This is a genomic window from Klebsiella sp. GW_Kp181, assembly GCF_040062315.1.
Lineage (GTDB): Bacteria > Pseudomonadota > Gammaproteobacteria > Enterobacterales > Enterobacteriaceae > Klebsiella > Klebsiella oxytoca.
In genome coordinates this window covers 1-57,671 of the sequence record NZ_JBEAFR010000083.1, presented here as the reverse complement: position 1 = coordinate 57,671, position 57,671 = coordinate 1, and the positions used below count along the sequence as shown (strand labels likewise).

Annotated in this window: 49 protein-coding genes, 1 tRNA gene and 4 pseudogenes (1 of these 54 running past the window's edge); 30 read left to right on the top strand and 24 right to left on the bottom strand. The window is 49.6% G+C overall.

Features of this window, described 5'->3' with window-relative positions; genetic code table 11:
• Both ABLV11_RS23605 and ABLV11_RS23600 read right to left on the bottom strand, forming a co-directional pair.
• On the bottom strand, positions 1–676 hold the 5' portion of the coding sequence (locus ABLV11_RS23605) for a sugar ABC transporter permease (RefSeq protein ID WP_023320237.1). Its footprint begins 197 nt before the window's first position; only the first 676 of its 873 coding nucleotides appear in the window; its start codon is at positions 674–676; its stop codon lies off the left edge, out of view.
• A gap of 190 nt (positions 677–866) precedes the next feature.
• Positions 867–1,886, bottom strand: coding sequence for an NAD(P)-dependent alcohol dehydrogenase (locus ABLV11_RS23600; protein WP_004108819.1), 1,020 nt, complete (start codon positions 1,884–1,886; stop codon positions 867–869).
• 233 nt (positions 1,887–2,119) lie between these two features.
• Here ABLV11_RS23600 and ABLV11_RS23595 point away from each other — a divergent pair.
• Both ABLV11_RS23595 and ABLV11_RS23590 read left to right on the top strand, forming a co-directional pair.
• Positions 2,120–2,204, top strand: a tRNA-Leu gene (locus tag ABLV11_RS23595).
• A 200-nt stretch (positions 2,205–2,404) separates the two neighbouring features.
• The gene (locus ABLV11_RS23590; protein WP_348855882.1) at positions 2,405–3,664 is read left to right on the top strand and encodes an integrase arm-type DNA-binding domain-containing protein; all 1,260 of its coding nucleotides are present in this window, start codon (positions 2,405–2,407) and stop codon (positions 3,662–3,664) included.
• An 82-nt stretch (positions 3,665–3,746) separates the two neighbouring features.
• On the opposite strand, the gene ABLV11_RS23585 is transcribed toward ABLV11_RS23590, so the two are convergent.
• Positions 3,747–6,320 carry a DEAD/DEAH box helicase family protein gene (locus ABLV11_RS23585; RefSeq protein ID WP_348855881.1) on the bottom strand — a complete coding sequence of 858 codons (2,574 nt, stop codon included), beginning with the start codon at positions 6,318–6,320 and terminating at the stop codon, positions 3,747–3,749.
• Entirely contained in the window at positions 6,317–8,431 is a 2,115-nt protein-coding gene (locus ABLV11_RS23580) for a DNA methyltransferase (protein WP_348855880.1), read from the bottom strand. The genes ABLV11_RS23585 and ABLV11_RS23580 overlap by 4 nt, the downstream gene beginning before the upstream one ends.
• 440 nt (positions 8,432–8,871) lie before the next feature.
• Between ABLV11_RS23580 and ABLV11_RS23575 the strand changes: the two are divergent.
• A pseudogene (locus tag ABLV11_RS23575) lies at positions 8,872–9,210 on the top strand (integrase core domain-containing protein); the annotation flags it as partial.
• Between the two features lie 31 nt (positions 9,211–9,241).
• Positions 9,242–9,443 (top strand): annotated as a pseudogene (locus ABLV11_RS23570) (integrase); the annotation flags it as partial.
• A gap of 45 nt (positions 9,444–9,488) precedes the next feature.
• On the opposite strand, the gene ABLV11_RS23565 reads toward ABLV11_RS23570, so the two are convergent.
• Entirely contained in the window at positions 9,489–10,577 is a 1,089-nt protein-coding gene (locus ABLV11_RS23565; protein ID WP_348855878.1) for an XRE family transcriptional regulator, read from the bottom strand.
• Positions 10,561–11,187 (bottom strand): hypothetical protein, encoded by a 627-nt coding sequence (locus ABLV11_RS23560; RefSeq protein WP_224233248.1) that lies wholly within the window; start codon positions 11,185–11,187, stop codon positions 10,561–10,563. Before ABLV11_RS23560 ends, ABLV11_RS23565 begins: the two co-directional genes overlap by 17 nt.
• 447 nt (positions 11,188–11,634) lie before the next feature.
• Between ABLV11_RS23560 and ABLV11_RS23555 the strand changes: the two genes are divergently transcribed.
• Genes ABLV11_RS23555 through ptuB form a run of 3 tightly spaced genes read left to right on the top strand, consistent with a single transcriptional unit; the run spans position 11,635 to position 15,070 of the window.
• Positions 11,635–12,651: a retron St85 family RNA-directed DNA polymerase gene (locus ABLV11_RS23555; protein ID WP_348855877.1), complete on the top strand. Its 1,017-nt coding sequence runs from the start codon at positions 11,635–11,637 to the stop codon at positions 12,649–12,651.
• The gene (gene ptuA, locus ABLV11_RS23550) at positions 12,651–14,294 is read left to right on the top strand and encodes a retron Ec78 anti-phage system effector ATPase PtuA (RefSeq protein WP_348855876.1); all 1,644 of its coding nucleotides are present in this window, start codon (positions 12,651–12,653) and stop codon (positions 14,292–14,294) included. Before ABLV11_RS23555 ends, ptuA begins: the two co-directional genes overlap by 1 nt.
• Complete coding sequence (gene ptuB, locus ABLV11_RS23545; RefSeq protein ID WP_348855874.1) at positions 14,294–15,070, top strand: retron Ec78 anti-phage system effector HNH endonuclease PtuB; 777 nt, start codon at positions 14,294–14,296, stop codon at positions 15,068–15,070. The genes ptuA and ptuB overlap by 1 nt, the downstream gene beginning before the upstream one ends.
• Positions 15,071–15,371: 301 nt before the next feature.
• Here ptuB and ABLV11_RS23540 read toward each other — a convergent pair whose 3' ends face one another.
• On the bottom strand, positions 15,372–16,544 hold the full coding sequence (locus tag ABLV11_RS23540) for a hypothetical protein (RefSeq protein ID WP_348855872.1): 1,173 nt from the start codon (positions 16,542–16,544) through the stop codon (positions 15,372–15,374).
• 128 nt (positions 16,545–16,672) lie between these two features.
• Here ABLV11_RS23540 and ABLV11_RS23535 point away from each other — a divergent pair, with 128 nt between their 5' ends.
• From ABLV11_RS23535 to ABLV11_RS23525, 3 genes are all read left to right on the top strand, one after another.
• Positions 16,673–17,038, top strand: a complete 366-nt coding sequence (locus tag ABLV11_RS23535) for an AlpA family phage regulatory protein (protein ID WP_348855871.1) — start codon at positions 16,673–16,675, stop codon at positions 17,036–17,038.
• 110 nt (positions 17,039–17,148) lie between these two features.
• Positions 17,149–18,714: a YfjI family protein gene (locus ABLV11_RS23530; RefSeq protein ID WP_348855869.1), complete on the top strand. Its 1,566-nt coding sequence runs from the start codon at positions 17,149–17,151 to the stop codon at positions 18,712–18,714.
• 737 nt (positions 18,715–19,451) lie between these two features.
• Complete coding sequence (locus ABLV11_RS23525) at positions 19,452–20,429, top strand: hypothetical protein (protein WP_348855867.1); 978 nt, start codon at positions 19,452–19,454, stop codon at positions 20,427–20,429.
• A 196-nt stretch (positions 20,430–20,625) separates the two neighbouring features.
• Here the strand turns inward: ABLV11_RS23525 and ABLV11_RS23520 are convergent, their stop codons facing one another.
• Positions 20,626–21,570, bottom strand: a complete 945-nt coding sequence (locus ABLV11_RS23520; RefSeq protein ID WP_348855866.1) for a glycosyltransferase — start codon at positions 21,568–21,570, stop codon at positions 20,626–20,628.
• Positions 21,571–22,106: 536 nt separating this feature from the next.
• Here ABLV11_RS23520 and ABLV11_RS23515 point away from each other — a divergent pair.
• From ABLV11_RS23515 to ABLV11_RS23440, 16 genes are all read left to right on the top strand, one after another.
• A complete protein-coding gene (locus tag ABLV11_RS23515; protein WP_348855864.1) occupies positions 22,107–23,288 on the top strand; it encodes a hypothetical protein in 1,182 nt (393 codons plus the stop codon).
• Positions 23,289–23,469: 181 nt separating this feature from the next.
• Entirely contained in the window at positions 23,470–24,141 is a 672-nt protein-coding gene (locus ABLV11_RS23510; protein WP_348855862.1) for a hypothetical protein, read from the top strand.
• Positions 24,138–24,389, top strand: coding sequence for a DUF905 family protein (locus ABLV11_RS23505; RefSeq protein WP_348855860.1), 252 nt, complete (start codon positions 24,138–24,140; stop codon positions 24,387–24,389). Before ABLV11_RS23510 ends, ABLV11_RS23505 begins: the two co-directional genes overlap by 4 nt.
• Before the next feature lie 133 nt (positions 24,390–24,522).
• Positions 24,523–25,341: a DUF932 domain-containing protein gene (locus tag ABLV11_RS23500; protein ID WP_348855859.1), complete on the top strand. Its 819-nt coding sequence runs from the start codon at positions 24,523–24,525 to the stop codon at positions 25,339–25,341.
• Positions 25,342–25,526: 185 nt separating this feature from the next.
• On the top strand, positions 25,527–26,009 hold the full coding sequence (locus tag ABLV11_RS23495) for an antirestriction protein (protein ID WP_348855857.1): 483 nt from the start codon (positions 25,527–25,529) through the stop codon (positions 26,007–26,009).
• An 11-nt stretch (positions 26,010–26,020) separates the two neighbouring features.
• Complete coding sequence (gene radC / locus ABLV11_RS23490; protein WP_312293093.1) at positions 26,021–26,500, top strand: DNA repair protein RadC; 480 nt, start codon at positions 26,021–26,023, stop codon at positions 26,498–26,500.
• An 11-nt stretch (positions 26,501–26,511) separates the two neighbouring features.
• Positions 26,512–26,733 carry a DUF987 domain-containing protein gene (locus ABLV11_RS23485; RefSeq protein WP_348855855.1) on the top strand — a complete coding sequence of 74 codons (222 nt, stop codon included), beginning with the start codon at positions 26,512–26,514 and terminating at the stop codon, positions 26,731–26,733.
• A gap of 31 nt (positions 26,734–26,764) precedes the next feature.
• Positions 26,765–27,154 (top strand): type IV toxin-antitoxin system YeeU family antitoxin, encoded by a 390-nt coding sequence (locus ABLV11_RS23480; protein ID WP_312293091.1) that lies wholly within the window; start codon positions 26,765–26,767, stop codon positions 27,152–27,154.
• 54 nt (positions 27,155–27,208) lie between these two features.
• Positions 27,209–27,586 carry a TA system toxin CbtA family protein gene (locus ABLV11_RS23475; protein ID WP_047343929.1) on the top strand — a complete coding sequence of 126 codons (378 nt, stop codon included), beginning with the start codon at positions 27,209–27,211 and terminating at the stop codon, positions 27,584–27,586.
• Positions 27,583–28,074, top strand: a complete 492-nt coding sequence (locus ABLV11_RS23470) for a DUF5983 family protein (RefSeq protein ID WP_348855853.1) — start codon at positions 27,583–27,585, stop codon at positions 28,072–28,074. Before ABLV11_RS23475 ends, ABLV11_RS23470 begins: the two co-directional genes overlap by 4 nt.
• Before the next feature lie 70 nt (positions 28,075–28,144).
• Positions 28,145–28,312, top strand: coding sequence for a hypothetical protein (locus ABLV11_RS23465; RefSeq protein WP_348855851.1), 168 nt, complete (start codon positions 28,145–28,147; stop codon positions 28,310–28,312).
• A 76-nt stretch (positions 28,313–28,388) separates the two neighbouring features.
• Complete coding sequence (locus tag ABLV11_RS23460; protein WP_348855849.1) at positions 28,389–29,234, top strand: DUF4942 domain-containing protein; 846 nt, start codon at positions 28,389–28,391, stop codon at positions 29,232–29,234.
• Between the two features lie 143 nt (positions 29,235–29,377).
• The gene (locus ABLV11_RS23455; protein WP_348855848.1) at positions 29,378–30,175 is read left to right on the top strand and encodes a helix-turn-helix transcriptional regulator; all 798 of its coding nucleotides are present in this window, start codon (positions 29,378–29,380) and stop codon (positions 30,173–30,175) included.
• 1,093 nt (positions 30,176–31,268) lie between these two features.
• Positions 31,269–34,784, top strand: coding sequence for an AAA domain-containing protein (locus tag ABLV11_RS23450; protein WP_151386394.1), 3,516 nt, complete (start codon positions 31,269–31,271; stop codon positions 34,782–34,784).
• 138 nt (positions 34,785–34,922) lie between these two features.
• Complete coding sequence (locus tag ABLV11_RS23445) at positions 34,923–35,912, top strand: restriction endonuclease (protein ID WP_097365666.1); 990 nt, start codon at positions 34,923–34,925, stop codon at positions 35,910–35,912.
• 161 nt (positions 35,913–36,073) lie between these two features.
• Positions 36,074–36,676 carry a hypothetical protein gene (locus ABLV11_RS23440; protein WP_126488337.1) on the top strand — a complete coding sequence of 201 codons (603 nt, stop codon included), beginning with the start codon at positions 36,074–36,076 and terminating at the stop codon, positions 36,674–36,676.
• Positions 36,677–36,781: 105 nt separating this feature from the next.
• On the opposite strand, the pseudogene ABLV11_RS23435 reads toward ABLV11_RS23440, so the two are convergent.
• The 7 genes and pseudogenes from ABLV11_RS23435 to ABLV11_RS23405 all read right to left on the bottom strand — a co-directional run bounded on the left by ABLV11_RS23435 (position 36,782) and on the right by ABLV11_RS23405 (position 41,000).
• Positions 36,782–37,459 (bottom strand): annotated as a pseudogene (locus ABLV11_RS23435) (TIGR03747 family integrating conjugative element membrane protein).
• Positions 37,459–37,725 (bottom strand): hypothetical protein, encoded by a 267-nt coding sequence (locus ABLV11_RS23430; RefSeq protein WP_032691902.1) that lies wholly within the window; start codon positions 37,723–37,725, stop codon positions 37,459–37,461. Before ABLV11_RS23430 ends, ABLV11_RS23435 begins: the two are co-directional and overlap by 1 nt.
• A pseudogene (locus tag ABLV11_RS23425) lies at positions 37,688–38,024 on the bottom strand (conjugative coupling factor TraD, PFGI-1 class); the annotation flags it as partial. The pseudogene ABLV11_RS23425 and the gene ABLV11_RS23430, both read right to left, overlap by 38 nt.
• A gap of 96 nt (positions 38,025–38,120) precedes the next feature.
• Positions 38,121–38,834 (bottom strand): hypothetical protein, encoded by a 714-nt coding sequence (locus ABLV11_RS23420; RefSeq protein WP_126488339.1) that lies wholly within the window; start codon positions 38,832–38,834, stop codon positions 38,121–38,123.
• Between the two features lie 165 nt (positions 38,835–38,999).
• Positions 39,000–39,434 carry a VOC family protein gene (locus ABLV11_RS23415; RefSeq protein ID WP_004117617.1) on the bottom strand — a complete coding sequence of 145 codons (435 nt, stop codon included), beginning with the start codon at positions 39,432–39,434 and terminating at the stop codon, positions 39,000–39,002.
• A 158-nt stretch (positions 39,435–39,592) separates the two neighbouring features.
• Entirely contained in the window at positions 39,593–39,916 is a 324-nt protein-coding gene (gene symE, locus ABLV11_RS23410) for an endoribonuclease SymE (protein ID WP_004133486.1), read from the bottom strand.
• A gap of 289 nt (positions 39,917–40,205) precedes the next feature.
• Positions 40,206–41,000: a DNA/RNA non-specific endonuclease gene (locus ABLV11_RS23405; protein WP_172598498.1), complete on the bottom strand. Its 795-nt coding sequence runs from the start codon at positions 40,998–41,000 to the stop codon at positions 40,206–40,208.
• Between the two features lie 383 nt (positions 41,001–41,383).
• On the opposite strand from ABLV11_RS23405, the gene ABLV11_RS23400 reads away from it, so the two are divergent.
• Together ABLV11_RS23400 and ABLV11_RS23395 are read left to right on the top strand one after the other, a co-directional pair.
• Positions 41,384–42,415, top strand: coding sequence for a DUF1176 domain-containing protein (locus tag ABLV11_RS23400; protein WP_151386395.1), 1,032 nt, complete (start codon positions 41,384–41,386; stop codon positions 42,413–42,415).
• A 210-nt stretch (positions 42,416–42,625) separates the two neighbouring features.
• Positions 42,626–43,639 carry a LacI family DNA-binding transcriptional regulator gene (locus tag ABLV11_RS23395; protein ID WP_004117622.1) on the top strand — a complete coding sequence of 338 codons (1,014 nt, stop codon included), beginning with the start codon at positions 42,626–42,628 and terminating at the stop codon, positions 43,637–43,639.
• 137 nt (positions 43,640–43,776) lie between these two features.
• Here the strand turns inward: ABLV11_RS23395 and ABLV11_RS23390 are convergent, their stop codons facing one another.
• The 6 genes from ABLV11_RS23390 to ABLV11_RS23365 all read right to left on the bottom strand — a co-directional run bounded on the left by ABLV11_RS23390 (position 43,777) and on the right by ABLV11_RS23365 (position 50,352).
• Positions 43,777–44,208, bottom strand: coding sequence for a heme-binding protein (locus ABLV11_RS23390; protein WP_126488341.1), 432 nt, complete (start codon positions 44,206–44,208; stop codon positions 43,777–43,779).
• Positions 44,195–45,106, bottom strand: a complete 912-nt coding sequence (locus ABLV11_RS23385) for a dihydrodipicolinate synthase family protein (RefSeq protein WP_126488343.1) — start codon at positions 45,104–45,106, stop codon at positions 44,195–44,197. Before ABLV11_RS23385 ends, ABLV11_RS23390 begins: the two co-directional genes overlap by 14 nt.
• On the bottom strand, positions 45,100–45,927 hold the full coding sequence (locus ABLV11_RS23380) for an SDR family oxidoreductase (protein WP_004108725.1): 828 nt from the start codon (positions 45,925–45,927) through the stop codon (positions 45,100–45,102). Before ABLV11_RS23380 ends, ABLV11_RS23385 begins: the two co-directional genes overlap by 7 nt.
• 23 nt (positions 45,928–45,950) lie before the next feature.
• A complete protein-coding gene (locus ABLV11_RS23375; RefSeq protein WP_004108723.1) occupies positions 45,951–47,054 on the bottom strand; it encodes a mandelate racemase/muconate lactonizing enzyme family protein in 1,104 nt (367 codons plus the stop codon).
• Between the two features lie 52 nt (positions 47,055–47,106).
• Positions 47,107–48,558 carry an MFS transporter gene (locus tag ABLV11_RS23370; protein WP_004117633.1) on the bottom strand — a complete coding sequence of 484 codons (1,452 nt, stop codon included), beginning with the start codon at positions 48,556–48,558 and terminating at the stop codon, positions 47,107–47,109.
• Positions 48,559–48,702: 144 nt separating this feature from the next.
• Positions 48,703–50,352: a hypothetical protein gene (locus ABLV11_RS23365; protein WP_064345383.1), complete on the bottom strand. Its 1,650-nt coding sequence runs from the start codon at positions 50,350–50,352 to the stop codon at positions 48,703–48,705.
• A 564-nt stretch (positions 50,353–50,916) separates the two neighbouring features.
• Between ABLV11_RS23365 and ABLV11_RS23360 the strand changes: the two genes are divergently transcribed.
• Complete coding sequence (locus ABLV11_RS23360; RefSeq protein WP_024273671.1) at positions 50,917–52,281, top strand: MFS transporter; 1,365 nt, start codon at positions 50,917–50,919, stop codon at positions 52,279–52,281.
• A gap of 41 nt (positions 52,282–52,322) precedes the next feature.
• Here ABLV11_RS23360 and ABLV11_RS23355 read toward each other — a convergent pair whose 3' ends face one another.
• Both ABLV11_RS23355 and ABLV11_RS23350 read right to left on the bottom strand, forming a co-directional pair.
• The gene (locus ABLV11_RS23355) at positions 52,323–53,666 is read right to left on the bottom strand and encodes an OprD family outer membrane porin (protein WP_024273672.1); all 1,344 of its coding nucleotides are present in this window, start codon (positions 53,664–53,666) and stop codon (positions 52,323–52,325) included.
• Between the two features lie 84 nt (positions 53,667–53,750).
• Positions 53,751–54,530 (bottom strand): histidine phosphatase family protein, encoded by a 780-nt coding sequence (locus ABLV11_RS23350; protein ID WP_348855843.1) that lies wholly within the window; start codon positions 54,528–54,530, stop codon positions 53,751–53,753.
• 494 nt (positions 54,531–55,024) lie between these two features.
• On the opposite strand from ABLV11_RS23350, the gene surE reads away from it, so the two are divergent.
• Positions 55,025–55,900 carry a 5'/3'-nucleotidase SurE gene (gene surE / locus ABLV11_RS23345; RefSeq protein WP_032728843.1) on the top strand — a complete coding sequence of 292 codons (876 nt, stop codon included), beginning with the start codon at positions 55,025–55,027 and terminating at the stop codon, positions 55,898–55,900.
• Between the two features lie 66 nt (positions 55,901–55,966).
• Here the strand turns inward: surE and ABLV11_RS23340 are convergent, their stop codons facing one another.
• Positions 55,967–57,091: a cupin domain-containing protein gene (locus tag ABLV11_RS23340; RefSeq protein WP_032728844.1), complete on the bottom strand. Its 1,125-nt coding sequence runs from the start codon at positions 57,089–57,091 to the stop codon at positions 55,967–55,969.
• Positions 57,092–57,671: the final 580 nt, after the last annotated feature.

The window sequence follows — 57,671 nt, the reverse complement described above, 5'->3', positions numbered from 1 at the left end:
CGATCTGGGTGATGGAGTAGATCAGCGCCGTGGTTATCACGAAGCTCAGGGTCGGGCGCAGCAGCGGCAGCGTGACCTTAAAGAACACCTGCGTGCGGGTGGCGCCTTCCACGATCGCCGCTTCGCGCGTGGAGGCCGGAATGCTTTGCAGCCCGGCGAGGAAAAACAGCATGTAATAACCGGCGAACTTCCACACGCCAATCAGCGCCAGCGCCAGCAGCGCGCTATTGCTGCGCCCCAGCCAGTTGTTGTTCATCGGGCCAAACAGCTTCGCCAGATAGTGGTCGAGCAGGCCAAGGCCGGGCATAAAGATAAACAGCCACAGCGCGGCGGCGCTGACCATCGGGATAATCATCGGGAAGAAGAAGGCGGTGCGCAGCCAGCGGTTGACGCGGTGATTCTCGGTCAGGGCGACCGCCAGCAGTAGGGCGAGGGTCACGCCCGGTACCACCGTCAGCAGGATATAAAGCAGGTTATTCACCAGCGACTGCCAGAAGACGTTGTCGGCGAACAGACGACTAAAGTTCTCCAGCCCGACATACTGGCCGCCGTCGCTGACCATGCGGGTATCGAACAGGCTGTCATAAATCGATCGCCCGAGGGGAAACCAGGTAAACAGCAATAAAAACAGCAGGGAAGGCGACAGTATCAGCCAGGGAAGCCAGGTTTTTCTCATGGTGGCGGACGTCTCATTCAGGCGTTTGTAGAAGCCCGGATTGTGAGAAGGATTGACTGCAAACGTATGGCGGGGAGATGACGGTTTAATGACCAGGAAAACAAGCGCCGGGCAGACGGGCCGCCCGGCATCACCCCGGTCAGTGGCGTTCAGGCCGCGCGGCTGCGGCCTGAAGCATGACGAGGAACGATCAGAAGTCGGCTTTCAGCACCACGCGGTAGCGGGCCTTGCCCTCGCGAACGTGCTTCAGCGCCTCGTTGATCTGCGACATCGGGAACAGCTCGGTGGTTGGCGCGACTTTGCTGCGTCCGGCAAATTTCATCAGCTTGCGCAGCTCGGACGGGTTGCCGGTGGCCGAGCCGGAGATGCTGCGGTCGCCGCCAATCAGGGTAAAAGCGGGGACCGGGAACGGCTTCATTACCGCGCCGACGGTGTGGAAGTTGCCGCCGTACGCCAGCGCTTCAAAGTACGGCTGCCAGTCGAGGTCGACGGCGACGGTGTTGATAATCAGGTCGAACTGGCCGGCCAGCGCCTTTAAGGCTTCGGGATCGCGGCTGTTCACTACGCGATCGGCGCCCATTGCCAGCACTTCCTGCTCTTTCGCCGGATTGGAGCTAAAGGCGGTGACTTCCGCGCCCATCGCGTGCAGCAGCTTGATGGCGATATGGCCGAGGCCGCCAATGCCGATGACGCCGACGCGGCTGTTCGCCGTGACGTGATGCATCAGCAGCGGTTTGAAGACGGTAATGCCGCCGCAGAGCATCGGCCCGGCGGATTCAAGATCGACGTTTTCCGGCAGCGGGATCACCCATTGCCAGTCGGCGCGCAGCTTATCGGCGAAGCCGCCGCGGTTGATGATGGTGGGCACCGAGCCTTCCAGGCAGTTCACGTGGTTACCGCTGATACAGGCGTCGCAGTGGCCGCAGCTGCGCGCCGTCCAGCCAATGCCGACCTTCTGACCAACCTTCAGCCCTTTATCCTGCGCCGCGCTGCCCAGCGCCGCCACCCGGCCAATCACCTCGTGACCGGCCACCAGCGGATAGCTCGACATGCCCCATTCGTTGTCGATCATCGACAGGTCGGAGTGGCAGATCCCGCAGTACTCCACCTGTACTTCGACATCTTCCGGCTTAAGGTCGCCGGCATCGTACTCCCACAGCGACAGATCGGCGCCCGCTTCTTTGGCGGCGTAACTTTTAATAGTGCTCATGACAGTTTCCTTGGGTTTGGCGTAGTTAAGAAGGAAGTGTAGAGCATGGGGCGAGGGGACGCTTGGCAGAAGGAGGGGGGAAGGGGGGTATAGAGGAGGGAAAAATGTGCCCTGAAGAGGCTAACACACTGAGCCGATGAAAAATTCATCACTTGGTGGCAGGTGAATGCAACGTTGCTTGCATGGCAGCGTATGACAGGTATAATCCAGAACGTTTTCCGTATCCTTTCCGTGCCGGAGTGGCGAAATCGGTAGACGCAGTTGATTCAAAATCAACCGTAGAAATACGTGCCGGTTCGAGTCCGGCCTTCGGCACCAAAAGCATGTAAATGGACCTCAACTGAGGTCTTTTTTTATGCCTGAAACCCGCGCTACGCAAGCCTTTCCACGATTTTCACCTCAACTGAAGTCAACCTAATTCAACCCACATCAACAAGCCTGTGAGTATACTAATGAGTATATTTGCCGATTCGATATTGCTTGTATACTCACGAGATACCAATGGAAGGAGGACCATTATGGCCCTAACGGATACTAAAGTTCGTTCTGCGAAACCTGAGGAGAAAGAGTATTCACTTGTTGACGGCGACGGCATGTCCTTACTTGTAAAACCTAACGGTTCAAAGTATTGGCGATTTCGTTTCCGTTTTGGCCGTAAACAACATTTGATGGCGTTCGGTGTTTATCCCGAAGTTTCACTGGCGGATGCCCGGAAGAAAAGGGAAGAGGCCAGAAAGCTGGTAGCTGCTGGTATCGATCCTCGTGAGCATAAACGTGCTGTGAAAGAAGAGCAGGCGAAAGAGATTATTACTTTCGAGAAGGTTGCCAGAGAGTGGCTCGCGACCAACCAAAAATGGTCGGAAGATCATGCCGATCGCGTAAAAAAGAGCCTCGAAGATAATATCTTCCCGGCAATTGGTGCTCGCAACATTGCTGAACTGGGTACCCGCGATTTGTTAATTCCTATTAAAGCCGTGGAGACATCTGGACGTCTTGAAGTGGCTTCCCGTCTTCAACAGCGCACCACGGCCATCATGCGTTATGCAGTGCAAAGCGGGTTAATTGATTACAACCCGGCGCAGGAGATGGCTGGAGCCGTCGCATCTGGCAATCGACAACATCGCCCGGCGCTGGAATTAAAGCGCATCCCTGAGTTACTCGAGAAAATAGACGGCTATACCGGCAGGCCGCTAACCCGTTGGGCAACGGAACTCACTTTGCTTATCTTTATTCGATCCAGTGAGCTGCGTTTTGCTCGCTGGTCAGAGATCGATTTTGAAACGTCAATGTGGACCATCCCGCCTGAGCGAGAGCCTATTCCCGGCGTGAAACATTCTCAGCGAGGATCAAAGATGCGTACACCTCATCTGGTGCCGCTTTCAAAGCAGGCTCTGGCAATCCTGAAGCAGATAAAACAGTTTTGCGGGGAACACGAGTTGATTTTCATTGGCGATCACGATCCGCGCAAGCCCATGAGTGAGAACACGGTCAACAGTGCTCTGCGGGTTATGGGTTATGACACTAAAGTTGAAATTTGCGGCCACGGCTTCCGTACAATGGCTTGTAGTTCGTTGATTGAGTCAGGGCTATGGTCGAAGGATGCGGTGGAGCGCCAGATGAGCCATATGGAACGTAACTCGGTACGCGCAGCATATATCCATAAAGCGGAACATCTGGATGAACGCAAACTGATGTTGCAGTGGTGGGCCGATTTTCTAGATGCAAATCGGGAAAGAGCGGTTACGCCGTTTGATTATGCGAAGGTAAATCGGGGTTAAGCGTAAACTTAGCAGTTGTAATTTAGCAGTCCAATGGCCTTTTATAAATAAAAGGCCATTCCGATTACTGATTGCTAATAAGTTACTGATAATAATCAGCAAAACTGCTGCTGAATAATGATTCTGCATTTTCAGCTACAGCTATAGCAGTTCGTACATCCTGCCGTTTCAAATCTAACACTCGTAATTTACCCTTTACTTCGGCGACGGATTCGATTCGCCTATAAGCATCAGGATGGTGTTCGGCATATAGCGCCAGTCCTTTCAGTTTAGGCAAGGCATCAGCCAGATGCAGGCCATGTGGATCTACCAGGTCCACAATCATTTCGCCATCCTGTTCGGCAAAGAATAGGAAATCGGGACGAACAATTTTGTACTGTTCGGCTTCAACATAAGCGATTCCTAGTGACGACTGCCCTGTGTATTGTGGATTTCGATACCAGAATGCAAATCCTTCACGTGTGGTTTCGATCTCAAAAACCGTGGTTTCCCAATGGTTTAACTGCGTCGGATAGTTCCCGTTTTCGTCACACAACAAATGGTGTTTCCAGACAGGAAGGTCAGTTTCCTTCTCGCCTTCACGCGCCCTGGTCATTTCAAACTTGTTCTCTGGCCTGACCAGATCCACATCCTGCGGTTTGCTACTCATTTCGACGATTTGACGATAAGCCTCTTTACGCTCATCTTTCAAGGACTTGATCTGCTGCGTGTACTCAGCCAGCCACGCCTTCGCCAGTTTATCAGCCTCGGCATCGAAGTAATCCTGCACCTCCATCACTAGCCCCAAACCAGCAACGGTCACACGAGCTTCCATGATTGCTTCCAAATACTCCTCAGCATCCTCTTCTCGATCCGCGACCTTATCGGCCAGATATTCGACATAGGTACGTGAAACATCCGGGCTGAAGATTCGGGCTGCACGCCGGTAGGCGTCATCAATCACCGCTACGTCCGCCTCCTCCCAGAATTCGTTGAAGGTCATTGCTTTGTTCTTCAGGCTGGCCACCACCGCTTTACCATCCACTACGAGCACTGCATTGCGCTTGTTTTTGATTTTTTCAGCATTTTCTGTCTGGAATTTGTCCAGGACAGCGTGCAAAGCAGCATGGGCTTTCCTGACTGCCCCATCAAGAATGCCGTCATCAACCAGTTCCTGTGCCAGCGCGGTCAGACGTCTGGCTGGTCTGGCTCCTTTCTGTGGCCGGGTTTGTGAAGGTAGCGCTTCAAATACTTCCCATACTGCAGCTGAAGCCGCCGGGTTGGGTTTCATCTCCACAGGGTTAACTAGGATACGTCCGCTCGGAGGAGATGTATCATCGCCCTTAAACAAGGTATTGACGACATCTCTCACTGTATTGGTATTAAACTTGGGCAACAGGCATTCGACAGAGTTTAAGCGCTCATTACCCGGAATGCGTCTAGCCAGTGGAGTTCGTACCATACGCCCCAGTAATTGCGTAATATGTGTTTTGTCGCTGGCAGCGCGGAAGGAAACCATTACTTCGGCACGCGGGCAATCCCAGCCAGTGCTGATGGCATCTTTAGCAATCAGTACGCGCACCCAGGTTGATTCCTGCACCCGCTGCGGTTCAATATAAGGTACCTGGTGTTGGCCGAAACGCTGTGTGGTATGTTCACCGAATACATGAGCAACACTGTCAACGGGCAATTCGGGGTAACGAGAGAATAGCGTATCCAGCCAACGCCCTACTTCGTTCGGGTCAGGCGTATTGGGTACTTGGAATACCATCAGCGGCACTACTTCGCGCACAGTTTCCTGCTGTTTTGCATACTCTGCCCAGGCATCGGTCACTTCCCTGAGTCTGTCGGCAGCACGGCGGACCCACACGGTATCAAAGTCACCGGCTTCATCTGGCACACCAAGAATGATATCGTCCTTGATAAGTCCAGATTCCTGCACTTTAGCCGAGTCAACCATCACATTCTGCAGTTTGACATGATGGCCAGCATTCGCAATGGCTTTGTCGAACCGTTCAACAGTGGCGGAAATACCCCACACTACTGGAATACCCTTCACTCCAGCCGAACCATTGATGAGCCGTTGTACAATGGTACTTTTAGCTGCTTCGCTGGAAGTCGTTGACGAACCCATACCCCTGTGCGCTTCGTCCAGTACCAGATAGAGGGTCAGATCCGGGTCTTCGATGGTGTTCTGGATGGTATCCCACAGCGTATAAGCCTGTGCATCAGGGGCTGCTTCGAAAAGCCCGCCTGTATCATCGAACCCGCGCACCAGCAGACTTTTTTTGCCAAATTTCTGCGTGTTAAGGAAATAGATTTTCCCAGCCTGAAACTTGCGCCGACTGAAAGGATGTTCCACTACCACCATATCGTTGTAGTTGATACGGTCACTAGCTTCCATCAGGCGAAAACGGGTTTGCTCATTCAGTGCTGGGTCGTCACTGAACCAGATCACTACTGCGCCGGGATCGGCATCGAAATTAAACTCGTCGTCGCCATGAAACAATGCTTCAAACGCAGCGGCAGCCATGACGGTCTTACCTGCACCGGTCACAGCCGTTAAAGAGAAGGCGCTCTTGTCATTTTCGTTATGCCAGTAACGGCGAGCTTTTCTGAGATTCACCAGCGAATCACGTACAGCATCACGCTGGTAGTCTTTGAGAGTGAACTTCATTCTGTTAATTCCCCACTGGTGAAGCTGAAATTGGTCAGGTACGATTCGTACAAACGTACCGGCTCAACACCTTTTGGCAGACGTCTGGTGACAGCCTGGAAGTGGCGATCATCGTCAGTAACGATAAAGGCCACTCGCACGTCACTGGCGTGGCTAATGGCTTCAATGAAAGGTGTGGCCTGATCCACAGCCGATAGAAGGCCATAAGTATCAGTTACTGCCCATCCTTCAGCAGGCAGTGTGTCAATGCGCTTGCCTTGTGCTCCTGCGCGTAACCACAACAATGGCGCAATGCGAGCATAAGCCAAGTTGTAACTAACTGACTTCTCAGCTTCGTAGGTCAGGGTGAAGAACTCGGCGTTTTCCTCAAAGCCTTCAGACATTGGGAACTCATCGGTAAACTTATAATCACCTTTAATCGGTTCACCCTCAGGGGTCTTGCCTGTAATAGCAGCCTGTACGCGTGGCTTAGTGATGTAGTCACAAATACCCCATTTCTCCCAATTAGAGTCACCGGGGCGAGAACCCTGTTCGCGTAGTTTTTTCTGTTCGTCAGCGGCGACCTCATTATTGGTAACCGAGATACACTGACGGCGACCACCGTCTTGGCGGTTTAGGCGCATTACAGCATGGGCAGTCGTACCGGAGCCACTGAAGAAGTCTAGAATGATAGCTTTAGGTTTGTTCGTAACAAAGAGCCTCAGTACGTCCTCAACTGCATAGAGAGATTTCGGGAAAGGGAATTTCCGGCCAGGAAGTAAAGCTCGCAGCAACATAGAACCATGTTCACTTGCGCTATGGCTAACTTTATCCCAAATGGTTCTAGGTGCTGAAACTCTTCCACCGTCCTCCTTGAAATACACGCGCAGAACGCCATCAGGTGTCTTACCCTTGACTTCCAACTCACCCGAATCAATTGCCGCTAGCTGCTCTGAAGTCAGGTAAAATATTGGGAATCTGCCTTTCTCAATATCAACTTTCCCTGTTCTCACAGCACCAATTCGCATAAGGTCTCGTAGTGTTTCAGGCACAACAGACCAGCGACCATCTTCACCATCCGGGCGAGGAGTCGGCCAAACAGCTACCAATCCTTCCGGTACATGCACAGAACGAATTGATTGATCAATCGGGAGTGAATCTCCGATCTTTTCAATTTGCCCATCTTTATTAAAAAAGATCGGATAAAAAGCACCAGGAGATTTACTGCGGATTCCATTTGCACCAGTCCTAGTAAGTCCTCGCCAGCGAACTTCTTTTCCTGCACTACCTTCTTTCACATCTCCGAAAACAGTGCATGTTCCAAATTGAGCAACGAAAATGTATTCGTCTACACGGGCGAATCCATCGCGGGGAACCCCCTTTGGGTTGATGACACTGCTGAGCATTTGAATACGCGCTTCAGGGAAAGTCTGTTCCAATAACAAACCGAAACGCAGATATTCCTTTTCATCGATAGTGGCTATAAGTACTGAATTAGCAGGATTGAGCAATTCTTTTGCAATTAGAAGGCGTCGCTCCATAAAAGCCAGCCACTTGCTATGTCGATATAAGTCGTCCTTCTCAACATAATCGTTATTGTATTTCCAGTCCTTAGCCCCTGTGTTATAGGGTGGGTCGATATAAATAGCGTCCACTTTGCCCCTATGCGTATAAGTCAACGCTTTCAACACATGATAGTTCTCGCCATTGATGACTGAATGGAAAGGCTTGTCTCCACCGCGTTGCACTTTTCCCGTACTAACCAGACCCGGCCAGATCGTGTCACGAAATTCAGCTATAACAACAAGATTGCTCAGCGCTACAGTCTGAGTCTCGACATCAGCCGCGCCCAGCAACTCGAGATCAGCGACCTTCTTCGCCTTGTGGATGGCTTTAACCTGCCACAACCGTTGATCATCTTTCTTAATGGGCCCACGCTCTGGCAGAACGCGAACCTTGTCTCCCTTGCGAATAGGCCGCAATGGCAACTCAACAACTTCAGGGCTATGTCGTTCGAAATTAAGACCAAAGGGAAGTCGTGATGACAGGATCTTGATTTCCCGATCCAGGTCAGCACCCAATTGCGGGTCTTTGGCCTTCGCTTTGGCAATTAAATCAGTCAGCCTAGACATATCTTCCTTTCTTCTTATCAATTCTGAGCATTGTAGGTTCTGAACGTTCGGCTCTCAGGAAAGCCCAATATGTTGATTCACACAAGGAATCAGAACGCTAAAAAATTGGCGGTAATATTAACACTATGCAATGGGTTCGGCGATCCTAAAACCGAGAGTTTCGGGGGGCTTCGGCTCTGGATACACATATGGGTAATGTTGGTGTTCGACCTCCGCCAGGTTCTCCCTTGCATGTTTAAACCTTGTGGGCAACAGGTGCTCCCTGTGATTCGATGACACAACTGGCTGGTTTCGGCATCAGTTAACCAGCGCATCAAGGTCAGGCCGAAGTACCATTCTGAATACCAGCAATCGTGGATGCGTTTTCGATGCCTGTCTTCTGCTGGGCAGAATGAGCGCTAAAGGTAACTGCTACGATATCGTACCTATGTCAGATCAGGTATCCGGCGACGATAAGAACTGACCAGGGGCCGGAGTTTACCTGCCGCGCACTGGATCAATGGGCTTTTGAGCATGGTGTTGAGTTGCGCTTAATCCAGCCGGGCAAACCAACACAGAACGGATTTATTGAGAGTTTTAACGGACGATTTCGCGATGAATGTCTGAATGAGCACTGGTTCAGTGATATCGTTCATGCCAAGAAAGTCATTAATGACTGGCGGCAGGATTATAACGAGTGTCGTCCACATTCAGCACTGAATTATCAGACGCCATCAGAGTTTGCAGCACGGTGGCGAAATGAAAAATGTGAAGGTAAACAAACCGACATTGCTAACTGATGGTTGTATCTAATACTGGGGGCAGGTCAGTCACACAATGAGTACCATTCTTCACGAAGAAGGTTTTGACTCTGCGTGGATTGAAACTCAACATTGCTAATGTGGACAAGAATGCGATTCGTGGGGCTTACAACCATGCGCAATATCTGGATGGAAGAAAAGAGATGATGCAGTGGTATGCAGACTATATTACCCACTTGCTAAGATCATCACTTTCACCAATGAAAACATAGCATTAAGTAAAATGGCTAAACTGTTAATGTTCAGCCATTACCTTTTTAATTCACTAAACGTAAATGCTGATTTTGTATACTCAGTGAGTACAACTGGTTAACTTCGGGTAAAAAAAGGTTGAATATAGATGCAAGTTCATTCTGATCATAACCCAGCTCTTCTTTCGCATGATCAATAATTGCATTCAGTAAAGTGGGTTTTTCCCCATTTACATCGAGTTTTACAGGCTCATCAACCTTGTAACGTTTGATGGACATCTGCCTCCAGATCCAATCACTTTGGCCTGCCGTAATAGCTTTTAATGTTTTAGCTCTGTAGAACAACGCAGCCATTGAGGTTCGCCAGAATGGTTTAAGTGCGGCAGCCTTTTCAATGCTTACATTTCTTAAATCATTATAAATATCTGAAGCGGGCATTAGTAATTCTGCAGCAAAAGTATTTGCCTCCTCTTCCATTTCAGGAGTGGGAGCACGATGCATGACTAAATGTCCCAGCTCATGAGCTAAGGTAAATCGGTAGCGGTCCATTGGCTGATTTTTGTTTATAAAGATCAGTGGTGGCAGTCCAGCAAGGTTATAACTAAGGCCGGAAAGACTCGTATCGTCCATATCACAGTCGATGATAATGACTCCAGCCCTTTCTAACACTTCGACTAGATTTTTTATTGGTCCGCGTGGGATGTGCCATGCTGTACGAACGTTACGCGCAATTTGCTCAACATTGTCTTCATAATCGTCAGGATCATAGTACGGAAGTTCATATTCAGGTTCAAAATCAACGAACTGCAAAAGCTTTCTGAGATGGGTTATGCGTACATTTACTTCCGCAACAAGCTTGTCCAGTACTTTCATACCGACTGACGCTTTTTTACGATACATGGGATTTGCACTTATAGGTCCACCATAAAGCCTTTCAGACATCATGAAAAACTCAACGGGGCAGTTGAGCGCTTTTGCGATGCTATCGATTTGCTCATCAGTGGCCGGCTTAAGGCCTTGCTCAATCTTAGACAAGGTTCCTTGAGAAATGGCGATAATCTGAGCCAAATCCTTCTGGCTCATACCCAACATTTTCCGACGCAACTCAATCATCTCTGGGCGTATTGTGGCTGCTGACTTAATCTCCACGACCATTTTCTACCTTCGGTTCTGCCTTTCTAGCCCGTTTTGGTTTCACAACACTTTTTGCTGGGGAAACCGTCTTAACAGGCTGTGGTTGGGGTATGTTCAATTCAAGCTTAGATACAGGCATTTCGTACAGATTTTCATCTGTTAAATCAATTGCCCACGCAACAAACTTACCATTGCGCTGCGTGAGAACAATTTTATCAATTCCTACACCATCGTCACTAAGTATGTAGAGTAGCTCTAAACGAACTAATCCTCCAAACATGTCCATTTCAGGATTATGAAAATCCAAGGCTCTTTGAGTAGGGTAATTGGAAGAACGAAGGCTCTTATCACCTTTCTTAATCCTTACAAAATATCGATCCTGAATCAGAAAGCCTACCTGATATGGCATTTTTACATATTTGATCCCTTTAAGATTAGAAGTTTCAATACTGTCTTTAAGGAAAAACAATGCGTCATTGCGGAGAACAGCTGAACGAACACGCTTATCAATCAACCGTCGTGCGACATCGTTTTGAAGCCAATTTTTCCAAACATTGTCGAAAACTGAAGTTAGGGTGTTGTAGTAGGGTTGACAGACTGAATGTGCTTCTTCTTTGTTGATTAAAGACATATAGAATCTCTGGAATTTTTGCTGTGAAATGTCATGGATAAGCATAAAACTCAGCCACATTTTTTACAACGAATTATTCCAAAAAATATTCCAAAACAAAGTAAATGTATGTTTTTTTTAACATTTATTATTTTTGCACTATACTCTCCTGTTAAGCTCGCAGTGCATTCTTGTTCGAGCCCCATCAATAGCAGCTGCTGAAATCGCTGCTGTGTTGCTGGACAGTTAGCTTGTCTGATATGCTTTGATTGCTCTTTAGCTTGTGGCTCAGTATTAAAGCCTTGTCGGGCGCTTCGCCAGACACCAACTTATTGAACGACATTGTGGTTGCGAAAGTCTCGCGACCCAAGTTCGTTAACTCACTTAGGTCGCGAGACTTTCGCTTCCTCTAGTAAAGAGCGCAACACAGCCCTTCATCTGAAGGGCTCTAACTCTAGAGTCGATAAAATGACAACTCTAAAACATCATTTACTCACCAGCCCCTTAGTTGCGGAACAGGCGTTCAGTTTGCTCTCTACCTCCTCGTCTAAAAAAGTGACGAAATTGGATGTGGAAAAATGGCTCACTGTCTCACTTGCAAAGGTGATAGTAAGTGGCCCCAAGATGTACAGAGTTTATACAATCCCCAAAAAAAATGGGGGCAAACGTACAATTGCTCATCCGTCAAGAGCTCTCAAGGTGATCCAAAGAGGATTAGTTGAATTCTTAAACGATAAATTACCTGTACATGATGCTGCGTATGCATATAGAAAAAATATAAGTATTAAAGAGAATGCGCTTCAACATGTGACAAATCCATATTTTTTAAGAATGGATCTCGCTGACTTCTTTAATAGTATTGATGTTAATCTATTTGAGGAGCGGATTGAGAAACATAAAATCCAACTAAGCGCAGCAGACAAAGCATTAATCCGTCGTTCTGTGTTTTGGAGTCCCAAGAAGACAAATACAGGAACCCTTATTCTCAGCATAGGTGCGCCTTCATCGCCATTAATATCAAATTTCATTATGTTTTCATTCGATGAAACGATTAGTTCAATCTGTGCGCCTCTGAAGATCACATATACGAGATATGCCGATGATTTATTTTTTTCTACTAAGAATAAAAATATACTTTTTAAAATCCCAAGCCTAATCCAATATGTTTTAAGTACTGAGTTTGGTAAAAAATTAACGATTAATGAAGTTAAAACTAGTTTTTCATCTAAAGCACATAACAGGCATATTGCAGGAGTTACCATTACTAATAATGACACTCTATCTTTAGGTCGAGAGAAAAAAAGGATAATATCGTCAATGATCCATAAATACTCCCTAGGTAAATCTGACGATATTGAACTGGCTAAACTACAGGGGCTTTTATCCTTTTCGAAACATATAGAGCCTTTATTTATCGAAAGAATGATGAAAAAATACTCAGTTAATTTGGTAGATAAAATAATCTCTGGTCAATGGAGGAAATAATGGAAGATAAAAATAAAAAGGCAACCAGAACTGTAACTGAAAAAATTGAAGGTGCAGAAAAAGGACATCTGGGGGATATGTTTGAAGTTGCAGGATGGATGGAGTCAGGGCGTTATTCTCTAAATACAGATAAAGCTAAAGCCCAAGAATATTACGATCATATAAATGAAAACCTTCAAACAAAACGACCTTTTTTTTCTAGCTTAGAGTTAGTAAATTATAAAGGTATTAGAAAAACGGTAAAAAAAATCAGCCTTGACCCATATTTGAATATTTTTGTAGGCGTGAATGGCAGCGGGAAAACGACAATAATTGAATCTATAGTAAAAGCATCTACTTGGCTGGTTAATGGTATTAAAAATAGAGCAAATGGTAAAGGAATCCATCCCGCTGAAATAAATAATTCTCAAGATGCAAAAGATTGTGCAATTACAGCAACATTAACTCTTGATGAGAAATCAACATTCACACTCATCTTGTATAAAAATAAAAACAGTACAAATAAGAACAGAAGCTCATTGAGTGAGTTTAAAAACTTAGCCGAAATGTATTATTCACTCAACAGTAAATATAAAGGTGAATCCTGTCTCCCTCTCTTTTGCCACTATTCAGTTAGTAGAGCTTTAGAAATAAAAACAGATGATGAACAAAATAATGGTGAAATTACTGCATTTAATAACTTAGATGGGTACAACTTTTCATTTGAAGAATCTAGGAATTTCAAGAATTTAATTAAGTGGATGTTATTTTGTGGCTCTCAAAACAATGATGAAGTTGATGATATCAAAAACAAACTATCTTCCCTTGAGGTTAAATATAATACAACATATGAAATCTATAACTTTTTAGCAGATGAAACTAAAGAAGAATCCGCTATTGGAATAAAACTTAAAAATGAATTAGATGAACTTCGCATTAAAATTGCAGAATTCCAGTTAAATCTAAATAATGTCGATGGCAATATCGTTACTATTGTTAAAAAAGCAATATATAAATTTATGAGCATCGACAATATAAGAATGAAAGTTGATAAAGATAACGTATCAATCTTACTTGACAAAAAAGGTATAACTATTTCTGCCACTGACCTTTCTCAGGGTGAAAAAGCTTTATTTTCCTTAGTCAGTGATATTAGCCGTAGGCTTATTCTTCTAAATCCAGGAAAAGGGATTGAGGCTTTAAAAGGTCATGGTGTTGTAATTATCGATGAAATTGATTTACACTTACACCCGAAATGGCAACAGGAAATCATTGGACAACTACAGGATACTTTTCCTAATATTCAATTTATTATAACAACTCATAGTCCTCAGGTATTATCAACCGCACCGAGCCATTGCATTAAAGTTATTCGTAATGATGAAAATGGAATGCTAAATATTGTCGAACCTGAATTCTCTCTCGGTTCCGAGTCCGATATGATTCTTGAGGATATATTTCTTGTAAACTCTCGCCCGGAAAATATTGAGCAAGTAAAAATGCTTAACCGGTACAAAGATTTAATAGAACTCGATAAGTGGGATACGGATGAGGCTGAAGATTTAAAGAAGGAGCTCGATAAATGGGCGGGTAAACACGATCCTGTAATGAAAAAACTGCAAATGGATATTAGGCTTCGTGAGTTTAGAAGAGGGAAAAAATAATGAAAAAAATAAAAAAAGGGGATGAGCCGAATTTATTATCTATATATAAAAGGGAAAATCCTAACAGTGATTGGAAGAATGGCTTCAGACAAAATGCTGGAGCAGAGGCAAATCAGTCAGTTCGAGATGCTCTCAAAAATGAACAATTTGGTTTATGCGTTTATTGTGAAATAGATCTTAAGGATTCTGGAGGAATTGGATTTGATGATTTCAGAGTAGAACATTTCTTTCCGGAAAATCCAAAGGCAGGCGAATCAAGAGGTGATGGTATAAATTATGCTTTGCACTGGCCAAACTTATTTGGATGTTGTACTGGAGGGAACGTACCACATGTAGTAGAGAGCGAGGAAAGGTATAGCAACCCACATACTCATTGTGATGTTCCCAAAATGAATAATGATTGGACAGCAATTATCCTCGACCCCACTGTAGATATACCAGCATTTCCATCGCTTTTTGAGTTTAATGAGGAGGGAACTATTTCTGTATCTGATAGTTGCCCACAAGAAATTAAGGAAAAAGCAAATAAAAGTATTGAATACTTAAAGCTTAACACAAAGAAAATTGAAAGATTTAGAAGCGCCACAATCCAAAAAATAAGAGATGAATTACTTTCATTTCCAGAAGAAAATCTTCCTGCAGTTTTGAATGAGTTATCTGAAGCTTACCTTTGCCCGGATAATAACGGTAAGCTATCTCCTTTTTTTTCTACAATCAGATGGTATCTTGGTCCAGCTGCAGAGGATGTTTTACGAGAATCAGAATATAATGGTTAAAATTAAAATATAACTTATAAAGTTGATGATATTTAATCATCAGGATGATTGTTTTTTCCATTATGTTAGCCGGTATATTACATTCATATCGATAATACTTTAAATTGCATGCTACCCGTGTCGTGGCATGCCCATAAGACTTGGGCTGCATTGTTGCTTAAGCATGCAACTTCAAGTTTATTGGGTATAACAGCATTACTTATGCTAGCTCTTAAAAAATCAACGTTTTCCTCGCATGTATCCTGAGTAATTTAAATATTACACTGCAACATAAACATATAAATTAGCATCATTTCATTTTTTATATATCCAACAGAACAGCATCATTATAATATAAATCCTCATAATCCCAAGATAAATAATAATTTAACTTTGCACACTGTTCACAGTAAAACCTCACCTTTAAGTACTCATTTTTCAAAATTTTTCTATATCGAAGATACAACGTTCTTTCTGACAGAGTAATATCAAATTCCTCTAATTCACGACACGCCTTTTCACTTACACTTCCTTTATTATCACTTTCACAATAAATAGGTTGGTTAGCATTTTCTTTTTTTATTAGACTCATAAGAAAAACTCCCAAAGTTCCTGGCCACTTGGCAAACGTTCCCTTAAATAATCTTTTATGCCTAAAAAGGCGGTTAACGTTTATTAATAGATAGTTTGCTGACTTTCGGTGGTCCATATGTAATGCTTGGAACAAAAATAAATCAGTAGTATTAGAGAATAGTACATCGATAAGATATTTATAATTATCAGCCATGTCACGACATACAATCGATGAGGTTCCTTTAGGTGGAACCTTTATTATTAACTCATCAGAATCCCCAGGTCCAGCAATATATTTCGCATTAGATCTCAAAATCTCAAACTCCATCAGAAGTCCAACTCTTATAAAAGCACATTTACTTTCTTCTCGAGAAGTTTTGGCGTTGTATTTTGCAGCGTAAAGAATACCCAAATCATTTAAATAGTTAAAAAATAAAATTGAATCTAGCGGATGAATAATACTGACCGTTTTAGATGCAAGTCTAAATCTTATCGCTGATGAAGTATTTGCTATCTCCTCTTTAGCTAGTAGATATTCTAAAGAACTAAGGAAAACCGCTTTATTAACTCCATTTTTCTCAGCTAAATTAGAGAGAGTAGAAATGGATATTTCAGTTCTTTTATTTATTAACTTCTCCAGTTCTTCATAAGACATAATATCGACATTGCCAAAAATCTTAAACGTATCAATTTCATCATTACTTAAGGCAACCTCGATACCACATAGAAGATAGTGATTTAAAATATCACGCTCGATAAGTGATGAACAGATCCTATTTGTGACTTCTTCCACTAACGAAAAAATAACTAAACAAGCTTTAGTTTGTTCATTGCTTAAAAATAGTGAAGTATAGACATTCTTGAAATGTATAAAATCCATTATATCTATTACAGCATTTTGAACTGGTGTCACCTTTGGCATTAATAAACTCCAGTGTCTAAAAAAGTATTTCTAATTTACCAATTTTACACACTAAAAGAACCAATTACTATCCTCTTCGTAGCAACAAATCTGCACATCCAAACACTTACTTTACGAAGGGGTCAATAATGACAAGTACAGATGCAATTAAGAATAAATTACAGAAACGTAAAGCAGCTATTAGCATCAAGGGCCACCTGTCTTCTCCTATCGGAGACTCCCCAAGCCCTAAGCATGTATGGGGTACATCTGTAGTGCCAGCCAAGTTAGTAACAAGCTTAATCTCTGTTGATACCGTTCAGCCAAGTTACAACCAAGATGACAGTTTAGTCGATATGAAGTACATCGTGAGCACTTCAGGTCTGACAAATAAATTCTTCTACGCTCTTATCAAGCGTGGGGCGTTCCCCCGCCCAATAAAACTAGGGAGAGCTTCGCGGTGGAAGATGAGTGAGTTTAAACAGTGGATCGAAGAACGTGCTGCTGCAAGGTAATACGCAGGAGATAGTAACAAGTGCATTATGCGTTGAAAAATGCAGGTAATGTATTTTCGTAATATGCAAAAGAAGCAGAATCAAGTTATCCGTACACAGGAAATGAGGCTATGTCTTTAAATAACAGTCCAGAGAAAAAAAACGGGACAACGTTCCCTTTACACTGTTTACCTGAGCAATTAAAAGAGACAGTTGAACGTGTGAATATGTTTACAGGAATGTCAATGGAACTAACGATAAACATTATTTTCACCATGCTTTCAATTATCTGCCAGTACCTTGTTGGTGTTGTATCACCTTACTCGGGTATACCTGGCCCATGCTCTTTATACCTACTTACGCTTGCCGAGTCTGGTGAAGGTAAGACGTTTCTGTCACGACTGTTAATGAGGCCCTTTTACAGCCAGATTGAGAAAATGCAGCTTGAATACAGAGATCGGCTTACCATCTATAAAAGACAACATCGTATCTGGAAAACTAGCTTACAGGGATTCGATGCCAATCAACGTCAGGCTATAAAAAATGGAAAGGGTGTCGAGGATGCTCAGGTTCAGCTTGATGAACATTATAAAGGTGAACCCAAACGTCCTGTTGAGCCAAAATTCAGCTATCAGGATGTGACATTTAAAGGTCTTATCCAGGGCTTAAGCCTACATGCTGAAGCTGGCATCATTATGGATGAAGCGTTCTCTTTTTTCAGAAGCGGGTTGAAAAATCATCTCGGACTGTTGAATAAAGGCTGGGATGGAGGGAAATATTCATTTGACAGAACAGATGGTGAGAACTACGAACTCCCATTATGTCTGATGCTTTCACTAATGATTCAGCCTGGCGTATTTATTAATTATTTAGAAAAACATGGAGAGATGGCTAAAAGCAGTGGTTTACTTGCCCGATTCCTTGTTATGAAGGTAAAAAGCTCAATAGGGCAACGTAATAGCCGTATTGATGAAGAAGGGCTGAATGCAGTATTAGCTCCGTTTTATGACCACATTCAGGGGCTGTTAAGCCTTCTTGAAGCCCGGTTTTATGATGACAGTATACCGAAAGATGAACTGAGACTGTCAGATGATGCAAAAATGTTTCTTCAGGAAAAACAGAGAGAAATTGAGCAGGCTATATTACCAGGCGGGAAGTATTCACATATCCGGGATTTTGCGTCAAAAGCTATAGAGCAGGCACTGCGACTGGCTACAATAATGACTTTTTATTTAACTAAACCTACAGGAGGCAGTTCGGCCGCTGACCTTATTTATACTAAGATTATCGATGCACGTCAGATAAGAAATGCCCTGACAATAGTGGGTTGGTATTTGCAGCAGGCGAGTGATTTATTTTACCCTCTGTCAGAGCGATACCGGTTTGAATGCGACGTCCGAAGCCTCTGGAGCTTTATTGTTAAAAGACTGAACAAAAGTCAAGGTATGCCATTTCCTAAATATGAATTGCTTCAGTCTGGTCCGGGCCGTCTCAGACACATAGATAAATTAACGCCTGCGTTAAATCAACTAATCAATCAGGGCATGTGTTGCATTATAAGGTTCAATGGCTCCAGTGCTTTGTACATCGCGGGTATTCATAACGGCTCTATATGTACAGGCGGGATTACCCACCACTACAGCATCGTACAAAGGCAAAATCTGAAGGATGAAGGTTTCTGGCATGTTGATTTGTAAGATATTTACGACCAGGCAGGCAATTGTTAAACAAAACGGTATTTATTACTTTCGAATTCTGGTGTGGTTTCATTTGAAATGGCGACAATCATCGCAGCGATCATGCGGAGGTTGAGGGATAAATAACCAGATATGCACTTGTCGATTTTAAAAACAGTTGCTGGTATTGCTAATTTAGCAGAAATATCAGTTTTTCAGCGTGTGATGGTGACGGATGTTTGTTCAAAACTCGCTCATGATGTCTGGAGTGCATGATGCCCGGAACACCCCATGAAGCAGATCGTCACTTTCGATTTGGTAGTGGAAAATAGTGCTGTATGACTGTATTCGCGTATCAGGTGTTCGTAACGCAATAAGGTAATTATACGTAATATATATTAACTAAATATCACATCACTATTCTTTACCAGCTATAGCAATCATTAGTGATAACATTCAATGAATTAAAGTACATACACATCATGACTAAATGTAGGAGAGATTGCGATAACCTTGTTTCTAGGCTCAGACCAGCACGAAAGGAACGATTATGTGATAACCATTATCAGATCTTTTTATTCGGGATCAACAGACGTGAACGGAGAGAAAATACCCGATGTGGATATTCACTTTGTCAGAATACGTTATCAGGAACAAGAAATAGAAAGTATTGCAGTGCAGTCTGTCGACAACGTGATTCCAGGAAATTCGATAACCTCAATGCTGAAAGTATTCTGAGTTCATCGTACTGGACACATATGGAAAATGCAATCAAACGGAATCTTTATTTGTTAGGATCAGTTTCGAATATGGGAGATATCGTGAATTATTATCATCTGTATATATGCAAATCTCGACACCAACGAAGTTATACCCTTCCACAGAAGGGATGTGATGGAAAAATAACGCTTGTTCCACTGTTTTGTCTGGATATCAGCCATCTATATCCGAACGCAAAGGGCGGGGCAAATATTGCTCAGAATCTGATTATAGCACCTTCATTTATTAATCGCAGGAATAATGATGCTATCCCGTATCAGGGACAGGGCTTCGGGGGAATTCAGTCAACGGGTGGGCTGATCCCTTTTAACGGCAGTCTGTATGACAGTTTAACTGCGCGATTTGGTTCAGAGGAGGTGAATGCGGCATTAAGAGAAATAACACCGGCCAAACGTTTTTATGGCAATGTTCCCAGAGAGATTGAGTTTGGTGGTATTGAGCAACAGCTTCCCTTATTCACTTTGCTTTATGGGGAATTATGGCGTCTTGGGCATGACAAAATCTCGGAATGCCTGGGGGAGATCCGACAACTGTTCCCTGAATATCCTTTTTATCTGGAGTTACTGGCGATTGTGGGCTTCCATGCGGTGTTATCTGGTGATCCTGATCGCATCATGGCGCTTTTATGCCGTGTTTTTAATAAATGCTTCAATATCAACTCGTCATTACGTGAGCCACACAAGCAGTGTATCGGTCTGATGTATCGCTTACTTAGTAAGTATCTTCGTCGCTACTTCAGCGTTGAGATAGACGACAGGGAAGCCGTGGTGGCGTTCTACAATGGGTTTTACTCACAGGAGATAATCGCGCCTGGCGATTCTGAAGATGAAGTCGTGTGTTATCGCTATTTCACTGGCGTCAGACGTTCTGCTACCACCTTTTTCTATGTACCACCACAGAAGAAGGAACCTGTCGATTTATGGCGTCTTATGGGGGAAGATCTTACTTTTGAATAAAGAATATTCCATATATTTTTGCGGCTATATTACTTATCTGAACAGATCAAGAATCTTTTCTGCAACGGTGAAATAACCACTTCCTGCGTGACTTACCCGGTTCGTTACTGATGTAGCGTTCCGGGTTTTTTAGTTTTATGCGGCAATTCCCAGCAGCAGCTATCTCGCGGGATTCACCGATGCGTCATCGTTCTGGCTACAGATAAATCTTTCTCACTAGTTTCAGCACAAAAAAGAGGTCGCTCAGACTGCCGACCCCTGCAACCAACAAACGTAATACGATTCGCTGTCTAAACAACTGTCGGGCTGCCTGCCGGTTTGCAATCTTTCGCCGGAACAACCCGAGAAAATGGCGACATTCAACCAGCGCATGCCTTCTCAGAGGCCTTTTGATTTCATGGTGCTGTGGCAAGGATGAAAGAACGAGAATGTCGCTGATAACATCAATGTAGCTGTGCGCCCGGATATCGTAGTAGTCCTGCCGGTGGGTAATCGATGCCGGGTTTGTGATGTAGAAATAGTCCTTCCTGTCGGCGAAATAAAACTGGCCATTTGCAGCGGCGAGGTTAATCGTCCAGAGGATGTCCTTGTGGCTTTTTCCTTCCTGAAAGTGCAGATTATTCTTCCTTATATAGGACGAGCGCACCATTTGTAGCCACAGGTAATGCGGCCATTCTTTCTGTGCCACGCAATATTGTATCCACGCATGCCCTCTGACCACCTGAGCATAGAGCTGTTTACGATGAACCGGTCGCCGCTGCAGGCAACTGCTGTTGGTACGCCAGCCATTGAAAAGGGCAACATCGGCCTGAGCCGCTCGTGCGCTCTTCAGTCGCTCCCGGAGAAAACCTTCTTCAATCCGGTCATCTGCATCCAGAAAGACCACCCATTCACCCCGGTGTACTGCCAGTGCTGCATTTCTTGCAGCATATACACCCTGATTTTCCTGATGAACAATAATCAGCCGCTCATCGGTGATGGCGCTGAGTATGGTCGATGTTTCGTCGGTAGAGCCATCATCCACAACAATCACCTCAATATTGAGTGTTTGCTCGCTGATGAGTTCATGTACCAGATAGCCGATAGTGGCCTGCGCATTGAATACCGGGATAATGACACTGACATCAATTTTAGGCTGCATATCGGGCTACGCTTTCCCTTCACTGTCATCTTTCTGACGCCTGACGGGGAGAATGCGTTTTTCCCTGATTTCCTGCTCAGTATCAAACAAGCACTCGTCGCAGTATTCCTTATCAAGCCCAAGCAGGCGGCTGATGACGCCCCTTCTCTTGTTACATCTTGCACATCTTTTCATTCCGACACCTGTATCCCTTTGAGCCTGCCACTTTCAGTTCTGGTTAGGTTAGTTCTTATAAAACAGAGTTTTAACACTATTTCACCGTCGTTCATGTGTTGTCTTTACAAAAACATTAATTGATTATACAGATCAATTCTATTAAATCGATCGATAAAAACGATCATGATATTGTCGATTACACGCACTTGGGCGTGGGTTTTTGGCGGGTCAATTCCACGGCCCGGAAAGGGGATCGACAACGAAGAGGACAGGATGAAGGTTTCCCGCTGGTTAGCGAGGTGATGAGCAGTTTCAGGAAGTAAAACCATTCAGAGAAACAAGCCCGTTTCTCGTTCAGTCATAAAAAAGGAGAATATTGAATGAAAAAATACCGTCCACATCCGAAAACCATGCTGGCTGTTGTGCTCTGCATGGCAGCGTTTAATGCCTCTGCCGCATGGACCGTCAATGGTACCTTCTGCCAGTCGTACAGCGATGACGGCCAGGTTCTGCTACGGGTTAAGCCGTCAACGATTGGTATTATTGAGAATAAGCCGCAGTGCGGCGGTCGTGGCACCACTGAACTTGCCGGTAGTAATTTCAGGATTAATAACACTTCTTATCCATCCAGTGTGATGTGTAACAGCCAGTCCCAATACCAGGCTGTGCAGACAACCGTGGCAACCCGTGATATTCAGTCAGTTATTCATTTATTGAAAGAAAACAAAAAAGTCAGCATGAGCACGTTTGGTTCCTCTTTTACCTTCAGTACCGCTGATTTTGCCAGCGCGTGCGGCTCAGTTATTAATCAGAAGGTGACCGATTTCGATCCTCAGTCGGAATACAAACGAGACATGGGGAAGATGGGTTACAAACAGGATGAAAACGGCCAATGGCATAAACAATCCAGGCAGGCATATTCACGCGAAGCTGACCCGGAAATAGCTGCCAATTACAATCCAAAAGCGGGCGTTGCTGAAGGTTCTGGAAAAGGTGGGTTCCATGGAGACGGGGCCAGTAAAAATCTTTATGGCCCGGGTAGCCAGGCACAAAAAGATGCAGAAGCGGCAAACGAAGCCCGCCGCCTCGCGGCACAAAATCGTGTGTCGAAAAGTACCACTGGAATAACAGAACCAGAGAAGCAGACAGCTCAGCAGTCTGTCGATTTCCCGGTGAATGCGTTCTGCACCCTGGATAATGGGAAAAATGTGGGAGTCTTTGCCGCTGCAGGGCAGGATTATCGTTACACCTACACGGATAAAAACGATAAAACCGAGCTGGAGTTAACTGAAGGGCTGTTCGGCGTGAAAGCCTTCCATTATCACGCACCGCTGGGCATGGGGTCTGCCAGTTACATCCGCTTTAACAAAGGTGTCTATGACTACATTCTGCTGAGTAAAGACACCGGTCATGAAGAGTTTCAGGGTATTCGGGTGTACAAAAACGGTGACCTGGTTTCGGCTCATGAGTGCAAAACCCGTCTGACGCTCGATACCCGCCAGCTTCCTCAGGACGGTCACGTCGACAACGAAAAAATGGGTGAACACTTCATCCTGAACTGACCGTAAAAATTATTAACCACAGGAATAACCCCGCCACGACGGGACCTTACACCAGCAGGCCACATCCATCCAGGGGACGTGGTCTGTTCTTCTTATGCCGCTGACAGCAACCCCACCAGCCAGGCTCATCACAGCGATGTCCCTGGCCTTTCTTTTATCCACTGTTTAAGCAGGAGAACAAATGGAAAATAACGATGAGATTGACGTTGAGTATGACGATGAGATGCTTGCAGAGAAACACAACCCCCGCAGTATTCAGGCAATGATGGGCTGGCTCTATGACAAAGCCGTCAGCGGGATTGCCGGGATCGAATCGGCTGAAACCCTGGCAGAACGCTATCTCGCCGATGCGAAGGGGGATGTGACAAAGGCCGCCCATGCGATGATCCGGTGGGAGAGCGTCAAGGCGGGCAGTACCGGCTTTTTATCCGGTGTGGGAGGAGTGGTGGCGATGCCGATCACGCTGCCACTGAATATCACCAGCGTGCTGTTTCTCCAGACCCGACTGGTGGCAGCCATCGCCTGCCTCGGCAAACGTAATCTGGCTGACGAACGTATCAGGGCACTCGCCGGGCTGTGTCTGTGCGGTAACGCTGCCAAAGCGCTGTTGCAGGAAGTGGCGTTACAGGCGATGGACAACTGGACCCGCCCCTTCACACGGAGGATTGTGGAGAAAACCCTAGTGCTGATGGCCGCCCGTGCCGGTGTACGCACCAGTGGCCAGTTTATTCGTCTGGTGCCCCTGGTTGGTGGGGTGGTCAGCGGGGCAGTGGATGTCACCACCACCAGCACGATTGGTCATATTGCCTGCACCACGTTTCTGCCACCTTACCGGGGACAACGGAAATCATGAGAAATCATCACTTTCCCTCGTTGCCGCAAGGGACGTTCACCCGAACTCAGGCCGAAGCTATTGCTGCAGCGTACACCAATGTCACCATTGAGGATGACCAGGGTACCCATTTTCGTCTGGTTATCCGCGATAACGGAGGCATGTTTATCTGGCGCGACTGGAATTATGCCCCGGAGGCTGGCGTGATGCTCAGCCGCTATATTGCCAGCAATGGCATCCCGATGGCTCCTGTTACTGACGACAATTAAAGGCCACGGCAGCAATAGCTGCAACCAGCACTACCACTATTTCTCCCTCACAGCTACGCAGATCACTAGGCCATGCTTCCTTCCGGGGGTATGGCCTGTCTGCGTTTATGCCATTCATCAAGGAGTTTACCTAATGCGATTAGCCAGCGGCTTTGGCCGAACCAACCAGATACGTCGTGACCGTCCGCTCACCCACGAAGAATTACACCAGCATGTTCCCAGCGTCTTTGGTGAAGACAAGCACAATTCCAGGAGCGAGAAGTACACCTATATCCCCACGATTACCCTGCTCGAAAACCTGCAGCGCGAAGGTTTTCAGCCCTTCTTCGCCTGCCAGTCGCGTGTACGTGACCCCGGACGCCGGGAGCATACAAAGCATATGCTGCGCCTGCGTCGCGCCGGGCAGATAAACGGCCAGCAGGTACCGGAAATCATCATCCTCAACAGCCATGATGGTGCATCGAGTTTTCAGTTGCTGCCGGGCATATTCCGCAGCGTCTGCACCAATTCCTTGGTTTGCGGGCAGTCGTTTGGCGAAATTCGCGTACCACACCGGGGCAACGTGGTGGAGAGAGTTATTGAAGGCGCTTACGAAGTCCTCGGGGTGTTTGACCAGGTGGAGGAAAAGCGCGAGGCCATGCAGTCGCTGCTGCTCCCGCCGCCGGCACAGCAGGCGCTGGCGAAGGCTGCGCTGACGTATCGTTTTGGTGAAGAGCATCAGGCGGTAACCGAAGCGCAGGCGCTCTCCCCCCGTCGCTGGCAGGATGAGAAAAATGACCTCTGGACGGTTTTTAACCGCCTGCAGGAGAACCTTAGCAAGGGCGGACTGCCCGGACGCTCTGCACAAGGTAAACGTCGTCGCACCCGCGCCGTCAACGGTATAGACGGTGACCTTAAACTGAACCGGGCCTTGTGGGTGATGGCCGAAGAACTGCAGCAGGCGCTGAGCTGATGCGGCACGCTCCAGCGAAAGAGATGTCGATGGCTATGCACAATTCTGCCCACGCTCACATCTGGACGTACCGCTTGCTGATATCACCCGCCGGTAACACGGCACATCTGCTCCCCCAATTACACGACTCACATGCTCCCGCTCATCGGGAGTGCGCTGATGACCCTGACAAAAGGAAAACAACCATGACGGACATGATTCATCTTAACGATAACAACCTGTTGTATCCCTCTACCGGTGATGACTTCATATCGGTATTAGCCGCCACACTCGTTCCGGATGAACAACGAGTGGAATTCTGGCCGCAGTACTTTGGTAACATCCCACAATGGATAATCCTTGAGCCACATATCTTCTCCTGGATGGACCGCTTCTGCGCGGACTACTGCGGGGGTATCTGGCAGTTTTACACGCTGAGCAACGGCGGTGCTTTTATGGCCCCGGAGGCGAATGAGGATACCGATGAAAAATGGTCGCTGTTCAACACCATGAACGGTAACTGTGGTGAACTCAGCGCCGAAGCCGCCGGTATTGCCGTCTGTCTGATGACTTACAGCCACCACGCCATGCTTACCGGATGCGATGCCATGACGGAACACTATTACCGTCTGCGGGATTACGCGCTCAGCCACGCGGAATGCAGCGCCATCATGCACATCATCGACTGAGGTCAGACACTATGGAACAACAGCTACCGCTGTTTGCTGCCGGATTACCGGCATCCGCACAGCACACCATCCGGGAGGCACTAACCCTACTGGAGCGCCAGCTACGCGAACCCGGTGCGCCATTTACCTCCAGTAGCTCAGTACGTGACTGGCTGCGCCTGCATCTTGCCTCACAGGAACGTGAAGAATTTACCGCGCTCTTCCTCGATAACCAGCACCGGCTGATTGCGCATGAAACTCTCTTCACCGGCACCATCAACCATACGCAGGTCCATCCACGGGAGGTGGTGAAGGCGGCACTGAAACATAATGCTGCTGCCATTCTCGTTGCACACTGCCACCCGTCAGGGCTGGCTGAGCCCAGCGACGTAGACAGACGGATCACAGAACGTCTTAAGCAGGCGCTGGACCTAGTGGACATCCGCCTGCTAGATCACCTGGTGGTGGGTGGGATGGAGATTGTCTCGCTCGCTGAACGTGGCTGGCTGTAAGGAGACCGGTGATGAAAATAATCTCCAAACGTCAGGCTATGGCGATTTACCGTCAGCATCCACAGGCCCGGTTGTTTCGCTTCTGCACCGGAAAGTACAAGTGGAGCGGCAGCATCTGCCACTACACTGGGTGGGAGGTACAGGACATCAGCGGTGTGTTGGCGGTTTTCGCTGAACGTCGCCAGGTCTGTTATGGCCCGTATGTGGTGCTGCGCAGCGTCACGCTGAATTAAGCACTTACCGTCACTTTTAAGGAACACTTAAATGCCAGACACTGAAAACACCGTGACCGAGGTGATGCCGCAGAATAATACCGCTTCTCCCTGGTGGGGCCTGAGTCGCCCCATCGCCCCGCTGTTTGGCGCACGCCTCATTCAGGAGGGTAACCGCCTGTACTACCTTGCCGACCGCGCCAGTATTGCGGGTAAATTCAACGATGCGCATTTACGCCAGCTTGACCAGGCATTCTCACTGATGCTCAAAGAACTTGAGCTGAAGCTGGTTTCCGGTGAACTTAACCCACGCCAGCAACGCTGCGTCACGTTGTATCACAATGGCCTTATCTGTGAAGCCGACACGCTGGGCAGTTGCGGTTATATCTACCTCGCGATTTATCCGGGAGAACCGCCAGCAGCGTATTCACCAGACCTGTAACGGCCTCCGGCAACACCACCACCTTCCTTCGTTTCACCTCATAAAGAGAACATCATGCAAACCCTACCTTTACTCTCGTTCAGGGCGGCATCATCACGTCCTGTGCCTGTCGAAATCTGGCAGACGCTACTGACATATCTGTTCGACCACCACTACGGTCTGACCCTCAGCGACACACCGTTTGGCAACGATGGCGTGATTCAGGAGCACATCGACGCGGGGATTTCACTCTGTGACGCCGTGAACTTCATCGTCGAAAAGTACGACCTGGTGCGTACCGACCGCATGGGTTTTACCTTGGACGAACAGTCGCCGCTGATTGGCAGCATCGACATTCTTCGCGCCCGTCGCGCGACCGGTCTGATGCAGCGTCAGGGGTATAAAACCATCAGCAATATCACTCGTGGCAATCACCGACAGGAGCAACCATGAAACTGTCACTCAACGTGGAAGCCGACAGTATCAATGTTCTGGCGCTGAACATGGGCCGAATCGCCGTTGAGATTGATGGCATTGAACTGGCCCAACTGATTGATGTGGTCTGCGATAACGGCTATTCACTGCGTATTGCTGATGAGCCCGGAAAGCTGCTTGTCGAAGCTCCGCTTCCTGCCAACGCCCGCTATCACGGCATTCAGTGTAGTGCCGCACATATCACCCGCGAGGATAACGACCTGCTGCATCGGCTATCACGACAGGTGCTGGACTTTGATGATTCTGAGTGGGTGGGCTGCACTGGCTCGGGCTATCTCATCCGTCTGGATGCGTGGGCTTTTCCTGTTCTTCAACTGAAACGGCGCGGGCTGTCAAAAGCCGCTCGCCTGTTGATTGTCACCCTGATGCGCCGCTATCAGTTGAGCATCATTCACTTCGATGCCTTTGGTGAACTGCTGCCGGGTTTTGAGATCTTCGACTGGTAGATCCCTCCATCCATTATCACAGGTAACCCCATGCTGGTACTCACTACCTAAGCTGCACTCAATATCCTGATTGATTGACTGGCTGCAGGACAATATCGACTGTGAGTTCGGGCTCATTTTCGATAACGACGAAGACAGAACCGATTCCGCCACGCTCTTACCCTGCATCCAGCATGCAAGGAACGATGTCCGGGATCTTCACCATCTTCAGCTCCTGCACAACGTCAATAAACCGTAGTCTCCCATCAAACCAAACTGCATAAGCGCCAGCCCTGACCCGGCTGGCGTTTTTCATTTATATAAAGGAAAGAAACATGTCTGAACCATTAACTTGCACAGAATCCGACGTACTGACGGGCCATACCGAGCTTATCAGTTCCACCAGCATTGAACGTATTGTTACCAGGCGCAATTCCGCGCTGGAACAAATCAGGACGATGATCCACCAGCTCGCTGATATCTCTGCACTGACCGAGAGTATTGGCGGGCAAACCGCGCAGGACTGGGCAATGCGTGATGGCTACCGCTGTGGCTGTTGGTTGCTTGAGAAAGAGAACACCGGCATGAAAGTTATCACCTGCAATCTCGACCGTAGTATCTGGCACGATTTGATGAAGAAATCCGGCATGATCGCCCTGATGGATGCCGCGGCTCGCGATGAATGGAACCGAACTCTTGAGCGGGATGATATCCCGGCCATCAGTGAAGAGAATATTCTCAGCACCTTCAGACAGCTGCACCACAGCAAAGACGACGTATTTGAGCGCGGGATCATCAACGTCTTCAAAAGCCTGAGCTGGGATTACAGGTCGAACTCGCCGTGCCGGTTTGGCAGAAAGATCATCGTCAACGCTCTCGTGAAACATGACCGCTGGGGATTTGGTTTACTACATGGAAAACGACGGGATCAGTTAGCGGATTTAGATCGTATGCTGAATCTGCTTGATGGTAAGCCTCTTCCAGAAAATCGTCACGATCTCAGCGTCAGATTAGCCGACCATATCAGCAAGCAACACAGTACCGTATACGAAGATGAGTATCTGTCGATACGCTACTTCCAGAAGGGATCGGGGCATATCACCTTCAAACGACCCGACTTGGTAGAAAAGATGAATGAGATCATTGCGAAGCACTATCCGGGGATGCTGGCTGCTAAGTAAGTGTAAAAGGTCTTCTCTTTTGGGTGAGGGCTTTTTAAATCTTCCACACTTATGACAAGCTTCTATCTGAAAACACATATATGTGTATTTACGCGTTTTTGTGTTTTAGTGTCAGCCATCAACCTCATGAGAAGAGCGATGCCATGTTACAGAACAACATCAAACAGCTTCGTACCCAATTGTCGATCACTCAGCGCGAACTGGCGTTTATGGTCGGCACCAGCCAGCAGCAAATCCAGCGCATCGAAACCGGGAAGGTTGCAGCAAAGTTGGGCCTTGCTCAGGCAATATGCAATGCTCTGGATAAACCTCTAAACGTCGTGTTCCCGGAAAGCGATCGGTTGATAGACGACTTCCGTAAGAAGCGTCGTAAAACCGATGAAGATCTTGAGGTAATAGCTACAAGTGGCATTGAAATGGATAGCGGTCTCTGGACCGTAAAACTTTGGCTACAGGGGCTGCAGGATTATTTATTGTTGCCCATTTCTGCTGCTGATAAGCGGAGGTTTTATTATTATTTTCAGGAAACAGCTAGCCCGAATGTAGAGCTGTTCTTTGTCTTTGACTCGGACCAGTATCGTTATGCGTTAAATATGCGTGAAGTGGTATTTCACCAGTTCTTGTCTGATAGTCTACCGCCAATCGTTGCTAAAGAAGATGATGATTACGAAGACGATTATTTTAATGTCCATATCACCCTGGTGAACGGTGGCCCTGTGATTCCGCTGAGCGTTGAGCCTGATGCGCCGCAAAATGAAGAGGCGGATGATATCGGTCAGTTGAATGCGTTCTTTGACAAACTGGACTGTGAGCCTGAAACCACAGATCGTTATATGTTAACCGACGAAGATGGAGAAGATGCTTTTATCCGTATTGGTTCTATTGCCATGGTACGAGTCGTACTTGACGCGCTGGAGCCTGTGGAAGAAGATGAAGAGTAGTTTTTAGCTAGATGTATTCTCAGGGAATCGCGTTGAGTATACATGTGAGTATACAATGTGGTTTCTTGTTTTTATAAATCAATTAATTTCAATTGGTTATGGCGTAAATAGCGGTGCGGCCTTCGCACCAAATGATGCAATAATTAGCTACCTAATGGTGGCTTTTTTTGTGTCCATTTTCATCCAAATTTCTTCATATCCGTCTGTAATTAAAAGATAATTAATTTTTCATTAATAACCATGTGCATTTTGTGGTATTTTCTTATTGGTCATTTTTCATCCATTGACATCCAGGCGACTTGGGGGCAAAAAAGGGGGTAAACCCGGTTCGATAAGCCGGATTAGCTTAAATAGGATGCCATGATTTATTTGGTAAGCGTTGAGGTACAAAGTGAAGATGGTAAAAATATATTCAACATGAAGTTGTGATGCTGCAACACGTGAAGGTTCGGCGGAAGTTGTGCTGGAATGCGAAGGGAAAATAAAATATCTGACCTTCTCCTACAGTGATACGACCGCAAATAGATGCATTCTCCAGGGCTTTATTGATGGTGTGAATTGTTTGAAGAAACCCTGTAACGTTGAATTAATCAGTTCATGTGAGCTCGGTGTGAAGAAAGCGCAGAAAGGAAAGGGAGCTAATGTAGATTTGCACAAGGAATTATGTGGAATCTTGATAAAGAAAGAATGTGAATATTCTTTTTCTGTCATGCATGGTGAAGGCGACATTTTGGATGCTTTTATTCGCAAGCATCGGACAAAACAATAGCTGGAGAGCCTACATACAGAACCATCTTCGACAGCGCTATTTTCTGAACTTACAGGTTCCAATATTGCATTGAACGCTGCCAGTAGGGCTCTCTGGCTTCTGGAGCGTGCTGTGTAACCGGTAACCCTCTGCTGCTTCGGTTATAAAGCTTTTATGTGCCATGCAGAAGGATATGGTTGCCTCCTGGACTCCGTATAACCCGAGTATTTGTATCGAAGCGTGAACAAAACATTGCAGCCAGCCTTTCAACGTGGACAATAGTTATCCATACGGTGATTTTATATTCGATAAATCAATGGATTTCATTGAGTCATAGGACTGGTAATGGATGAAAATGCTTTAGGGTTTGCCTCATACTGGCGCAACTCGCTGGCAGATGCTGAGTCAGGAAAGGGCAGTTTTGAACGCAAAGACGCCAAAAATTTCACTCACTGGCATGAGATAGCGGCGGGACGTCTTGACGAAGCGATTGTCGGTAAATTTTTTGAGGGAGAAAAAGACGACGTCAAAACAGTCGATGTCATCTTGCGGCCAAAGGTTTATTTCCGATTGCTGCAGCATGGAAAGGACCGTTCCGCTGGTGCGCCTGATATTGTTACCCCGATAGTGACGCCAGCCTTGCTAAGCCGTGAGGGTTTTTTATATCCGACGCCAGCGACCTCCATCCCCAGAGACCTGCTTGAACCTTTGCCAAAAGGGGCATTTTCGATTGGTGAGATTGAGCAGTATGACAAATACAAAACGACCCATACGTCATTCTCTATCGACTTTGATGATGGCGTTGATAAGACCGCCGAAACGGATGAAGAACGAGAAGCACGATATGCAGCCTGGCAGCAGGATTGGCGTCAATATCTGGATGATTCAGAGAGGCTACTGAAGAACGTTGTCGGCGACTGGATTAAAAATCCCGAGCAATATGAACTCGCTGAGCACGGTTATATTGTTAAAACGGCGCAATCTGGCGGTGCCAGTTTCCATATTCTTTCTCTTTATGATCACCTGCTTGTTTGCAAAAAGGATGTGCCGCTCTTCAATCGCTTCGCCTCGCGAAAAGTTCATGCTGCAGAGTCTTTGCTTACTCCCGAAGCAAAATTCAGCGACAGGCTTGGACACTCCGGAGATAAGTTCCCGCTGGCAAAGGCTCAGCGCGATGCCTTAAGCCATTTTCTGGATGCCAGGCATGGCGATATCCTTGCCGTTAACGGCCCTCCAGGAACCGGGAAAACCACGCTGGTGCTTTCTATTATCGCCACGCAGTGGGCCAGAGCGGCTCTCGAAAAAGCGGAACCTCCGGTTATTATCGCGACTTCAACGAATAACCAGGCTGTAACGAACATTATCGAGGCGTTCGGGAAAGACTTTTCCCAGGGTACTGGTGCAATGGCCGGACGATGGTTGCCAGAGCTGAAAAGCTTCGGCGCTTATTTCCCCTCAAGCACTCGTAAAGCTGAGGCAGCCAAAAAATACCAAACTGAAGATTTCTTCAACCAGGTTGAGTCAAAAGAGTATGTAGAGAATGCACTGCTGTTTTATCTGGAGAAAGCTAAGGCAGCCTTCCCTGAAAAAGATTGTTCAACCCCTGAAAAGGTCATTGAACTCCTGCATGGTCAGTTGGCAGCAAAATACGAACAACTGGTAAGACTAAACGCAACATGGCAAACGTTAAGCCAGGTTCGGGCTGCGCGTGAGCTTATTGCTAACGACATTGAGCAATATCTCGATAATTTAGATAAATTACTCTCCGGGCAAGAACAAAAAGTCACTCAACTAAAGAGTGCTAAAGCGGAATGGAAAAAATATCGCGCCGGTGAATCACTGATCTATTCATTATTTTCCTGGTTACCAGCGGTTCGCAGTAAGCGGCAGTACCAAATACAATTGTTTCTCGAAGATAAATTAGGTGCGCTGATTGCGGGGAATCAGTGGTCTGATCCTGAAACCATCGAACGTAATATAGATGGACTGCTTAACTCCGCTGAGCGCGAGCAAACAACATACCGGCAGCAGATTGACTCCGCCCATGAAATTGTTCTTAAAGAACAGCAGGCGGCTCAGGAATGGCAGAGGCTGGCACTTGATTTAGGACATGAGGGCAACGAGGAGCTGAGCTTCTCACAGGCAGATGAACTGGCTGATACGCAGATTCGCTTCCCTGCATTCTTACTGACGACCCACTACTGGGAAGGTCGTTGGTTGATGGATATGGCCAGCATTGATGATCTGCAAAAAGAAAAGGGCAAGAAAGGTGCTAAAGGGGTAACAGCTCGCTGGCAACGCCGAATGAAACTTACCCCATGTGTGGTCATGACCTGCTATATGCTGCCCGGCAATATGCAGATAAGCGAGCACAAAGGTCAGCGTAAATTCGAGAAAAGCTATTTATATGACTTCGCTGATTTACTCATTGTCGATGAAGCCGGTCAGGTGCTTCCTGAAGTGGCTGCTGCCTCGTTTGCCTTGGCTAAAAAGGCATTAGTGATTGGTGATACGGAACAGATTCCGCCAATATGGAGTATTGCTCCCGCTATTGATATAGGTAACATGCTGGCGGAAAAAATTCTGTCAGGTAGTACGCAAGAAGAGATTACTGAGAAATATACGGCAATCGCAGAGCTTGGTAAAAGCGCCGCATCTGGTAGCGTCATGAAAGTAGCGCAGTGTGCTTCACGCTATCAATATGATCCCGAACTGGCTCGTGGAATGTACTTATATGAACACCGCCGGTGCTTCGATATTATTATTGGATACTGCAATACGCTCTGCTATCACGGTAAGTTGTTGCCTAAAAGAGGGTGTGAAGAGAGCAATTTAATGCCCGCAATGGGTTATCTCCATATTGATGGTAAAGGAGAGCTGGCAAGTAGCGGAAGTCGATATAATTTGCTTGAGGCTGAAACGATAGCTGCCTGGCTGACACATAACCAGCAGGATATTGAAGCACATTACGGCAAATCACTTCATGAGATTGTCGGAATCGTGACGCCTTTTAGCGCGCAGGTATCGACCATCAAACAGGCGATGAGTAAACAAGGCATCAGCACAGGCACGAATGAAAAGTCGCTCACAGTGGGCACTGTGCATTCTCTTCAGGGGGCGGAAAGAGCGATTGTTATATTCTCGCCAGTCTATTCAAAGCATGAGGACGGTGGGTTTATTGATAGTGATAACAGCATGCTGAACGTTGCTGTCTCCCGTGCGAAGGACAGTTTCCTGGTCTTCGGCGATATGGACCTGTTTGAGATCCAGCCAGCCTCATCTCCGCGGGGATTACTGGCAAAATATCTCTTTGAGTCAGAGAAAAATGCGCTCACTTTTGATTATAAAGAGCGTAAGGATTTAAAAACTTCCGAGACCAAAATCTACACACTCCATGGTGTGGAGCAGCATGATAATTTCCTGAATCAGACATTTGAAAATACCGGTAAACACATCACGATAGTTTCTCCATGGCTGACCTGGCAAAAACTGGAGCAAACCGGTTTTCTTGATTCTATGATTGCGGCGTGTTCACGTGGTATTAACGTCACGATTGTCACTGACAGAAGCTACAACACTGAACATAATGATTTTGAGAAGCGAAAAGAGAAGCAGCAGAACCTCAAAGCGGCGCTGGAGAAACTGAACGCCCTTGGTATTGCGACAAAACTGGTCAATCGTGTTCATAGCAAAATTGTTATTGGTGATGATGGTTTGCTGTGCGTGGGATCATTCAACTGGTTTAGTGCGACGCGTGAAGCGCGATATGAACGATACGATACATCGATGGTTTATTGCGGTGATAACCTGAAGGGCGAGATTGAGGCAATTTACAATAGCCTTGAGAGGCGTCAGGTTTAGGTCAGGAATGTGATGAGCCATCTTATCGACTGTTTTCCAGATAAGATGGCTGAATGGAATGACCATATCCAGGTAGACAGTTTCTGCCCGTACGGTAAGGCATTTTCAGAAGGAATTATTGTGGCGACTAAAATGTGGATGATCCGCGGCGATGGCGGAAAATTGTACGATGACTTCAGGGACAAACAGGTTGTTGCAATCGGCTGGTCGCAGCTCGCTCCCTATGTGAAACCGGGATGCTCAAGAGAGCAGTTGTTTACCCGGTATCAGGAGCTTGAGCCACAGACTAAGCCTGGCACAGTTCGTTCCGGTGCTTCCCAGGTCTGGCGCTTTGTGAATGAAATGCAGAAAGGTGACTGGGCTATTACTTATTCACCTTCTAATCGTACCTATTTAATAGGGAAAATCGCCTCAGATTTTGAGCTTCATGCCGAATGGCTTGAAGATGGCATGGGCATTGCGCGTAAAGTGAAGTGGAATGCGGAAGAGATTAAGCGCGATAGTCTGAGTGATGCAACCAGAAACACCCTTGGCTCAACGCTGACGGTATTTCAGGTGCCTGATTTTGCCGTGAATGAATTGGTGCAGGGCAAAAAGCCTGGCTCAGATGTCGTGCCGGAAGTAACTGTTTCAGGTGAAGAGGATGAGGTTGTTTCTAATCCTCTGCGCGACATGGAAATGATCGCTTTTGAAGGCATCAAGGATCGTATCAACCGTCTCGACTGGGATGAGATGCAAAATCTGGTCGCTGGCGTGTTACGTAGCATGGGATATAAAACTCAGATATCGCCTGCTGGTGCTGACCGTGGGAAAGATATTATTGCTTCCCCTGACGGTTTTGGCTTCGAAAATCCGCGCATTATTGTTGAGGTGAAGCACCGACGGGAACAGATGAGCAGCCAGCAAATCCGTAGCTTTATCGGTGGTCGTCATAAAGACGATCGCGGGCTGTATGTCAGTACCGGCGGATTCAGCAAGGATGCGCGCTATGAAGCCGATCGTTCTACAATCCCGTTGACGCTATGGACGCTGGACGATTTGGTCCGCGCGTTAGTAGAAAACTATGAGCAAGTGGATATTGAGACTAAATTATTGGTTCCACTTAAGAAAACGTATTTGCCTGCATGAGTTTCGACGCCTGTTTTTGTATAAACAGGCGGACTGATTCAGATATTGAGTAAAAGGACTGTAGTTTCTTGTAGTGGAGTATACTGGCAGTTAGCAAGACATTTTTATTTAGATGGGATAATCTATTTTTGAGGGCTATTTGATATTAGGGATGATGTATTATGAATTTATGGCTTAGTTCTGTAATTTTTATGACGATACTTACTTTGTTATCCGGTTGTTCTGATGTTAGTGATAAAGAAATAAGTTTTAACGCGGCAAAATCAATGCCCGGGTATGGTTACCTCATATTTGATTTCAGAGAGTCTAGAGAAATTAAAAATATAAAAGATAACCGCTTGTATTATACCATCCATTATACCAATGAGAATAAATCTATTTTTGTTACAGTTAATGATGTGGATTTTAAAGAAAGACTTTTTAAAGCATATATCCCATACTACAAAGGTTATAAAGTAAGAAGTATATCATCTGCTCTTCTTTCTTTGGATTGTGGAGATTGCCAACGAACACCAATAGATTATTGGGTAAGTGTTTACTTAGTTTCTGCGGTTGGTGGTTCACGATGTCAGGAGACAGTTCATAAAAACTTTGAAATGTTTGATTATACCGATGGGTGTAACGGTGACTGGCGTGATGAAAATGGAATAGATGGGAGCAAGAGATTTCTTGGTAGTGTGTTTATCACTCCACATTTCAATACTGGTTCTGTGGATACTTTTACAAACCGATATCCACCAGGACATAGTTCGGCAGGGTCTTGATTGACGGATTCTAAATGAGATCCTGCAAATTTTTGAATATCGAGTGATTGCAGATTATTAATTAGGTTTTTTTCCATTCGATCATAATCAATTATACTTGGTATATCAGATGTGTTTTTTGAAAGCCCCTGCCACCACTGATACTGCCAGCCCAATCCCCACCGCCCCCGGCATCAACATATACTCTGGCTCAAAAAAATCGGTACCGTCAGCCACATCACCCCCGTTGCCGCCAGGCTGGAACTGATCATACGCCTGGCATGGTGATAAACAAACCCGGAATCATGGCCTGCGCTGAACCGCCGTAAGTCGCGTCTTATCAGCCCGTCGATAAGGCCGATGGTAATGGTGAGTGCAAACAGTGGTAGCGCCTGCCACAAAATCGTCAGGCGCAGCAGAAAGGTGAGGATGACATTGCCCGCAGACAGTAACGCGCAGCGTCACCGTAGTGACGGTTTCCGTCCAGAATAACCCGCTCTGCCCATTGAGCGAAGAAATCAGCGCTGCAATCCCTTGCTGCAATGTATCGCTGACAATCGCCAGACCTTCTACTAACCACACCGGTGCGCCAGCAAAGTTCCGCCGCCACTGCCACGTAGCCTGCAATATCAGTTCACTGCGGCTGGTGCAGGTGTTCCGCCATAAAAACGCCTCGCCCAGCCACTCCAGCGCTATCGCCAGCATCCATGCGCCGAGGCAAAAGCCAATCAGCACGCCGGGTAACAATGCGAGCCAGCCAATTAGTCCGGGGAGGCGTGCAGGCGGCGGTGCATGTTCGGACATCAGTGCAGCGGCAGGGTGATATAGCGGCAGAGGAACCGCGCCTCGTGAGCCTCATCCAGTCGTATCTGAAAAATGTCGTGTTCATCTTCCTGCAATGCAGGTTCGCGCCATGCCTGAAAGCCCTGTAAATTCATCCGGGCGATAATCTGATCGGGCGTTTCTCCCTGCGTCAGAGCTTCAACCGCCTGTTGCAGGGGAAGAGGCAGCGTTTGCGCAGGCCACATCACTTCAACGCTCACAAGCTGGCGGTGTGTCCGGGGTATCATCGGTCAGTTTCTCCGTGGTTTCGCTGTCGTTCAGCCATAAAATAGGGGCGTTTTTCGGCGTTACAACTGCCTCCGCACGGTTCCTCCATACGGGAGCGCTTTTCCATATAACGGGTGATTTGTGCGATGTTTTCCTGCATCAGCGAATCTTGCGCGGTATCCGGTAACGGGATGCGCAATTTCCGGAGCTGGCCGCCTTCCAGCAGAGCGAACGCCTGACCTTTGGGGAGCTGGACCAGTGAGGCGGGTTCCAGTAGCGGCACCTGTACGCTGCTCACGCGATCCTGGGTGTTACTGGAAATGTAAATAGATCGGTTTTAGTTCCATGCATTCTTTGAGATCTCGGCCAAAGTGATCTCCTCCCGAAAAACAGCACCGGTCTACTGAGGTGCCCGCTATTGCTGAGTAAGATCTGTTAACGCAGCACGTTCCCCACTTTCCACCCGCGCTTCCTCCTCACACCACCTTTCAAACAGCCTGGCGAATCTGGCGCTTTGCCAGGTTTCTCCAACCTGGCTCAAGATAAAGCCAGTGACCACAATAGCGGAAATAAAGTAAAACAGTGAAAATGCGATAGCCGAATTTACGCCCCCGCTGGCCAGTAACGATTGTATTGTCGTCCACCAGGCGTAAGCAAAAATGAGTATTGAAAATACCCAGAACCCCCCGCTAACGATGTGAAAATTTTTAATTTTTTTATCATCTACAGAAAAATGATTTTCTTCACAACGATATAAGGATGGGTTTTTAAGGAAACTTATTAATCGTATATCATATGAGCCGATATTTTTATCAGCGATAAACGCGATCAGCTGATGGGCGTGCCAGACAGGAAGAGTAATCCCGATCAGCTCATACAAAAACTTTATTTGTACGGTCTGATGCGTCCTCGAGAGTTTGGTGTCGGGTATGTCAGCGTTCGCTATCTCAGCGATTTTATTCAGCACCTCTATTTTGGTTTCAATAGGTACCTTTTCAAAGCGAATTTTTCGCTTTGCTGGCGGGCTGGACATCACTTTTCCCGCCCAGTCGATGATCTTTTTAGCCACATATAAAATCGCGGGTAGCAAAACCAGCTTTGCAATATCTATCTCGTTAATAGCTCCCATCGTTATTCCTTTATAAAATGAATACGCAATGAATTTACAACACTGAATTTATTTTATGTAGCCCTCATTATTATGAGGGCTTCGATATGGCTAATTCCTGGGCTGGCTCCTGGTCTGACTTAATGCCAACCGCCCAATACGGCCCCTGCCCGGAGACCGTTATGCTTAAAGACTGAAGCCAATCTCCACCGATGCCGCACTGCGTTCCCCCTCGCCATGGTAAACCGCTTCGATGTTGTTACCATCGGGATCGCGTACAAACGCCGCGTAGTATCCCGGGTGATAAGTTCGCTCACCGGGTGCGCCGTTATCACTGCCGCCATGTGCCAGCGCTGCCTGGTAAAAAGCATCCACCGTCTCACGATCCCTGGCCTGGAAAGCCAGGTGATGCCGTCCTGTCGGCTTACCTGCGGAACCGGGACTATTAATCGATGAAACAACAAGCTCATCAGCCCAAAAATAATCATCGTAGGTATTCACGACAGGGATCTCAAGGACCGCCAGCACGGCTGTATAAAACGCTTTGCTGGCCTCGAAATCATTTACCACAAGCTGGATATGGTCGATAAGCCTGCCGCGATGTAATCGGTAAGTCTCCATGATGGTTTCCTCATTCAGTCGTATTAACAGGTATTTATCCGTTATCTAAAAGGAACGTTGTACGAATTTGATGGATGAGTACAGGCCCGGGATGACGATGAATCTCAATCGAAGGGTCATGACATTCAAATCCTGTCTGTCATCGCAATCCTGACCCCTCAACCTCGTCCCCCAATCACCCCGATAAACTCTCTGACCTGCTTCTGCTTCCTGGCCGACAGCTTCTCCACCCTACGCATCGCGGCTTCCAGCTCCGGTTCCGGCTCAACCGCCGTCAGCACGATACAGCCCTCCATCACCCGCACCTCCACCCGGGTGCCGGTCGAAAACCCTGCCGCCGCCAGCCACTCGCCCTTCATGATCAGCGCCGGAACAAGACGACGATCTGGCAAACGTCTCACATAACTCACCGTCAACTGACGCTTATTTTTCGGCGACACTTCTGGATCAAACGAATCTACAATACAATCCGCATTAGTCATGGTTGCTATTCCTGGTAAATAGTAATTGTGATCAGCGGTGCGGGTGTGTTGGCGCACATTCGCACCGCGCTAAATAACACCTGTAAACCTAACCAGTAATAAAAATAAAGTCCAGACTTTAATCGGACATAATAAACGCCTTTAACCGCAAATTAAGAATTAACAGAATGCGTGCATCTATTAATTAGCGCCTGTTGAAAATGACTTTCCTGATATTGCTGAAATAACCGTAAAGCAGATTCAAAAAATAAAAGCGAGATAATGCGCGCAACAGGATGCCCATACCTAATTACGGGCACCCCATCTCTTTTGCCAGCGTCCCCTTCCGGGACTTCAGGCGGCGAGCGATACCTGCCGGCAGGGTGGACCAGAACGAGAGCGCCGGATGAGTCCGCCGCTCAATCTCCTCCACCGTCACTTGATAATCACAAAAACTGGCACTTTTGGGCGTCGCCTGATCCAGCAAAAACGCCGCGTATTTGCCCTTATCCGGACTGGAGCCGATAAAAATAATCTTCCAGTAGCCGCTGGGAAGCTCCACCTCGGGCGCGGCGGGCAGGGTGGCGATATGCCGTTCGAACAGCGGCCCGGTAACGGACCACACCGCCGCCACGTCGCGGCGCTCGGCGAGGGCGCGCTCCTTATCCTCCAGCCGCGCCCACGCCCCCTGATTCAGGTCGGAGGCCTGAGGGGTGATATTGGAAAGATAGTTTAACGCCTGCCAGTCTGCGCTGGCGCCGAGCCCGGCGAGCGGCGCCTGATGCCCGCGATCGACCGCCAATGCTGCGCTGGCCCCTTTGTATGCCGCGGGGGCAAGAGTATCCGCAGCGGGTAAATTCGGATCGCGCTTCCAGCTGCGCGAACGCCCGCTGGCCAGGCTGGCTTTGGTGATTTTATACGCCACCCAATTGGCGAATTTGCGGTGGCTGTTGTTGTTGAGCGTATAGGCTTCGCGAACCAGCGTCTGGTCGCTTCCACCGGTCGGGCAGCCCACTTCACAATTATCTACGTGGGATAACCCGGCAACGCACGCGGCGGCAAAAAATAACGACGGCAATACGCTGAATATTCTGAATAGCTTCATGTTGTTGATGACGTCACAGAGAAGATGAATCGATGCATAAAAGAACCCCCTGAATAATCAGAGCGGAATTCACCTATGAATCGCAAAGATGAAGTGAGAGCGTAAAAAGAGTTAGCCGGTCGCAGCCGCGCGGAATATCACAAGATGATTTAACATCACGGCGGATGTTATTTTGTGATCTCAGAAATGATGTTGAATGAGGTAATCAGACTCGCTGCCCGCTATTTTCAGCCGGGCTGAACGGGCGGGAATATGTCCAGCGAAGCGTAAAGCGGTGCGGCATCCATGTCGTTGTCTGAAAAAATGTCGCGGCAGGGGAAAACGCTTCTCTCTGCGAGGAGGATTACTCAGACTACGCGGATGACCGATTAAGGAGAGAAGGTATGAAAAAGGAACTCTGGAGAGGCGTGCTGGCACTGGCCGTACTTAGTCTCCCCGCGCTGGCGAAAACAGGCGTTTCATTCAGCCACAAAGACTGGGAAGTGGTGTGTGATAACACGCTGACCTGCCGGGCGGCGGGATACAGCGCTGAAGAAGGAAGCGGAGGTTCGGTGCTGCTGGCCCGCCAGGCCGGAGCGGGCACTGCCGTCTCGGGAGAGCTGATGCTGGCGGAGGTGACCGACAGCGACGTTCTGCCGGGTAAACTGACGCTGTGGATCAACGGCCAGCCGGCAGGCGATGTGAAGCCCGCAAAAGAGAGCTGGCCGCTGTCGGAGAAACAGGCCCGGGCGATCGTTAACGCCATCAAAGGCAGCGGGAAGGTCGAATTTACAGGCGCGGAGGCGCCGTTTGTGCTTTCCGGCGAAGGCGCTTACGCGGTACTGCTGAAAATGGACGATGTTCAGGGGCGAATCGGCACGCCGGGCGCGTTGACCAAAAAAGGCGACAGGCCGGAAAGCAGCGTCCGGGCAGCGATTCCCGCCCCGGTTATTCACCGGGTCATGCCTGAGAAAACGCAGGAGAGAGCGTTAACCGCGCCTGAGCTGGCGGTGCTCAAGCCGAAGCTTCTGGCCACGCTAAAGAACGATGATTGGTGCGATCGCCTCCAGCCTGAGGAGGGTGAGAAGGCTGAAACTATTAGCCTGACGCCGCTGGATCACGCGCATTCCCTGATTTCGGCCTTGTGCTGGCGGGCGGCCTATAACGAGGGATACGGCTATTGGGTTGTGGATAGCAAACTTGAGGATAATCCAACGCTTATTACGGTTTCCGGTTCTGAGTATGGTGACGGCGAGATTTTTATGAGCCAGAAAGGGCGAGGACTCGGCGATTGCTGGGGGACGGCGAGCTGGCTCTGGGATGGCACAACGTTCCGCAAAAGCCGTGAAGCGACCACCGGGATGTGCCGCTATCTTCGCCTCGGCGGAACATGGGATCTCCCCACCTGGGTGACCGAGGTTAAACCGGCAAAGTGAAATCATGCGGCCAGAATCTCTCCCGGCACACACGCCGACAGGGAGGACAGGGAAGGATCTTAACGATCGTCCGCGTAGCGGGATCGCGATCGACAGCGCCAGTGGCGGCAGAAAACTGACGCCTTGTTCAAAATAACAGCGCGGCTAATGTATTGCTAACTCGAATTAGTTTATGATTAAGCCGTTCTGTTCGTTATGGAAAATGAGTTTATGGCCAAAACCGTTGAGCAAGTCGCCAGGGCGCTGGAAATCTCGATTACCACCGTGCGCCTGGTGCTGGGTGGCAAAGCTGAGCAGTATCGCATCAGCGCCAAAACGCAGCAGCGTATTAATGATTACATCGCCGAGAACGGGCTGGTCGTTAACCATATCGCCCGCAGCCTGAAGCTCAATAAAACCGAGACCTTAGGGCTGGTGATCCCGCGATTATCCAACCTGTTTTTCTCCACCCTGGCGGAAAAGCTTGAAGCCTGCTGCCGTCAGGCGGGGTATCAGCTAATGATTGCCTGCACCTACAGCGACAGCGAGCATGAAAACAGTCTGGTTGAAGGGCTGCTGGCGCGCAACGTTGACGGGCTCTTCGTGGTGCCCTCTACCCGGGAAACGCAGCTGCATCACCAGAAGGTGGCGCGCAAGCGGCCGCTGGTGCTGCTCGACCGCGATTTTGGCGAGAGCGACGTGTCGCTGGTGGTGAGTGATAACTATAACGGCAGCAAAAAGCTGGTGCAGGCGATGACCCAGGCGGTGGACGTCTCGCCGATTTTTTTTATCGCCGGGGATACCCAGCAGCCGTCGATCCAGCGTCGTCTGCAGGGCTACCTGAGCGAGCTGCCCGCGGGGAAGGAGTGGATATTGTCCGCCAGCCATAACCGCCAGGAAGAGGGCAAGCAGCTGATGCTCGATTTTCTCCGTCAGCATCGCGAGCCGCCGAAGGCGTTTATCGCCTCCTCCCTGCCCATTCTGGAAGGGACGCTGAGCGCGCTGCGGGAAACCTACGGCTTTATTCCGTCGGATATTCCCATCGGCACCTTCGATGAACATCAGATGCTGGGATTTCTGCCGAACGCAGTATGGTCGATGCGCCAGGATGAGGACGCCTGGGCACAGCACGCGTTTCATCTGATGCAGCAGAAGCTGCAGGGGGAAAATGCCGATGTGAAGATCACCGTGCCGATGACCCTGATTCATCGTCCGCTGTCGGTGGAGAAGCAGCGGAGCCAGTAAATGACACGGCTTGTGTGAACACGTCAATCCCCGGCCGCGCTATGCTGGCCGGGGCTACAAATACCGCATCCTGCGCGCGCTGGTAGCCCGGATAAGGCGCGGGCGCCGCAATCCGGGGAACCCTTAACGATCCCTCATCAAGTCAATCGCTGAACAAACCGCGCCGCCAGCCCGGCGTCCAGCTCCGGCGGCAGGCCGCTGATCCCGACGCCGGCAATGGCCAGCCCGTCGACGATCACCGGCTCACCGCCCGGCATCGCCAGCAGCTGCGGGTCGTTAAATACCGCCAGCTGCAGGGCGCCAGCGCTGACCTCTTGCGCCAGCGTTGCCGTCGGACGGCGAAAGCGCAGGGCGCTCCAGGCCTTGCGCTGCGCCATCTGGCGCGGTAGCGGCGGGCAGCAAGCGTGCGCGCCAAAGGCGATGAGCTCGCCCTCCGGCCCGACAACCGCCACTGCCAGCCCCCGGGTTCGCGCATCGCTTTCCGTCTCCTGTAAAAACCGCGCGACCTGCTGGCACACAACGCTATCGTTCAGACGGACCTGGGGACAGAACGCGTCATTGTCCGGCATCGGCGATATACCTCCGTAAGCGCAGATAGAGGTCATCCAGCTCGCCTTTCTGCGCCGCCGTCAGCGCCACAAACGGCTCGCGGGTGGGGCCGGTATCGACGGTCTCTTTCGCGGCAAGATATTTCGCCGACTGGAACACGCCGCGCGCGACCAGCTGCTCCACCACCTCGTTGATCTGCTGCTGCAGGCGCTGCGCCCGGGTGATGTCGCCCTGCTGGAAAGCGCTGCGCAGGGCGAGAAACAGCTCCGGCTGCAGGTTAACCGTGGTGCCAACCGTGGCCGTCGCGCCCGCCGCGAGGCTGGGAAGGAAGATCTCATCGAAACCGTTAAAAAAGACTTTCTCCGGGTAGCGGGCGATCATGCGTTCCAGCGAATAGAGGTTATGCGAAGTATGCTTCACCCCCAGAACCTGCTCTTCGCCGAGCAGCGCGTCGGCGCTCTGGGCATCCAGCTCGACGCCGGTAAACTGCGGAATATTATACAAAATCACCGGAATCGAAATGGCGTCCAGCACCCGACGGTAGTAGGCGATAATCTCCTCGCGGCTATATTTGTAGTAGTAGGGCGGCACCAGCGACACCGCGCTGGCGCCGTCCTGCTCGGCGTGCTTCGCCAGCTCGACGGCGTCCCGGGTGCGTGGCGTCCCGACGTGGGCGATCACCGGCACCTGACCGCCCGCCGACTGCACCAGCGTCGCCAGCACCTGCCTGCGCTCATCGAAACGCAGCAACGGTCCCTCCCCGGAGGAGCCGCAGCAGTAAAAGCCTTCAACCCCGCGCGCCAGCTGGGCGCGGGCGAGCGCGTCCAGCGCCGCGTAGTTCACCGACTCATCGGCGTGCATCGGCGTCACCACCGCGGAGATAATGCCGCGAAAACGCTGCCATTTATCGCTTACCATGCGGTCCAGCCTCCATCCACCACCACGTTGGAACCGGTCATATAGACCGAGGCGTCGGAGAGCAAAAACACCACCGCGCCGTTGTACTCGTGGGCTTTCGCCATCCGCCCGATGGGAATACGGTGGGTGTAGTTTTTCTGAAAGCGCGGGTCCTGATCGCTGCGCTCGACGCCGGAGAGGGTCAGGGTATTGACGCGAATGCCGTCGCGCCCCCAGTAGGTGGCGCAGTAGCGGGTAAAGTTATACAGCCCGGACTTTGCCGCCGAATAGGCCACCGGTTTGACGAACGGAATGCCGGTGTCCTCTTTTTTGTAGCTGTAGATATCCTGCACCGGAGAGACCACGCCGTAGATCGAACCGACGTTGATGATCGAGCCGCCTTTGCCGGCCTGCTTCATGCGTTTGCCGACCTGCTGGGTCATCAGGAAGGTGCCGACCAGGTTCACTTCCACCACCTCGCGGAACACCTCTTCCGGGAACTCCTCAAACGGCCCGGAGACTTCCGGCGGCGCGCTGGGCTGGGTGTCGACGCCCGCGTTGTTGACCAGGCCATCCGGCACGCCCCACTTCGCTTCAATGCTGTCCAGCACCCGGTTAATGCTGGCTTTATCGGTAATATTCACTTCCGCGCACAGCAGGCGGTCGGAGTCCTTAATCGCCCCCAGCACGCGGTCGACGCGCGCGGCATCGACGCGGGTGGCCAGCGCCGCCACTTTCGCGCCGCGTTCGTGTAACGTCTTCACGTACTGCGCCCCCAGCTGTCCAAGGCCGCCGGTCACAATGATGACCTTGTCTTTAACCGAGAATAACGTGTCTTCCATTGTCCTTTCCCCTCACTGCGTGGTTAGATTTTGTGGGTTGCGAGGTAATCACGATCGAGAATAATGCCGTGGCCCGGCCTTTCGCTCGGCACGTAGTAGCCGTCCACCTCTTCGCCCGCTTCGGCGATGATGCGCAGATCTTTCCAGCGCCCGCCGTCGGTCATCTCGGCGTATGAGATATTCGGCACCGTAGCCAGCAGGCTGGCGCTGAGCTCCATGACAAAATGCGGCGTCATCGGCAGGTTGTGCGCGCGGGCGACGGCGGCGATATCCAGATAGCCGGTGATCCCGCCGACGCGGCCGAGATCTGCCTGGATGTAATCCGCGCTGCCGCTCTCGATGTACTGCGTAAACTGATTTAAGTTATAGACGTTTTCTCCCAGCGCGATGGGCGTGGCGCTGCGCTCGCGCAGCCGCAGGTGGCCGGCGATATCGTCGGAGGGCAGCGGCTCCTCAATCCACAGCAGGTTAAGCGGTTCGAACAGCTTGAACGCGCGCAGCGCCTGCGGGAAGTTCCAGCCCTGGTTGGCGTCCACCGCCAGCGGGAAGCCCGGCACCGCCTCCTGAATCTTACGCAGCCGCTCCACGTCCTCTTCCAGCGTCGGTTTGCCCACTTTCACTTTCGCCGCCAGATAGCCGGTGCTTTTCCAGCGCTTGACCTGGTCGATCACTTCCTCAATGGACAGATGCAGGTTGATGCCGCTGCCGTACAGCGGAACGCGATCGCGCACGCGGCCAAGAATGTCGATAATCGGCGCGTTGAGGGTTTTACCTAACAGATCCCAGTAGGCAATATCCAGCGCCGCCAGGGCATGGGTGGTGACGCCCGCGCCGCCGACGTCGTGTACGTGTTTATACGAGCGATGCCACAGGCCGCGCGGGGAGAGCGGCTGGCCAATAACGTCCGGGATAATCTCGGCAATCAACGCAGAGATGGTTTTCCCGCACCAGCCGGAAGTGTGGCTAAAGCCGGTGCCGACGTGGCCGTTAGAACCGTAGACGTCAACTATCGCCACTTCGATATCGGTGACGTGGTGAATTTGATCTCCCCACGGGCCTTCCGGCAGCGGAACGCGGGCGGTCATCAGTTCGATATTTTCAATCACGGGCATTTTTGTGCTGTTCATCTGATTCCTTCCTTTATGGGTTCAGCGGGGGCCGCCCCTGCGGCCCGGGCGGTTAATGTTTGGAGGCCGGGGATTCATGCCCCTCCAGGGCGATTGCCGGGCTGGCATCATGTTCTCGATCGTTCTCGTCGCCCACCGCATGACCGAAGACTTCCGGCAGCAGGAAGATCGAGGCGAGGAAGGCGCAGAACGGCGCGATCGCGATAATCATTGAGGCGACCGGTACGCCGACCGCTTCAAACAGGGCCGGGAAGACCAGGGTGGTGACGAAGGCGGTGACCTTGACGATGGTGTAGCCGATGCCGGAGGCCACGCCGCGATAGCGCGGTTTTGCCACCAGCGAGATCACCGTCATGCCGCTTTCGGAATCCCAGTAATGGCCCCACAGCATCAGCGCCGCGCCGAAAATGATAAAACCAAAGCTGCTGCTGTAGACGCCCCACGCCGAAATTGAGATGCCGATGGTGACCAGCAGGAAGCCGTATTTGCTCAGTCCCTTATGCCCGAGCTTCGGCAACAGCAGCGGGCCGACAAACGCCGAGAGCGCGGCGATACAGTTCACCGCCAGCAGGGCGAGGTTATTCTGGATCTGCCCGGAAATCCCGATGGTGACGAGGATCAGCGGCAGGAAGAAGGAGAAGGCGTAGTTTTCAAACGACTGCACGGCGCAGGAGAACCAGCCGAACAGGGTGGTGCGGCGGGTAAAGGGACGACGGAACAGATCGTGCAGCGTCTCTTTGAGTGTCGGGTCGGCGATGGTGACGTTTTCGTTGGGCAGAATATCGTCCAGCAGACGGCCATCCTGTTCGCCGTAATAGTCACGGGAGGCTTGTTTCGCTTCGATAAAGCGGCCGCGTTCGACGAACCACGCCGGCGTCTCCGGCAGCTCCCGACGCATAAACAGCAGCAGGCAGGCCGGGATCGCCGGGACCGCCAGCACGATGCGCCAAATCATATCCGGGTGAACATCAAGCGCCACCAGCGTGGTGACCAGCAGAATGGCGGCGATAATCCCCAGCGCGAACATAAACTGCCAGCGGTTAGCCATCACTTCGCGCTTGCCCTTCGGCATCACCTCCATGATGTAGGTAAAGCCGTTAGCCACGTCCGCGCCCACCGGGATCCCGGCGAGGCAGCGAATAATCGCCAGCCAGTACATATTGGGCGCCAGGCCCTGAAGAACGGCGAAGATCGCGAACAGGATCATCGACCAGAGGAAAATTTTACGCCGTCCGAGCTTATCGGTCAGCCAGCCGCCGAGCAGCGCGCCGACCACCGCGCCAAGCTGGGTGCCGGCGGCGGTAAAACCAAGCAGCCAGCTGCTGGGCTCATAAATATCTTTCAGGGCGAATAAAATAAACGCCATGGAATAAATATCCCATGACTCAATTAATAATGCGGTGATCATTAGCCATCCCGCTTTGGTGCAGCCGGGGGCCTCCTGCTGATCGAGCCGTTTCTTTGCCTTCTGGATAATAAATTCAATATGTTGCTGCTGATACATATAATCCTCTCTTATCCGGGCAGGCGGAGGGCCCGCCCGGACAGATGCGCGTTAATCCGCTCTTTATGAGCGATAAAGAGACGAATGAAGCGGATGTTTGCCAGGATCGCTAACAACGTAAAAATTACATAAGCGAATCAGTTGTTATTTCATTAATAAATGCGCATCGCCTGCGATAAAGACTTTCATATTTTGCGTCAGCGCCTGGGCAATAAAGGCGTTCAGCACTTCGGATAATACCTCCTCTTCTACATAAGCCAGACTGAGATGGTTGCTCTGGTGGCCCGCCATTAAATCGTCGCGCGAAACCCCGTCGAGAACGGCGTTGAGTAATGGCCACTCGTAGTTGGTTGCCCGGCGGCGGCGTTCGAATTCGTCATGCGGTAGTTCGACGGCGGTGCCGGTGCCGATATGCAGGATCACCTGGGTACCTTCGTAATGCGCTCGCGCCCAGATAAAGCGTCCGGCTTTGCCCTGACCGGCAATGGTCGAGCCGCCGTAGGGGAAGAACATCGCCGGCTGGCGATAGCCGGTGGCCCCGGCGATCCCGCCCTTCAGATGGGCGAACGGCACCGCGCCGGAGATCTCCAGATCCCAGTAGAACGTGCCGTTGTATTCGCTACCCCAGCGGATATCGTGAAGGGTGGTTTCGCTCGCCATGCCCAGTGCGCCGAGCAGCTTCGCCAGCATCACCTGTGGGATGGCGCTGCCCATATCCACCTCGTTGATGCAGGGGATCGGCGCGTCCGGGCAGACGATCTCGCCGTTCTCATCCGGGATCGGGAAACGTTCCGCGTTGCCGATGGCGCCTTCGGCAAAATCCGAGGCGGCGCAGCTGTCTTTGAGCCCCTGCTGATACTGCACGCCCACCGCCGTCAGGCCGAAGCGCTTCACGAAGCGCGCCATGGCGATCATCATCGCGCACTGTTCCAGCACCTGCTCCCGGGTCAGATCCTTCGTCCCGTCGGCGCCGAACCGGAAGCGCATGCCGCGGGTCTCATACCAGTCGAGACAGGCTTCGCGCAGGTCGGTCGGCACTTTATTCATTTCAACCAGCAGCGCCGATTGCGACAGCGACTCCACCGGCATCCCTACGTCGATCATCGCTTTTTGCGGGAACACGCCGTTGATCATCCCCATACAGAAGGTATCGAACAGGCCGACAATGGCTTTGTGTTTGAGGATCGACTGCCCAACCTTCACGCCGATCTGTCCGGCTTCGCTGGCCAGCAGCGGCGCGCTGGGCGCAACCGGATGCAGATAGCCGAGCTTATGGCTGAGATGACCGTCGCGCAGCCAGGTGTCCAGGCCGCGAATAAACGCCTCGTCGGCGAAGGTTTCCGACCACAGCCGCGAGTAGTTGCGCTCCAGGCTGGTGAGGCAGCCTGCCATACAGAGCATGCCGACGAGGCCCGGCCAGGTGCCGTCAAAATTGGCGAGCAGCAAAATAGGGCCGCGATGATGTACCAGCGAAGGCGCAAGGTGATGGGAGTATTGCCAGGCGGTAAGCAGGACAATAATCGGCGCATCCGGATCGATCCCGGCGAACAGCTCGCTACCCTCTTTCTGGCTGCTGATAAACCCGTGGCCGCGGCGTTCGTTGACCGGATGGGCGCGGCGCAGGCGGTAGCCTAATGTTTCCAGCGCCGTTTCCAGACGCTGTTCAAACAGCTTCTGCGTGGGCCAGCAGGTGACGTTAGCCGGTTCGCGGAGATCCGCATTGGTGACCATCAAGACTTCGCCTGGCTTCGGGGTAATAAGCCCGGCTTCGGCGGGTAACGTTAAATTCAACATGTGAATTTCTCCTGTAGGGGGTAGGTCGCTTAGTTATCGTTAATCGTTCTGCGCAGGGATTAGCGCCGCATCAGCCGCTTCAGGCAGACTGATTTCTATGGCTAACTCGAATTAGCAAGTTAGGATAAAAAAAAGACAGGGACAAACCCTTTGCCGGGGATTTGTGATGGCTATCAATGTGAAATTTTTAACTAATTAATTTTAAAAACATTATTTTAAAAGGTGGGGTGAAGTGACGAGGAAAGTTTGCTGAGGCGGTTTAAAGGCGGGCAGAAAGGCGGGCGGGAAGCGCAGCGAGGACGTTAAATTCAGGTTTGATATTTAATGAATTGAAATTATTGAATTATTTATTTTTCCGTTTGAGCATTTTGTCTGGGGTGATTGACAGGAGTGTTAAAATTTAACCGATCCTGGTCACACTCTTTTAGCATTTACGTTGTGAATTTCTGTATCTTGTTATAATTAGCTAATTCGAGTTAGCTTGTTGGTGATTTTCCCTCGCCAACGATGTTAGCCAGGCGCTGCCCGACTAAACAATAATGATTCAGGACAGAGGATTTAATGATGACCCTGCTTACCTCGCCCGCCATTGCCCCTGCAAAAAATGAACAAACATCGCAACAAACCCATGAAAGAAGAAAGCTGCTCACCGTGCTGGGCTCCGGTCTTTCTGGCACAACGATTGAGTTCTATGACTTTTTTATCTACGGCACCGCCGCCGCGCTGGTGTTTCCGTCGCTGTTTTTTCCTAACCTCTCGCCGCTGATGGCGCTGCTGGTATCCTTCCTGACGCTGTCGATTACCTTCGTTAGCCGGCCCATCGGTGCCATCGTATTTGGTCACTATGGCGATAAGATCGGCCGCAAGAAATCGCTGGTTCTGTCGCTGATGATTATGGGGATTTCGACGTTTTTCATAGGGTTAATCCCCAGCTACGACACCATAGGCAACGCCGCGCCGTTGATACTTATCTTTTTGCGCCTCTGCCAGGGCTTTGCCATCGGCGGCGAATGGGGCGGGGCGACGACGCTGATCACCGAGTATGCGCCGCGCCATCGCCGGGGCTTTTTCGGCACCTTTGTTCAGTTGGGCAACGTGCTTGGCCTGTTTATCGCCACCGGCGTTTTTGCGCTGGTGGTGATGCTGCCGGAGGATGACCTGATGTCCTGGGGCTGGCGCGTGCCTTTCCTGTTAAGCATCGCGCTGCTGTTCGTCGGGATGTTTATCCGCTCAAGGATCGAAGAGACGCCGGTGTTTCAGGAGAATCAGAAGCAGCAGCAGAACGCGCCGAAAGCGGCCGAGCAGAAGTTTCCTGTTCTCACCGTGCTCAAACATCACCGTAAAGCGGTATTCCTGGCGATGGGTATGCGCATGGGGGAGATTGTTCTGGGCTGGCTGACGGTGGCGTTCTTTATGTCCTATGTGACAAGGGAACTCAACTTTACTCGCGAAACGGCGCTGAACGGGCTGCTGCTGGCCAGTTTTGTCGGCATTTTTACCTTTCCGTTCTTCGGCTGGCTTTCCGATAAAATTGGCCGCCGACCGGTCTATCTGGCCGGCGCCGCGATCACGTTGATCTTTGCCTTCCCGCTGTTCTGGATGATCGACTCCGGCTCGGTGAAGATGTTTATGTTCGCCACCACCTTCTGCTATTCCGTGGGGCTGGGCATGATGTTCAGCGTCCAGCCCGCCTTCTTTTCGGAGCTTTTTGACACCAGCGTGCGCTACACCGGCGTGTCGCTCGGCTTCCAGCTGGCGAATATCGTCGGCGGCTTAACGCCGATGATCGGTACCTTACTGCTGGTGTGGTCCGGTGGCGCATCATGGCCCATCTCGCTGTTTCTCGCCTGCATGGCGCTGATTACCATCCTGTGCGTCTGCGTGACGCGGGAAAGCTATAACGATGAGCTTAATGAGGTGAAGAAGTAGCCGGGGAGGGTTGCCCCGCCATGACCGGCGGGGCGGGCGTATCAGAACAGATTAAATTTATATTCGATAATCACTTCCGAAGAGAGCGAGTTGGCCCGGCTGTAATGGCCGTCGGTAAGCACCGGCGTTTTGCCATTCATCTTATAGGACCAGCCCGGCCCGAACATCGCCCAGACGGTGAGATTTTTCAGTCTCGGGTGCGTCGGCACCCAGCGGCTAAAGGCGTTAATTTCCCCGGTACGGACGTGGTTGCCGCGGTAGTTAAACTGGGCGATGTTGCCGGCGAGACCGATAGCCAGCTCCGGCGTCAGGTTATAGTCCGACATATTAGAGAGAACCAGTTCACCGTCGCGCATATAGTCGTTGCCGGCGTAAGCCATTGAGATAAAGGTCCCGCGCGAGTTTTTACTCATATGGCGCGGGTAGAAGCCCACTTCATTGGCCTTATTCGCATCGGTATAGCCCAGACCCCACTTGGTGCTCCAGTTGTCCGCCTGCCACTTCACATCCATGGCGATGTGCCAGGCATCATCGTCAAAGTCACGCTTATTCGCCGGCATCGCTTTATACTCGTCCAGCGCATGAGTGGCGTAGACCTGAGTACCGATGTTCAGCGCTTTTATCGGCTTAATATTGGTAAACAGAATATGGCGGCGCAGATAGTTGTCGCTTTCACCATAGCCGTACTGCATGTTCAGGTGCTCGCTTTGCCACAGAATATCGCCGCTGGCGATATGGTTAATGTACTGGCCGCTGTTGGTCTGGAAGCGTTTCTTATCCGGCGAGTTACGATCCATCGCGCTTTCGATGTACGCGCCGCGCAGCGTGAAGGGACCGTAGTTCACCGCGCCGGTCCAGCCCAGGTAGGTGGTCGGAGAGAGGCGGGTCGAGTTGGAGATGACGCCAAAGTTTTTCATCGTCTGCCAGCCCCAGCGGGCGTTCAGATGAGTGTCCGCCAGGCGATACTGCAGCTTGATATTGCGTTGACCAAATTTGGAAAAGCCTTCAGCGTTGCTTTTGTTATTTCCGCTGCCGTTATTATAGAGTACGCCGCGGGAGTTAAAGTAATCGCTGGCGCCGAGCTTTACCGCCCCGTAGTATGTGGCATCAAAGCCAATAATATCGGCAAAATAGCCGGACTGATAATCGACGGCGACGCCCTGGCCCCAGGCATTATGGACTTTCTTTGGCTCGGTCTCTTCTTCCTTAAGATATTTCCAGTAGTTTTTAAAGGATAAATTCAGATGAGACTGGCTGAATAACGGATCGTCGAGCACGGTATCGATATAATCGCGCTCCTTCAGGCTGTTGGTGGTCGAAGCTGACCAGGCGCTGGCGGGAATAGCCAGCAGCATAATGGCGACTGTTGTAGTATTGATTTTCATAATAAACCCCAGAGTAGGGACGCAGCGATCCAGGCGAGGTGTTTTCGCCTGAAGTCTGCCGTAATAAATAATTAAGCGTGGGTATTATTTTTTATCGAGAGCCTGTTTTCCGGCTTCGACATATTTCATAGTGCCGATTTCAGGAACGGTATATTTGCCGTCTTTATAAACAATTTTAACCACTGCGGCATTGGCAAGCGGTTTGTTTTTCGCGTTATCGTCCGTTAAGTCGGAAATCATGATCTGCATTGCGGTACCGGATGAAATCGCCAGCACGTTTTTATCGCCCCGGGCCTGCGCGTTTTCAACGATGGTATGCAGCGCTGCCTGGGTGCGGGTTTTTACCTGCTGATAGTTTTCCGCCATGCCTTTGGGATCGGCTGCCGCCAGCGCATTCTGGTTGGTATCAACGGCCAGGGTGCCCGCTTTCATTTGGCTGAACAGCGCAGCGCCATCTTTAAGCCCCAGCTGTTTGGCGCCGGCGTCGGCCATATCTTTGTTATAGCCGCCTTCAAAACCGCCGAAGAAGGCTTCCCGCAGGCCGCTTAGCTCAGTAAGTTTGTAATCACTTACTCCGGCTTGCTTAAGTATCACCTGCATGGTTTCACGCTGACGTCCGGCATCGCTGGAATAGAAGCTATCAAATGGAATGCCTTTTAGTCCCTCGCCGAGATAACGTGCGACGCGAATGCCGTCTTCAGTAAGCGGGGAGTCAGCCCAACCCTGTACGCGGTCAAACGTATTCAGCAGCGTTTTGCCGTGACGAGCGAAATAGATATTCACGCCATCGTCGTTTTTAACTTCCGCTGCCGAGCAGGTTGCCGCACTTGCCGCTATCATTAATGCTATAAGCCACTTCTTCATATAACGCTCCACCTGAATGGTCTTTTTATAAGCAAAAAAAAACCTACGTCAGATATTCGACGCGAAGCATAAATAAAGCTATGTTCGCTCGAACTCTATGACGTAGGTTTCGCCTGTTCTTGACAGTAACAATCCAACAGCGGTGACGTTAGCACTAATTATGCAAAAAGACACCCTCTATTTATTGTTATTGTCAATAAATGTGATCGTCTTCATGAAGGTAATTTTGCTGGTTGAGATGTATCTTAAGTTTAATTTTCAGAATAATTGGCAGTTTTTGACTTAAATAATTATTGGGGATTGATCTCCGTCACAAAATAATGATGTCCGCTCTGGACTCTGCCGCGCACTGGCGTTATTTTCGCTTCACTCTGGGATTGTTACTGACCACAGGCAAAACCTAAGACTCCTGTCCGCCAATTTGGCGTGCGGCAGGAGTCTTAGGTTTTTTTTTGCGCCTGATAAATACCTCTGCTACCTAACAAGGAGTGATGATGAGAACGAAAATTCTGACTGCCGCCATTCTGGCGTTATCTGCCGCTGGCGTACAGGCTGCTGAAAAACCGCTGAAAATACTGTTGGTTAACGACGATGGCTGCCAGTCTGTGGGAACCACATCGCTGCAGGAAAAACTGGCGGCCAAAGGATATGACGTCTGGATGGTGGCGCCGGCAACGAATCAGAGCGGGATCGGGTCGGCAATCACCTTTAAGACGGGTAAGGTCTTTGATGTCAAAAAAGCCGCTGACAAACGCTACTGCTTCCCGGGAACGCCCGCCGACGCGCTGGATTTCGGCCTGTGGGGCGTGATGAAAGACGCGCCGCCGGATCTGGTGATCTCGGGCGTTAACGACGGCCCCAATACCGGTATGGCGCAGGTTAACTCCGGTACCGTTAGCGCTGCGGCTCGCGCCATTCGCTATGGCTTCCCGGCGATTGCCGCCAGTATTGGCTACCGATTCACGGAAGAAGAGATGAAGAACAAATGGCCGAGCACGCATAAGTACTGGCCTGACTCGGTGGATTACGTTGTCTCGCTGGTTGATAAACTTAACGCCGCGCATAAACCGGGAAGCCCGATTTTGCCGCAAGGGTCCGGTTTGAGCATTAACTATCCGCCGCTGCCGTCGGCTGAAATTAAGGGCGTTCATTATATTGAGAATGAACAGTTCCCCGCGCCGCAGATTGGTTATGAACTGCTGGCGGACGGCACAGCAAAACAGACGATGAATCCGGAAGCGATGAAACCGGGGGAAGGGGATAATGACTCGGGCTGGCTAAACAAAGGGTATATTACTTACACCCTGTTTGATGGCTCATGGAACGCGCCGCAGTACCAGGCGCAGTATGAGACGCTGCTCGGAAAATAACGTCGTAGTGATATAAAAGAAGAAGGCGCTATTCGCGCCTTCTTTATATGAACAGATGATGAAGCGCTATTCGTCGAAGAACCAGTAGCCCTGGTTAATCAAACGGGTCAGCTCGGCGATAAAGGCCGGATTGCGCAGTGCGGCCTCACCTAACTCATCTTTACCCAGCAGGGTATAGCGGCAAAGCGCGTCCAGGGCCGCAGGTTCGGTTGGCTCAAGCTGTTCACTATTCACAAAAAAGTCATCGCCAATGTGCAGTACCCGCAGGCCGCTCAGGCGAGTCAGCATTTCGCCTCCCTCGAGTGCGTCGACAATCTCTTCTTCTGCATAAGGCGGTTCAGCTGGCGCAATATCCAGCTCGTGGCGCGGCGTGGTAGCAAAACGTCCAAACCACTGGCGGAAATCTTCCGGCTGGCTAATCATCTCGATCATCATGCCGCGCAGACGTTCCAGTTCATACTCTTCAACCCGGCCCGGATGTTCACGGCAGGTTAAATCCGGATCGCTGTAGTGCTCGCCGCCGAGATCGTTTTCCAGCGCGTAATCGGCAAAGCTGCTGATCAAATCGCGGCCGTTTGGCCCGCGGAAGCCAACGGAGTAGTTCAGCGCCGTTTCGTGAGTGATTCCGTCGTGCGGGAATCCCGGCGGAATGTACAGAATATCGCCTGGCTCCAGATCCTCATCAATAATCGGCGGGAACGGGTCGACGTGCAGCAGCGCGGGATGCGGGCAGAACTGACGCATCGGCAGCTTATCGCCCACGCGCCAGCGGCGGCTACCCATGCCCTGAATAATAAAGACATCGTACTGGTCGATGTGTGGGCCCACGCCGCCGCCCGGAACGGAAAAGGAGATCATCAGGTCGTCTAAACGCCAGTCCGGCAGTACGCGGAAAGGGCGCACCAGCTCAGCGGCGGGCATGTGCCAGTGGTTTACCGCCTGAGCCAATAGCGACCAGCCGGTTTCGCCCAGGCCATCAAAATGTTCAAACGGCCCGTTGCTGGCCTGCCATTGACCATTCTTAAGGCTCACCAGTCGACTATCGACTTCCGGTTCCATGGCCAGCCCGGCCAGTTCATCCGGGGTAATCGGATCGACGAAATTCGCGAAAGCCTTCTTTAATACCACCGGCTGCTTTTGCCAGTACTTTTCTAAAAACTCGGGCCAGTTAATGTTGAGTTGATAAGCCATAGGTTTATACCAATAAGAAGAAACGGGCCTGATTATAGAAATATGCACCCTCAAGCCGCTTTGTCATGGGTCAAGGCTGATGCTTAATTCATCATCTGAACTAACGGCACCATAAAAGAGGGAAAACCTGAAGTGGGTAACGCCGTTTTTTGCAAAATCTCATTTTTGGCTAAAATGCGCTGCAGGCCTTGTGGTGCCTGGGTTCTTATGGTTTTTCGTAGCAAAGGTTAGTCGTGAAAAGTTTAAATTATGAGCGTTTGATAAGCTTTTTGTATTTTTAGGGTTGCTATATCCCGGCAGCTCCCTATAATGCGCTCCCACTGACACGGCAGATGTGAATCACTTCACACAAACAGCCGGTTGGTTGAAGAGAAAAAATCCTGAAAAACAGGGTTGACTCTGAAAGAGGAAAGCGTAATATACGCCACCTCGCAACGGTGAGCGAAAGCCGCGTTGCACTGCTCTTTAACAATTTATCAGACAATCTGTGTGGGCACTCAAAGTGACATGGATTCTTAACGTCTTCGGACGAAAAATGAATACCAAGTCTCAAAGAGTGAACACGTAATTCATTACGAAG

Excerpts from the sequence above, each read along its gene's own strand:
- ptuB (WP_348855874.1), top strand. The coding sequence starts at position 14,294 with ATGAAAAAAATAAAAAAAGGGGATGAGCCGAATTTATTATCTATATAT.
- ABLV11_RS23390 (WP_126488341.1), bottom strand. The coding sequence starts at position 44,208 with ATGCCGGACAATGACGCGTTCTGTCCCCAGGTCCGTCTGAACGATAGC.
- ABLV11_RS23385 (WP_126488343.1), bottom strand. The coding sequence starts at position 45,106 with ATGGTAAGCGATAAATGGCAGCGTTTTCGCGGCATTATCTCCGCGGTG.
- symE (WP_004133486.1), bottom strand. The coding sequence starts at position 39,916 with ATGACTAATGCGGATTGTATTGTAGATTCGTTTGATCCAGAAGTGTCG.
- ABLV11_RS23555 (WP_348855877.1), top strand. The coding sequence starts at position 11,635 with ATGACAACTCTAAAACATCATTTACTCACCAGCCCCTTAGTTGCGGAA.
- radC (WP_312293093.1), top strand. The coding sequence starts at position 26,021 with ATGGAACAACAGCTACCGCTGTTTGCTGCCGGATTACCGGCATCCGCA.
- ABLV11_RS23510 (WP_348855862.1), top strand. The coding sequence starts at position 23,470 with ATGGAAAATAACGATGAGATTGACGTTGAGTATGACGATGAGATGCTT.
- ABLV11_RS23355 (WP_024273672.1), bottom strand. The coding sequence starts at position 53,666 with ATGAAAATCAATACTACAACAGTCGCCATTATGCTGCTGGCTATTCCC.
- ABLV11_RS23475 (WP_047343929.1), top strand. The coding sequence starts at position 27,209 with ATGCAAACCCTACCTTTACTCTCGTTCAGGGCGGCATCATCACGTCCT.
- ABLV11_RS23470 (WP_348855853.1), top strand. The coding sequence starts at position 27,583 with ATGAAACTGTCACTCAACGTGGAAGCCGACAGTATCAATGTTCTGGCG.
- ABLV11_RS23440 (WP_126488337.1), top strand. The coding sequence starts at position 36,074 with ATGAATTTATGGCTTAGTTCTGTAATTTTTATGACGATACTTACTTTG.
- ABLV11_RS23500 (WP_348855859.1), top strand. The coding sequence starts at position 24,523 with ATGCGATTAGCCAGCGGCTTTGGCCGAACCAACCAGATACGTCGTGAC.
- ABLV11_RS23585 (WP_348855881.1), bottom strand. The coding sequence starts at position 6,320 with ATGAAGTTCACTCTCAAAGACTACCAGCGTGATGCTGTACGTGATTCG.
- ABLV11_RS23430 (WP_032691902.1), bottom strand. The coding sequence starts at position 37,725 with ATGATACCCCGGACACACCGCCAGCTTGTGAGCGTTGAAGTGATGTGG.
- ABLV11_RS23600 (WP_004108819.1), bottom strand. The coding sequence starts at position 1,886 with ATGAGCACTATTAAAAGTTACGCCGCCAAAGAAGCGGGCGCCGATCTG.
- ABLV11_RS23340 (WP_032728844.1), bottom strand. The coding sequence starts at position 57,091 with ATGGCTTATCAACTCAACATTAACTGGCCCGAGTTTTTAGAAAAGTAC.
- ABLV11_RS23450 (WP_151386394.1), top strand. The coding sequence starts at position 31,269 with ATGGATGAAAATGCTTTAGGGTTTGCCTCATACTGGCGCAACTCGCTG.
- ABLV11_RS23590 (WP_348855882.1), top strand. The coding sequence starts at position 2,405 with ATGGCCCTAACGGATACTAAAGTTCGTTCTGCGAAACCTGAGGAGAAA.
- ABLV11_RS23375 (WP_004108723.1), bottom strand. The coding sequence starts at position 47,054 with ATGAACAGCACAAAAATGCCCGTGATTGAAAATATCGAACTGATGACC.
- ABLV11_RS23420 (WP_126488339.1), bottom strand. The coding sequence starts at position 38,834 with ATGGGAGCTATTAACGAGATAGATATTGCAAAGCTGGTTTTGCTACCC.
- ABLV11_RS23460 (WP_348855849.1), top strand. The coding sequence starts at position 28,389 with ATGTCTGAACCATTAACTTGCACAGAATCCGACGTACTGACGGGCCAT.
- ptuA (WP_348855876.1), top strand. The coding sequence starts at position 12,651 with ATGGAAGATAAAAATAAAAAGGCAACCAGAACTGTAACTGAAAAAATT.
- ABLV11_RS23580 (WP_348855880.1), bottom strand. The coding sequence starts at position 8,431 with ATGTCTAGGCTGACTGATTTAATTGCCAAAGCGAAGGCCAAAGACCCG.
- surE (WP_032728843.1), top strand. The coding sequence starts at position 55,025 with ATGAGAACGAAAATTCTGACTGCCGCCATTCTGGCGTTATCTGCCGCT.
- ABLV11_RS23415 (WP_004117617.1), bottom strand. The coding sequence starts at position 39,434 with ATGGAGACTTACCGATTACATCGCGGCAGGCTTATCGACCATATCCAG.
- ABLV11_RS23485 (WP_348855855.1), top strand. The coding sequence starts at position 26,512 with ATGAAAATAATCTCCAAACGTCAGGCTATGGCGATTTACCGTCAGCAT.
- ABLV11_RS23515 (WP_348855864.1), top strand. The coding sequence starts at position 22,107 with ATGAAAAAATACCGTCCACATCCGAAAACCATGCTGGCTGTTGTGCTC.
- ABLV11_RS23400 (WP_151386395.1), top strand. The coding sequence starts at position 41,384 with ATGAAAAAGGAACTCTGGAGAGGCGTGCTGGCACTGGCCGTACTTAGT.
- ABLV11_RS23455 (WP_348855848.1), top strand. The coding sequence starts at position 29,378 with ATGTTACAGAACAACATCAAACAGCTTCGTACCCAATTGTCGATCACT.
- ABLV11_RS23380 (WP_004108725.1), bottom strand. The coding sequence starts at position 45,927 with ATGGAAGACACGTTATTCTCGGTTAAAGACAAGGTCATCATTGTGACC.
- ABLV11_RS23530 (WP_348855869.1), top strand. The coding sequence starts at position 17,149 with ATGTCTTTAAATAACAGTCCAGAGAAAAAAAACGGGACAACGTTCCCT.
- ABLV11_RS23405 (WP_172598498.1), bottom strand. The coding sequence starts at position 41,000 with ATGAAGCTATTCAGAATATTCAGCGTATTGCCGTCGTTATTTTTTGCC.
- ABLV11_RS23505 (WP_348855860.1), top strand. The coding sequence starts at position 24,138 with ATGAGAAATCATCACTTTCCCTCGTTGCCGCAAGGGACGTTCACCCGA.
- ABLV11_RS23560 (WP_224233248.1), bottom strand. The coding sequence starts at position 11,187 with ATGTCTTTAATCAACAAAGAAGAAGCACATTCAGTCTGTCAACCCTAC.
- ABLV11_RS23525 (WP_348855867.1), top strand. The coding sequence starts at position 19,452 with ATGGAAAATGCAATCAAACGGAATCTTTATTTGTTAGGATCAGTTTCG.
- ABLV11_RS23370 (WP_004117633.1), bottom strand. The coding sequence starts at position 48,558 with ATGTATCAGCAGCAACATATTGAATTTATTATCCAGAAGGCAAAGAAA.
- ABLV11_RS23495 (WP_348855857.1), top strand. The coding sequence starts at position 25,527 with ATGACGGACATGATTCATCTTAACGATAACAACCTGTTGTATCCCTCT.
- ABLV11_RS23540 (WP_348855872.1), bottom strand. The coding sequence starts at position 16,544 with ATGCCAAAGGTGACACCAGTTCAAAATGCTGTAATAGATATAATGGAT.
- ABLV11_RS23395 (WP_004117622.1), top strand. The coding sequence starts at position 42,626 with ATGGCCAAAACCGTTGAGCAAGTCGCCAGGGCGCTGGAAATCTCGATT.
- ABLV11_RS23365 (WP_064345383.1), bottom strand. The coding sequence starts at position 50,352 with ATGTTGAATTTAACGTTACCCGCCGAAGCCGGGCTTATTACCCCGAAG.
- ABLV11_RS23565 (WP_348855878.1), bottom strand. The coding sequence starts at position 10,577 with ATGGTCGTGGAGATTAAGTCAGCAGCCACAATACGCCCAGAGATGATT.
- ABLV11_RS23360 (WP_024273671.1), top strand. The coding sequence starts at position 50,917 with ATGACCCTGCTTACCTCGCCCGCCATTGCCCCTGCAAAAAATGAACAA.
- ABLV11_RS23535 (WP_348855871.1), top strand. The coding sequence starts at position 16,673 with ATGACAAGTACAGATGCAATTAAGAATAAATTACAGAAACGTAAAGCA.
- ABLV11_RS23520 (WP_348855866.1), bottom strand. The coding sequence starts at position 21,570 with ATGCAGCCTAAAATTGATGTCAGTGTCATTATCCCGGTATTCAATGCG.
- ABLV11_RS23480 (WP_312293091.1), top strand. The coding sequence starts at position 26,765 with ATGCCAGACACTGAAAACACCGTGACCGAGGTGATGCCGCAGAATAAT.
- ABLV11_RS23350 (WP_348855843.1), bottom strand. The coding sequence starts at position 54,530 with ATGAAGAAGTGGCTTATAGCATTAATGATAGCGGCAAGTGCGGCAACC.
- ABLV11_RS23445 (WP_097365666.1), top strand. The coding sequence starts at position 34,923 with ATGATCCGCGGCGATGGCGGAAAATTGTACGATGACTTCAGGGACAAA.